This is a genomic window from Serratia sp. Nf2 (assembly GCF_003028435.1).
Taxonomy (GTDB): Bacteria; Pseudomonadota; Gammaproteobacteria; order Enterobacterales; family Enterobacteriaceae; genus Serratia; species Serratia marcescens_L.
Window position 1 is genome coordinate 456710 of sequence record NZ_PYTW01000002.1, and the last position, 57671, is coordinate 514380.

The 57671-nt window shown below is 60.4% G+C and carries 51 protein-coding genes (2 of these 51 running past the window's edge); 36 read left to right on the forward strand and 15 right to left on the reverse strand.

The window, feature by feature from the left end:
- From C9411_RS07175 to cra, 4 genes are all read left to right on the forward strand, one after another.
- On the forward strand, nt 1–1133 hold the 3' portion of the coding sequence (locus C9411_RS07175; protein WP_063991415.1) for a long-chain fatty acid--CoA ligase. It extends 676 nt beyond the left edge of the window; 1133 of the gene's 1809 nt are visible here — the last part of the coding sequence; its start codon lies beyond the left edge, outside the window; it ends in the stop codon at nt 1131–1133.
- 316 nt (nt 1134–1449) lie between these two features.
- Nucleotides 1450–3168, forward strand: coding sequence for an acetolactate synthase 3 large subunit (gene ilvI / locus C9411_RS07180; RefSeq protein WP_107226756.1), 1719 nt, complete (start codon nt 1450–1452; stop codon nt 3166–3168).
- Between the two features lie 2 nt (nt 3169–3170).
- Complete coding sequence (gene ilvN, locus C9411_RS07185) at nt 3171–3662, forward strand: acetolactate synthase small subunit (protein ID WP_063991413.1); 492 nt, start codon at nt 3171–3173, stop codon at nt 3660–3662.
- A gap of 218 nt (nt 3663–3880) precedes the next feature.
- Nucleotides 3881–4885, forward strand: coding sequence for a catabolite repressor/activator (gene cra, locus C9411_RS07190; RefSeq protein ID WP_004932801.1), 1005 nt, complete (start codon nt 3881–3883; stop codon nt 4883–4885).
- A 37-nt stretch (nt 4886–4922) separates the two neighbouring features.
- Here cra and C9411_RS07195 read toward each other — a convergent pair whose 3' ends face one another.
- A complete protein-coding gene (locus C9411_RS07195; protein WP_063991412.1) occupies nt 4923–5363 on the reverse strand; it encodes an L-alanine exporter AlaE in 441 nt (146 codons plus the stop codon).
- Between the two features lie 865 nt (nt 5364–6228).
- Between C9411_RS07195 and mraZ the strand changes: the two genes are divergently transcribed.
- The 16 genes from mraZ (at nt 6229) to lpxC (ending at nt 24080) form a co-directional block, all read left to right on the forward strand.
- On the forward strand, nt 6229–6687 hold the full coding sequence (mraZ, locus tag C9411_RS07200; RefSeq protein ID WP_025159638.1) for a division/cell wall cluster transcriptional repressor MraZ: 459 nt from the start codon (nt 6229–6231) through the stop codon (nt 6685–6687).
- A 2-nt stretch (nt 6688–6689) separates the two neighbouring features.
- Nucleotides 6690–7631 (forward strand): 16S rRNA (cytosine(1402)-N(4))-methyltransferase RsmH, encoded by a 942-nt coding sequence (gene rsmH / locus C9411_RS07205; RefSeq protein WP_049200285.1) that lies wholly within the window; start codon nt 6690–6692, stop codon nt 7629–7631.
- Nucleotides 7628–7948, forward strand: coding sequence for a cell division protein FtsL (gene ftsL / locus C9411_RS07210; RefSeq protein WP_012005204.1), 321 nt, complete (start codon nt 7628–7630; stop codon nt 7946–7948). The genes rsmH and ftsL overlap by 4 nt, the downstream gene beginning before the upstream one ends.
- Nucleotides 7949–7990: 42 nt before the next feature.
- Nucleotides 7991–9754: a peptidoglycan glycosyltransferase FtsI gene (locus C9411_RS07215; RefSeq protein ID WP_004932790.1), complete on the forward strand. Its 1764-nt coding sequence runs from the start codon at nt 7991–7993 to the stop codon at nt 9752–9754.
- The gene (murE, locus tag C9411_RS07220; protein ID WP_063991411.1) at nt 9741–11228 is read left to right on the forward strand and encodes a UDP-N-acetylmuramoyl-L-alanyl-D-glutamate--2,6-diaminopimelate ligase; all 1488 of its coding nucleotides are present in this window, start codon (nt 9741–9743) and stop codon (nt 11226–11228) included. Before C9411_RS07215 ends, murE begins: the two co-directional genes overlap by 14 nt.
- A complete protein-coding gene (murF, locus tag C9411_RS07225; RefSeq protein WP_063991410.1) occupies nt 11225–12586 on the forward strand; it encodes a UDP-N-acetylmuramoyl-tripeptide--D-alanyl-D-alanine ligase in 1362 nt (453 codons plus the stop codon). Before murE ends, murF begins: the two co-directional genes overlap by 4 nt.
- Nucleotides 12580–13662, forward strand: a complete 1083-nt coding sequence (mraY, locus tag C9411_RS07230; RefSeq protein ID WP_004932782.1) for a phospho-N-acetylmuramoyl-pentapeptide-transferase — start codon at nt 12580–12582, stop codon at nt 13660–13662. The genes murF and mraY overlap by 7 nt, the downstream gene beginning before the upstream one ends.
- Before the next feature lie 2 nt (nt 13663–13664).
- A complete protein-coding gene (gene murD, locus C9411_RS07235; protein WP_107226758.1) occupies nt 13665–14984 on the forward strand; it encodes a UDP-N-acetylmuramoyl-L-alanine--D-glutamate ligase in 1320 nt (439 codons plus the stop codon).
- Complete coding sequence (gene ftsW, locus C9411_RS07240) at nt 14981–16183, forward strand: cell division protein FtsW (RefSeq protein ID WP_038873480.1); 1203 nt, start codon at nt 14981–14983, stop codon at nt 16181–16183. The genes murD and ftsW overlap by 4 nt, the downstream gene beginning before the upstream one ends.
- 3 nt (nt 16184–16186) lie before the next feature.
- Entirely contained in the window at nt 16187–17251 is a 1065-nt protein-coding gene (gene murG / locus C9411_RS07245) for an undecaprenyldiphospho-muramoylpentapeptide beta-N-acetylglucosaminyltransferase (protein WP_004932773.1), read from the forward strand.
- An 84-nt stretch (nt 17252–17335) separates the two neighbouring features.
- Nucleotides 17336–18811, forward strand: coding sequence for a UDP-N-acetylmuramate--L-alanine ligase (murC, locus tag C9411_RS07250; RefSeq protein WP_107226759.1), 1476 nt, complete (start codon nt 17336–17338; stop codon nt 18809–18811).
- The gene (locus C9411_RS07255) at nt 18804–19724 is read left to right on the forward strand and encodes a D-alanine--D-alanine ligase (protein ID WP_107226760.1); all 921 of its coding nucleotides are present in this window, start codon (nt 18804–18806) and stop codon (nt 19722–19724) included. Before murC ends, C9411_RS07255 begins: the two co-directional genes overlap by 8 nt.
- Nucleotide 19725: 1 nt before the next feature.
- Entirely contained in the window at nt 19726–20577 is an 852-nt protein-coding gene (gene ftsQ / locus C9411_RS07260; RefSeq protein WP_063991406.1) for a cell division protein FtsQ, read from the forward strand.
- On the forward strand, nt 20574–21830 hold the full coding sequence (ftsA, locus tag C9411_RS07265) for a cell division protein FtsA (protein WP_004932758.1): 1257 nt from the start codon (nt 20574–20576) through the stop codon (nt 21828–21830). The genes ftsQ and ftsA overlap by 4 nt, the downstream gene beginning before the upstream one ends.
- 74 nt (nt 21831–21904) lie before the next feature.
- Nucleotides 21905–23059 (forward strand): cell division protein FtsZ, encoded by a 1155-nt coding sequence (gene ftsZ / locus C9411_RS07270; protein ID WP_004932757.1) that lies wholly within the window; start codon nt 21905–21907, stop codon nt 23057–23059.
- 103 nt (nt 23060–23162) lie between these two features.
- Nucleotides 23163–24080, forward strand: a complete 918-nt coding sequence (lpxC, locus tag C9411_RS07275; RefSeq protein ID WP_004932754.1) for a UDP-3-O-acyl-N-acetylglucosamine deacetylase — start codon at nt 23163–23165, stop codon at nt 24078–24080.
- Between the two features lie 105 nt (nt 24081–24185).
- Here lpxC and C9411_RS07280 read toward each other — a convergent pair whose 3' ends face one another.
- Nucleotides 24186–24701 (reverse strand): DUF721 domain-containing protein, encoded by a 516-nt coding sequence (locus C9411_RS07280; RefSeq protein WP_063991404.1) that lies wholly within the window; start codon nt 24699–24701, stop codon nt 24186–24188.
- Nucleotides 24702–24727: 26 nt separating this feature from the next.
- On the opposite strand from C9411_RS07280, the gene secM reads away from it, so the two are divergent.
- The 3 genes from secM (at nt 24728) to mutT (ending at nt 28534) form a co-directional block, all read left to right on the forward strand.
- The gene (gene secM, locus C9411_RS07285; protein WP_107226761.1) at nt 24728–25258 is read left to right on the forward strand and encodes a secA translation cis-regulator SecM; all 531 of its coding nucleotides are present in this window, start codon (nt 24728–24730) and stop codon (nt 25256–25258) included.
- A gap of 82 nt (nt 25259–25340) precedes the next feature.
- Complete coding sequence (gene secA, locus C9411_RS07290; RefSeq protein WP_107226762.1) at nt 25341–28049, forward strand: preprotein translocase subunit SecA; 2709 nt, start codon at nt 25341–25343, stop codon at nt 28047–28049.
- An 80-nt stretch (nt 28050–28129) separates the two neighbouring features.
- Complete coding sequence (gene mutT, locus C9411_RS07295) at nt 28130–28534, forward strand: 8-oxo-dGTP diphosphatase MutT (RefSeq protein WP_107226763.1); 405 nt, start codon at nt 28130–28132, stop codon at nt 28532–28534.
- 39 nt (nt 28535–28573) lie between these two features.
- Here mutT and yacG read toward each other — a convergent pair whose 3' ends face one another.
- From yacG to coaE, 3 genes are read right to left on the reverse strand one after another with little or no spacing between them, the layout of a single operon-like run.
- Nucleotides 28574–28765: a DNA gyrase inhibitor YacG gene (gene yacG / locus C9411_RS07300; RefSeq protein ID WP_004932737.1), complete on the reverse strand. Its 192-nt coding sequence runs from the start codon at nt 28763–28765 to the stop codon at nt 28574–28576.
- 51 nt (nt 28766–28816) lie between these two features.
- Nucleotides 28817–29569 carry a cell division protein ZapD gene (gene zapD, locus C9411_RS07305; protein ID WP_107226764.1) on the reverse strand — a complete coding sequence of 251 codons (753 nt, stop codon included), beginning with the start codon at nt 29567–29569 and terminating at the stop codon, nt 28817–28819.
- A 5-nt stretch (nt 29570–29574) separates the two neighbouring features.
- Entirely contained in the window at nt 29575–30189 is a 615-nt protein-coding gene (gene coaE / locus C9411_RS07310) for a dephospho-CoA kinase (protein ID WP_060706233.1), read from the reverse strand.
- Nucleotides 30190–30551: 362 nt separating this feature from the next.
- Between coaE and C9411_RS07315 the strand changes: the two genes are divergently transcribed.
- Nucleotides 30552–31595, forward strand: coding sequence for a GMP reductase (locus tag C9411_RS07315; RefSeq protein ID WP_015376656.1), 1044 nt, complete (start codon nt 30552–30554; stop codon nt 31593–31595).
- A 52-nt stretch (nt 31596–31647) separates the two neighbouring features.
- On the opposite strand, the gene hofC is transcribed toward C9411_RS07315, so the two are convergent.
- From hofC to nadC, 4 genes are all read right to left on the reverse strand, one after another.
- Nucleotides 31648–32847, reverse strand: a complete 1200-nt coding sequence (gene hofC / locus C9411_RS07320) for a protein transport protein HofC (protein WP_063991399.1) — start codon at nt 32845–32847, stop codon at nt 31648–31650.
- Nucleotides 32844–34286 (reverse strand): type II secretion system protein GspE, encoded by a 1443-nt coding sequence (gene gspE / locus C9411_RS07325; protein ID WP_107226765.1) that lies wholly within the window; start codon nt 34284–34286, stop codon nt 32844–32846. The genes hofC and gspE overlap by 4 nt, the downstream gene beginning before the upstream one ends.
- A gap of 5 nt (nt 34287–34291) precedes the next feature.
- Entirely contained in the window at nt 34292–34729 is a 438-nt protein-coding gene (ppdD, locus tag C9411_RS07330) for a prepilin peptidase-dependent pilin (RefSeq protein ID WP_063991398.1), read from the reverse strand.
- A 188-nt stretch (nt 34730–34917) separates the two neighbouring features.
- Nucleotides 34918–35808: a carboxylating nicotinate-nucleotide diphosphorylase gene (gene nadC / locus C9411_RS07335; protein WP_063991397.1), complete on the reverse strand. Its 891-nt coding sequence runs from the start codon at nt 35806–35808 to the stop codon at nt 34918–34920.
- A gap of 84 nt (nt 35809–35892) precedes the next feature.
- Here nadC and ampD point away from each other — a divergent pair, with 84 nt between their 5' ends.
- Nucleotides 35893–36489, forward strand: a complete 597-nt coding sequence (gene ampD / locus C9411_RS07340; protein WP_063991396.1) for a 1,6-anhydro-N-acetylmuramyl-L-alanine amidase AmpD — start codon at nt 35893–35895, stop codon at nt 36487–36489.
- The gene (gene ampE / locus C9411_RS07345; RefSeq protein WP_033631795.1) at nt 36489–37343 is read left to right on the forward strand and encodes a beta-lactamase regulator AmpE; all 855 of its coding nucleotides are present in this window, start codon (nt 36489–36491) and stop codon (nt 37341–37343) included. Before ampD ends, ampE begins: the two co-directional genes overlap by 1 nt.
- A gap of 60 nt (nt 37344–37403) precedes the next feature.
- Here the strand turns inward: ampE and hemL are convergent, their stop codons facing one another.
- Nucleotides 37404–38693 (reverse strand): glutamate-1-semialdehyde 2,1-aminomutase, encoded by a 1290-nt coding sequence (hemL, locus tag C9411_RS07350; RefSeq protein WP_049272773.1) that lies wholly within the window; start codon nt 38691–38693, stop codon nt 37404–37406.
- A 174-nt stretch (nt 38694–38867) separates the two neighbouring features.
- Here hemL and clcA point away from each other — a divergent pair, with 174 nt between their 5' ends.
- Both clcA and erpA read left to right on the forward strand, forming a co-directional pair.
- Nucleotides 38868–40307 (forward strand): H(+)/Cl(-) exchange transporter ClcA, encoded by a 1440-nt coding sequence (clcA, locus tag C9411_RS07355; RefSeq protein ID WP_107226766.1) that lies wholly within the window; start codon nt 38868–38870, stop codon nt 40305–40307.
- A gap of 89 nt (nt 40308–40396) precedes the next feature.
- A complete protein-coding gene (erpA, locus tag C9411_RS07360) occupies nt 40397–40741 on the forward strand; it encodes an iron-sulfur cluster insertion protein ErpA (RefSeq protein WP_033649222.1) in 345 nt (114 codons plus the stop codon).
- Nucleotides 40742–40797: 56 nt separating this feature from the next.
- Here erpA and C9411_RS07365 read toward each other — a convergent pair whose 3' ends face one another.
- The 4 genes from C9411_RS07365 to mtnN form a co-directional block, all read right to left on the reverse strand.
- Complete coding sequence (locus C9411_RS07365) at nt 40798–41046, reverse strand: hypothetical protein (protein WP_130018495.1); 249 nt, start codon at nt 41044–41046, stop codon at nt 40798–40800.
- A 200-nt stretch (nt 41047–41246) separates the two neighbouring features.
- The gene (locus C9411_RS07370) at nt 41247–41861 is read right to left on the reverse strand and encodes a TRIC cation channel family protein (RefSeq protein WP_063991394.1); all 615 of its coding nucleotides are present in this window, start codon (nt 41859–41861) and stop codon (nt 41247–41249) included.
- Complete coding sequence (gene btuF / locus C9411_RS07375) at nt 41861–42646, reverse strand: vitamin B12 ABC transporter substrate-binding protein BtuF (protein ID WP_107226808.1); 786 nt, start codon at nt 42644–42646, stop codon at nt 41861–41863. The genes C9411_RS07370 and btuF overlap by 1 nt, the downstream gene beginning before the upstream one ends.
- Before the next feature lie 22 nt (nt 42647–42668).
- Entirely contained in the window at nt 42669–43370 is a 702-nt protein-coding gene (mtnN, locus tag C9411_RS07380; RefSeq protein WP_063991393.1) for a 5'-methylthioadenosine/S-adenosylhomocysteine nucleosidase, read from the reverse strand.
- Nucleotides 43371–43499: 129 nt separating this feature from the next.
- Between mtnN and dgt the strand changes: the two genes are divergently transcribed.
- Nucleotides 43500–45017 carry a dGTPase gene (gene dgt, locus C9411_RS07385; protein WP_107226767.1) on the forward strand — a complete coding sequence of 506 codons (1518 nt, stop codon included), beginning with the start codon at nt 43500–43502 and terminating at the stop codon, nt 45015–45017.
- Between the two features lie 179 nt (nt 45018–45196).
- Nucleotides 45197–46636 (forward strand): serine endoprotease DegP, encoded by a 1440-nt coding sequence (gene degP / locus C9411_RS07390; RefSeq protein WP_033637134.1) that lies wholly within the window; start codon nt 45197–45199, stop codon nt 46634–46636.
- Nucleotides 46637–46702: 66 nt separating this feature from the next.
- Here the strand turns inward: degP and barA are convergent, their stop codons facing one another.
- A complete protein-coding gene (gene barA, locus C9411_RS07395) occupies nt 46703–49429 on the reverse strand; it encodes a two-component sensor histidine kinase BarA (RefSeq protein ID WP_063991391.1) in 2727 nt (908 codons plus the stop codon).
- A 66-nt stretch (nt 49430–49495) separates the two neighbouring features.
- On the opposite strand from barA, the gene rlmD reads away from it, so the two are divergent.
- The 6 genes from rlmD to C9411_RS07425 form a co-directional block, all read left to right on the forward strand.
- On the forward strand, nt 49496–50845 hold the full coding sequence (gene rlmD, locus C9411_RS07400; protein ID WP_107226768.1) for a 23S rRNA (uracil(1939)-C(5))-methyltransferase RlmD: 1350 nt from the start codon (nt 49496–49498) through the stop codon (nt 50843–50845).
- A 9-nt stretch (nt 50846–50854) separates the two neighbouring features.
- Nucleotides 50855–53086: a GTP diphosphokinase gene (gene relA, locus C9411_RS07405; RefSeq protein ID WP_107226769.1), complete on the forward strand. Its 2232-nt coding sequence runs from the start codon at nt 50855–50857 to the stop codon at nt 53084–53086.
- A 102-nt stretch (nt 53087–53188) separates the two neighbouring features.
- Nucleotides 53189–53983, forward strand: coding sequence for a nucleoside triphosphate pyrophosphohydrolase (gene mazG, locus C9411_RS07410; protein WP_063991388.1), 795 nt, complete (start codon nt 53189–53191; stop codon nt 53981–53983).
- Nucleotides 53984–54331: 348 nt separating this feature from the next.
- Complete coding sequence (gene pyrG / locus C9411_RS07415; protein WP_063991387.1) at nt 54332–55969, forward strand: glutamine hydrolyzing CTP synthase; 1638 nt, start codon at nt 54332–54334, stop codon at nt 55967–55969.
- Nucleotides 55970–56050: 81 nt separating this feature from the next.
- Entirely contained in the window at nt 56051–57346 is a 1296-nt protein-coding gene (gene eno, locus C9411_RS07420; protein ID WP_025301599.1) for a phosphopyruvate hydratase, read from the forward strand.
- Between the two features lie 298 nt (nt 57347–57644).
- Nucleotides 57645–57671: the 5' end (the start) of an FAD/NAD(P)-binding oxidoreductase gene (locus C9411_RS07425; protein ID WP_107226770.1), read on the forward strand. Its footprint extends 1164 nt past the window's final position; the window shows 27 of its 1191 coding nt (coding positions 1–27); its start codon is at nt 57645–57647; its stop codon lies beyond the right edge, outside the window.

Sequence of the window (57671 nt, forward strand, 5' to 3'; positions counted from 1 at the left end):
TCAGCTTCCTGCCGCTGTCGCACGTGTTCGAACGTGCCTGGAGCTTCTTTGTGATGCATTCCGGCGCGCAGAACGTTTTCCTGCCGAACACCGACTGGGTGCGGGAAGCGATGGGGCAGGTCCGCCCGACGCTGATGTGTGCGGTGCCGCGTTTCTACGAGAAGATTTTCAGCGCGGTGCACGAAAAAGTGGCGCGCGCGCCTTGGCTGCGCCGTGCGTTGTTCCACTGGGCGATCGTCTGCGGCGAGCGCAAATTCCTGCAGGAGCGCGCCGGCAAACCGTTGGGCAAAGTGTTCGACTTCACCCATCGCTGGGCCGATAAGCTGGTGTTGAGCAAGCTGCGCGGTATCCTCGGTGGCCGGGTGCGCTTTCTGCCGGCGGCGGGCGCTAAGCTGGACGACAATGTGATCCTGTTTTTCCAGGCGATGGGCGTCAACATCAAGTACGGTTACGGCATGACCGAAACCTGTGCGACCGTCTCCTGCTGGGAAGAGGGGCATTTCCGCTTCGGCTCCATCGGCAAACCGCTGCCGGAGGTCGAGGTGCGCATTGGCGAGGAAAATGAAATCCAGGTGCGCGGGCCGATCGTGATGCGCGGCTATTTCAACAAACCGTTGGAAACCGCCGCGACCTTTACCGAGGACGGCTGGCTGAAAACCGGCGACGCCGGGGCGATCGATGAAGAGGGCAACCTGTTCATCACCGAACGCCTGAAGGATTTGATGAAAACCTCCGGCGGCAAATATATCGCGCCGCAGATGCTGGAAGGCACGCTGGCGCAGGATCGCTTTATCGAGCAGGTGGCGATCATCGCCGATGCGCGTAAATTCGTTTCCGCGCTGATCGTGCCGTGCTTTGAGTCGTTGGAAGAGTACGCGAAGTCAGTGAACCTGAAATACCAGGATCGCCTGGAACTGCTGCGCAACGGCGAGATCCTCGAGATGTTCGAAAAGCGCCTGCGCGAGATGCAAAAGGAGCTGGCTCGCTTCGAACAGGTGAAGAAGTTCACGCTGCTGCCGGCGGCCTTTTCGATGGAGCTGGGGGAGTTGACGCCAACGCTCAAGCTGCGCCGCAAGGTGATCCTGCAGCGCTATCAGCGCGAAATCGACTCGATGTACCAGGAACAGGCCTGACGCCGCCGCCGGGCCATGCATCCGGTGAAAAAAGCGGCATATCCTTCACCTGATTTAGTTCTGTAATTTCCCCCCTGTTCGAAACAATGCCTAGCCTGACAACCCTGAGGCTAGCGCATTGTTTTTATAAAGCCGCGATCGCCAGCCGCTTGCCAATAACCCCGCTACCGTTAAGCCATTTTGCCGTTTGCCTGCCCCATATTCTGACGTTATGTTAATTCGATAGCGACAACCCATAAAAACTTTGGGGCATTGCCCCGCAGCAGGCGCTACGTTCCGGCGCCAGACAAGAATAAGCAAGCCTGGAGGCAAACCCATGGAGATGTTGTCAGGAGCCGAGATGGTCGTCCGATCGTTGATCGATCAGGGCGTTAAGCATGTATTCGGCTACCCCGGCGGGGCGGTGCTCGATATCTACGACGCCCTGCATACGGTTGGAGGGATCGATCATATTCTGGTGCGCCATGAGCAGGGCGCGGTGCACATGGCCGACGGCTACGCACGCGCCACCGGTGAAGTGGGCGTGGTGCTGGTGACCTCCGGCCCCGGCGCCACCAACGCCATTACCGGCATCGCCACTGCCTACATGGACTCGATCCCGATGGTGGTGCTGTCGGGGCAGGTGCCCAGCTCGCTGATCGGCTACGACGCCTTCCAGGAGTGCGATATGGTGGGGATTTCGCGCCCGGTGGTGAAGCACAGCTTCCTGGTAAAACGTACCGAAGACATCCCGGCGGTGCTGAAGAAGGCGTTCTACCTGGCTTCCAGCGGCCGCCCCGGCCCGGTAGTGATCGATCTGCCGAAAGATATCGTCGGCCCGGCGGTGCGGATGCCTTATGCCTACCCGCAGGACGTGAGCATGCGTTCTTATAACCCGACGGTGCAGGGCCACCGCGGGCAGATCAAACGCGCGTTGCAAACCATTCTGGCGGCCAAAAAGCCGGTGATGTACGTCGGCGGCGGCGCGATCAACGCCGGTTGCGAAGCCGAACTGTTGGCGTTGGCGGAACAGCTGAACCTGCCGGTGACCAGCAGCCTGATGGGATTGGGCGCTTTTCCCGGTACCCATCGCCAGAGCGTCGGCATGCTCGGCATGCACGGCACCTATGAAGCCAATAAAACCATGCACCATGCTGATGTGATCTTCGCCGTCGGCGTGCGTTTCGACGATCGTACCACCAATAATCTGGCCAAATACTGCCCTGACGCCACCGTGCTGCACATCGATATCGATCCGACCTCGATCTCCAAAACGGTGGACGCCGATATTCCGATTGTCGGCGATGCCAGGCAGGTGCTGGTACAGATGCTGGAGCTGTTGGCTCAGGGCGAGAAAGCGCAGGATCACGACGCGCTGCGTGACTGGTGGCAGTCTATCGAGCAGTGGCGTGCCCGCGACTGCCTGGGTTACGACAAGCACAGCGGCACCATCAAACCGCAAGCGGTGATCGAAACCCTGCACCGCCTGACCAAAGGCGACGCCTATGTCACCTCGGACGTGGGCCAGCACCAGATGTTCGCCGCGCTCTATTATCCGTTCGATAAACCGCGCCGCTGGATCAACTCCGGCGGCCTCGGCACCATGGGCTTCGGTTTGCCGGCGGCATTGGGCGTCAAGCTGGCGCTGCCGGAGGAAACCGTGGTGTGCGTGACCGGCGACGGCAGCATTCAAATGAATATTCAGGAGCTGTCCACCGCGCTGCAATATAACCTCCCGGTGGTGGTAGTGAACCTCAACAACCGCTATCTGGGCATGGTGAAACAGTGGCAGGACATGATTTATTCCGGCCGTCACTCGCAGTCCTACATGGATTCGCTGCCGGACTTCGTCAAGCTGGCCGAGGCTTACGGCCATGTCGGCATCGCCATCCGCACGCCGGATGAACTGGAGAGCAAGCTGGCGCAGGCGCTGGCGGAAAAAGAGCGGCTGGTGTTCGTCGACGTGACCGTCGATGAAACTGAACATGTTTACCCGATGCAGATCCGCGGCGGAAGCATGGACGAAATGTGGCTTAGCAAAACGGAGAGGACCTGATCATGCGCCGTATTTTATCTGTCTTGCTGGAAAACGAATCCGGTGCCTTGTCGCGCGTGATCGGGCTGTTTTCCCAGCGCGGTTATAACATCGAGAGCCTGACGGTGGCGCCGACCGACGATCCGACGCTGTCGCGCATGACTATCCAGACCGTCGGCGACGAGAAAGTGCTGGAGCAGATTGAGAAGCAGTTGCACAAGCTGGTGGACGTGCTGCGCGTCAGCGAGCTGGTGCAGGGCGCCCACGTCGAGCGCGAGATCATGCTGGTGAAGCTGCAGGCCAGCGGCTACGGCCGTGAAGAGGTGAAGCGCTGCGCCGATATTTTCCGCGGCCAGATCGTCGATGTGACGGCGACGCTGTACACGGTACAGCTGGCCGGCACCAGCGACAAGCTCGACGCCTTCCTCAGCGCGGTGCGTGAAGTGGCGGAGATCGTGGAAGTGGCCCGTTCCGGCGTGGTTGGCGTGTCGCGCGGCGACAAAATCATGCGCTGAGCGCGCTCTGGCGGTGAATAATCGGGGGCGCGGCGTGGCTGCGCCCTTTGTTTTTCGGTATTTTTTGCCCGATTGCTGGCACCTTTCGGCAAAAGCGGTTGCTAGGCAGTGTTTTCTGCTGTTAGATCGCAGAGGCTGGATTGAATAACCGCACGGGATGTCATGGTTAATCCGAGCACAGCCTTCACTTCTATTTTCAGCGTCATTAAGGGGTTCATGTGAAACTGGATGAAATCGCGCGTCTCGCGGGCGTTTCGCGCACGACGGCCAGTTATGTCATCAACGGCAAGGCGAAGCAGTATCGTGTCAGCGATAAAACCGTCGAGAAAGTGATGGCCGTGGTCAGGGAGCATAACTATCACCCGAATGCCGTCGCGGCGGGGCTGCGCGCCGGGCGTACCCGTTCTATCGGTCTGGTGATCCCGGATCTGGAAAATACCAGCTATACCCGCATCGCCAACTACCTGGAACGCCAGGCGCGCCAGCGTGGCTACCAATTGCTGATCGCCTGTTCCGAAGATCAGCCGGACAACGAAATGCGCTGCATCGAGCACCTGCTGCAGCGCCAGGTGGATGCCATTATCGTCTCCACCGCCTTGCCGCCGGAGCATCCCTTCTATCAACGCTGGGCCAACGATCCGCTGCCGATCATCGCGCTGGACCGCGCGCTGGATCGCGAGCATTTCATCAGCGTCGTCGGGGCCGATCAGGAAGATGCCTTTGCTTTGGCGCAGGAGCTGCGCACCTTCCCGGCGGAATCGGTGCTGTATCTGGGCGCCTTGCCGGAGCTTTCGGTGAGCTTCCTGCGCGAGCAGGGGTTCCGTCAGGCCTGGCAAGAGGATCCCCGCCACGTCGATTACCTGTACGCCAACAGCTATGAACGTGAAGCCGCCGGCGCGCTGTTTGCCGAATGGCTGAAAACACACCCGATGCCGCAGGCGTTGTTTACCACCTCGTTCTCGCTTTTGCAGGGCGTGATGGACGTGACGCTGAAGCAACGTGGCCGTTTGCCGACCGATCTGGCGATTGCCACCTTCGGCGACCATGAACTGTTGGATTTTCTCGAGTGCCCGGTGCTCGCGGTGGCGCAGCGCCATCGTGACGTGGCCGAACGCGTGCTGGAGCTGGTGTTGGCCAGTCTGGACGAACCGCGTAAACCCAAACCGGGTTTGACGCGTATCCGCCGCAATCTGTTCCGCCGCGGCAGCCTGAGCCGCAAATAGTTCGCACTACGGGAGCTCGCTTTGGCGGGCTCCTGGTTTAGACATAGCCCGCCACCCGGAACAGCCGTCGGCAATATTCCAGGAAATAGCCATACACCACGCCCATCGCCATGGAAACCAGCGCATTACTGGTCACCGCCGCCAGCATTTGTGGGCCGTCGGCGCCTACGCTCCACAGAATGGCGGCATAAACCGGCGACTGGAAGCTGACGTAGGCCAGCAGATCGGCAAGGTTGCGCAGCAGGAACTGGCCGCGCGGGCAGCGGCGCGCAGTGCGAATAAACAGATCGCGATAGCGGCCGTAAGGCCAGGCGATCAGAATGTTGACCGGGATCGACAGCAGGCGCGAAGAGAGGGATTGCTGGAAGCTCATGCCGGAGATCAACACTTCTATCGCCATACCGGCGATAAAGCAGTACACCACCAGCGCGAACGTATCGGCAGCGGCGCTACGCCAGTGAACGGCGGGCGAAAGCATGCACTCTCTCCTTTCTTTGTTAATATTCTGTTGGATTTATTGTTTGTGGTTGTTAATTCTAGTTTTTTGCGTTTTATATAGTGTACTAATCCGTCGTGTGTTTTTTAACTAGATTTATATTTTTATTTTTAACATTTGTTCGGTTTTTGTCCCGCAGAACTGGGGCACAGGATGGGGCGGGGAGATTAAAATCGGTGTTTTTAAATAAGTCCATTAAAAACATGCAGTTGCGATTTTTGGTGTTTGAAGAGGATTTTTTCCGGCAAAAATTGTGGAAATAAAGGTGTAAGAAAATGAAACCATAATTGTAAACAGGTATTTTGGGAATAATCTTACCAAATTGATTTAAATCGAAATTACTTCTGCTCGTAATATCCGAGCCATTTATTTTCGCCGTGCTCTCATCATGGCGGTACAAATTGAAGTAAAATAGCGCGCAGTTTCACGGTGAATAACGATTGAGCGTTATTAACTCAAGGGGTTATGGCCTTATTCTGCGGTCGATTCGTCAGGCGCCGAGCCTTGGCGGGCGCGGGGCGGCAGCGGTTACAGCCCTGAGATTGCCGAGCTGAAAAATGAGACATGGCTTGCAGAAGGAAGTAATGAGTTAATTAATCGCCAGTTCGTCAGGTTTTTAATCAGATTCTTTCCGCTTAGAAAATTCTCTCCGATTATCATGGTGTTAATTTTTAATCGTCGAATTATCAGAGTTTCTTTCGCGAGTCAGCTCCCAAAATGACCAGAGAAATATTGCCAAAGCGCTGGCGCTCTGGCTTGACAAGGTTTTCATACCCTCCGTAAACTCCATTGTGTGGGAATTTGTGGGGTAAAGTGGTGAAAACGGTCACTAAGGGGTAGCTCAGGAATGTTCCGTGGAGCGACGATGGTCAACCTCGACAGCAAAGGGCGGCTCGCCGTACCTACCCGATATCGGGAATTGCTCAACGAGGAATCGCAAGGCCAAATGGTCTGTACCATTGACCTCCATCAGCCCTGCCTGCTGCTTTATCCTTTGCCCGAATGGGAAATTATTGAACAAAAATTATCACGTCTGTCGAGCATGAATCCCGCCGAGCGCCGCGTTCAGCGCCTGCTGCTGGGGCATGCCAGTGAGTGTCAGATGGATAGTGCCGGTCGTTTGCTGTTAGCCAATACGCTGCGGCAGCACGCCGGACTTACGAAAGAAGTGATGCTGGTCGGTCAGTTCAACAAGTTTGAACTGTGGGATGAACAGACCTGGTATCAACAAGTCAAGGATGATATTGACGCTGAACAGTCGACTCAGGAACCGTTGTCTGAGCGGCTACAGGACTTGTCGCTATAAGCATGTTGGAAAACTATAAACACACCACCGTCCTGCTGGACGAAGCCGTCAACGGCCTCAACATCCGCAGCAACGGCATATATATCGACGGTACTTTTGGTCGCGGTGGCCATTCTCGTCTGATTCTGTCCCAGCTGGGGCCGGAAGGGCGCTTGCTGGCGATTGACCGTGACCCTCAGGCGATTGCAGCCGCCAAATCTATTGAAGATCCTCGTTTTACCATCGTACACGGCCCATTCTCCGAGTTGTCGCACTACGTGCGGGAACGTGAACTGGTGGGCAAGATCGACGGCGTTCTGCTCGATCTGGGCGTTTCCTCGCCGCAGCTTGACGACGCAGAGCGCGGGTTCTCCTTTATGCGCGACGGTCCGCTGGACATGCGTATGGATCCGTCCACCGGCCTGTCCGCCGCGGAGTGGCTGATGAAGGCCGAAGCGGACGACATCGCCTGGGTGCTGAAAACCTTTGGCGAAGAGCGTTTCGCCAAGCGCATCGCACGCGCCATCGTGGAAAGAAACCGCGTGGAGCCGATGACGCGCACCAAAGAGTTGGCGGATCTGATTGCCGATGCCAGCCCGTTCCGTGAAAAGCACAAGCATCCGGCGACGCGCAGCTTCCAGGCGATTCGTATCTATATCAACAGCGAGCTGGAAGAGATCGAGCGTGCGCTCGACGGCGCGCTGGAAGTGCTGGCCCCACAGGGCCGTTTGTCGATCATCAGCTTCCACTCGCTGGAAGACCGCATCGTCAAACGCTTTATGCGTCACCACAGCCGCGGCGCTCAGGTGCCGGCGGGCATTCCGTTGACCGAAGAGCAACTGCGCAGCATGGGCGGGCGAACGCTGAAAGCGCTGGGCAAAATGATGCCGTCGGAAGCGGAAGTGGCGGACAACCCGCGTGCGCGCAGCTCGGTGCTGCGTATTGCTGAGAGGATGCCCGCGTGATTGGCAACGAACGTCACGGCCTGGTCGGGGTGATTGGCGGCGATCTGCTGCGCAACGCCAAGATCCCCCTGATTTTACTGATTGCGTCACTGGTCTCTGCGGTTTTCGTGGTGACCACCGCGCACCGTACCCGCCTGCTGACCGCCGAGCGCGAACAGCTGGTTCTGGAGCGCGATGCGCTGGATATCGAGTGGCGCAACCTGATTTTAGAAGAGAACGCCCTCGGCGATCACAGCCGGGTTGAACGTATCGCGACAGAAAAACTGCAGATGCAACACGTTGATCCATCGCAGGAAAATATCATCGTTAAACAATGAATGGTTTAACCGGAATAATGACACGGAGTAGAAAGGAAACGCATGAAAGCAGCGCGCCCCGGTAAGTTGAGACGCCAGGAAGATCAGGCCAGCTTTGTCAGCTGGCGTTTTGCGTTGCTGTGCGGCTGCATTTTGCTGGCGATGGTTGGCCTGATGCTGCGCGTCGCGTACCTGCAGGTCATCAACCCCGATCGGTTGGTAAAAGAAGGCGACATGCGTTCGTTGCGCGTGCAGGAAGTGCCGACCGCGCGCGGCATGATCAGCGATCGCGCCGGCCGGCCGTTGGCGGTCAGCGTGCCGGTCAATGCGGTGTGGGCGGATCCGAAAGAGCTGAACGAGCGCGGCGGCATCACCCTGGACAGCCGTTGGAAAGCGCTTTCCGATGCGCTGAACATCCCGCTGGACCAACTCTCCAACCGCATCAACGCCAACCCGAAAGGGCGCTTCGTTTATCTGGCTCGCCAGGTGAACCCGGCGATCGGCGACTACATCCACAAGCTCAAGCTGCCGGGGATCTATCTGCGGCAGGAATCACGCCGTTACTATCCGGCAGGGCAGGTGACGTCGCACATCATCGGCGTGACCAACATTGACGGGCAAGGCATCGAAGGCGTTGAGAAGAGCTTTGACCGCTGGCTGACCGGGCAACCGGGCGAGAGAACGGTGCGTAAGGACCGCTTCGGCCGGGTGATCGAAGATATCTCTTCCGTCGACAGCCAGGCGGCGCACAACCTGGTGCTGAGTGTCGATGAACGCCTGCAGGCGCTGGTGTATCGCGAACTGAACAACGCGGTGGCGTTCAACAAGGCCGAGTCGGGCACCGCGGTGCTGATCGACGTGAACACCGGCGAAGTGCTGGCGATGGCCAACAGCCCGTCTTACAACCCGAACAACATGGCCGGTACGCCGAAAGAGACCATGCGTAACCGTGCCATCACCGATATTTTTGAACCCGGTTCAACCGTGAAGCCGATGGTGGTGATGACCGCGCTGCAAAACGGCGTGGTGAGAGAAAACAGCGTGCTGAACACCATCCCGTACCGCATTCAGGGCCACGAGATCAAAGACGTGGCGCGGTACTCGGAGCTGTCATTGACCGGGATCTTGCAGAAGTCGAGTAACGTCGGTGTTTCAAAGCTGGCGTTAGCGATGCCGTCCTCAGCGTTAGTAGATACTTACTCTCGTTTTGGGCTGGGAAAAGCGACCAATTTGGGGCTGGTCGGAGAAAGCAGTGGCATATACCCAAAAAAACAACGGTGGTCTGACATAGAGAGGGCCACCTTCTCTTTCGGCTACGGGCTGATGGTAACTCCGTTACAGTTGGCGCGAGTCTATGCAACGATCGGCAGCCTGGGCGTGTATCGCCCATTGTCGATCACCAAGGTTGACCCTCCGGTCGCCGGCGAACGCGTTTTCCCTGAACCTCTGGTGCGCACCGTGGTGCACATGATGGAAAGCGTGGCCTTGCCGGGCGGCGGCGGCGTGAAAGCCGCCATCAAGGGATACCGTATCGCCATCAAAACCGGTACCGCGAAAAAAGTGGGCCCGGACGGCAAGTACGTCAACCGATACATCGCTTATACCGCCGGCGTCGCGCCGGCAAGTAATCCCCGTTTTGCCCTGGTGGTCGTCATCAACGACCCGCAGGGCGGGAAATACTATGGTGGCGCAATCTCCGCGCCGGTGTTCGGTGCCATCATGGGTGGCGTATTGCGCACCATGAACGTCGAGCCTGACGCGTTGCCTACCGGTGACAAAAGCGAATTAGTGATTAACAAGAAAGAGGGTTCAGGTGGCAGATCGTAATTTGCGCGACTTACTCGCCCCGTGGGTGCCGACGGCACCCGGGCGCGCGCTGCGGGAAATGACATTAGACAGCCGTGTGGCGGCTGCCGGGGATCTGTTTGTCGCCGTTGTCGGCCATCAAACGGATGGACGCCGCTATATTCCGCAGGCCATCGCGCAGGGCGTCGCCGCCGTGATCGCCGAAGCTGACGGCCAGGCCGAAGACGGCGCCATCGTTGAAATGCACGGCGTGCCGGTTATCTACCTGAGCCAACTGAACCAGCGCCTTTCCGCGCTGGCCGGGCGTTTTTACCACCAGCCGGGCGAGCGTCTGCGTCTGGTCGGCGTGACCGGCACCAACGGCAAAACCACCACCACGCAGCTGTTGGCGCAGTGGAGCCAACTGCTGGGCGAAACCAGCGCGGTGATGGGCACCGTCGGCAACGGCCTGCTGGGCCAGGTGTGTCCGACCGAGAATACCACCGGTTCTGCGGTGGATGTTCAACACGTATTAAACGAGCTGGCGGAACAGGGCGCGACCTTCGCCGCCATGGAAGTTTCTTCCCACGGTCTGGTGCAACACCGGGTGGCGGCGCTGCCGTTCGCCGCGGCGGTCTTCACCAACCTGAGCCGCGATCACCTTGATTACCACGGTGACATGGCCAATTACGAGGCGGCCAAATGGTCGCTGTTCGCCGGCCACAGCGTGGGGCAGGCAATCATCAATGCCGACGATGACGTCGGTCAGCGCTGGCTGAGCAAGTTGCCGGATGCGGTGGCGGTGACGATGCAGGACAACCTGCAGCCGGGCTGCCACGGCCGCTGGCTGAAAACCACGGCGGTCGATTATCACGACAACGGCGCCACCGTTCGTTTCAGCTCCAGCTGGGGCGACGGCGAAATCGAAAGCCGCCTGATGGGCGCGTTCAACGTCAGCAACCTGCTGTTGGCCTTGGCGACGCTGCTGTCGCTGGGCTATCCGCTGGAGGCGCTGGTGGAAACCGGCAGCCGTCTGCAGCCGGTCTGCGGCCGCATGGAAGTGTTCAACGCGCCGGGCAAACCGACGGTAGTGGTGGATTACGCCCACACGCCGGATGCGCTGGAGAAAGCGCTGGAAGCCGCGCGCCTGCACTGCCAGGGGCAGCTGTGGTGCGTGTTCGGCTGCGGCGGCGATCGCGACAAAGGCAAGCGTCCGCTGATGGGCGGCATCGCCGAGCAGTTCGCCGATCGCGTGGTGATCACCGATGACAACCCGCGTACCGAAGAGCCGCGCGCGATTATCAACGACATCCTGACCGGATTGCTGGACGCCGGGCAGGCGCTGGTGATCCACGGCCGCGCCGAAGCGGTGACCAGCGCCATCATGCAGGCGCAGGAACAGGATGTGGTGTTGGTGGCAGGCAAAGGCCACGAAGATTATCAGCTGGTGGGCAACCGCCGCCTGGATTACTCCGACCGCACGACGGTCGCCCGACTGCTGGGGGTGCTGGCATGATCCCTGTCTCTCTTCAGACACTGGCTGAGGTATTGAGCGCTGAACTGATTGGCGCCGATTGCCAAATTGTCGAGGTGACGACAGACACCCGCAAGGTGACCGCCGGTTGCCTGTTTGTGGCGCTGAAAGGCGAGCGTTTCGACGCTCACGACTTCGCGGCGGATGCCATAGTCGCAGGCGCCGGGGCGCTGCTGGTCAGTAAGCGCTTATTGGTGGACGTGCCGCAGCTGGTGGTGCAAGACACCCGTCTGGCGCTGGGGCAGCTTGGCGCCTGGGTGCGTCAGCAGGTGCCGGCGCGCGTGGTGGCGCTGACCGGTTCCTCGGGCAAGACATCGGTGAAAGAAATGACCGCCGCCATTCTGCGCGAATGCGGCGAAGTGCTGTATACCGCCGGCAACTTCAATAACGACATCGGCGTGCCGCTGACGCTGTTGCGTTTGGAGCCGCAGCATGATTTTGCCGTGATAGAGCTGGGCGCTAACCATATTGGCGAAATCGCTTACACCACCGCATTGACCCGTCCGCAGACCGCTTTGGTGAACAACCTGGCGGCGGCGCACTTGGAAGGCTTCGGCTCGCTGGCCGGCGTCGCGCAGGCGAAAGGTGAAATCTTTACCGGCCTGCCGGCCGACGGCGTGGCGATCATCAACGCCGACAACAACGACTGGCCGCACTGGCAGAGCATGTTGGGCGGCAAAACCGTCTGGCGCTTCTCGCCGCAGGCTGCCGAAGGCGTGGACTTCTTCGCGGACGACGTGCGGGTGAACGGTGCAGGCACGCAGTTCACGCTGCACAGCCCGTTCGGCACCGCCGAGATCGCGCTGCCGCTGCCGGGGCGCCACAACGTGGCCAACGCGCTGGCGGCGACGGCGTTGGCGATGTCGGTGGGCGCCACCCTCGAAGCGGTGCGTCAGGGGCTGAAACAGCTGCAGGCGGTGCCGGGGCGTCTGTTCCCGGTGGCACTGGCCGAAGGCAAGCTGCTGCTGGACGACAGCTATAACGCCAACGTCGGGTCGATGACCGCGGCGGCGCAGGTGCTGGCAGAGATGCCGGGCTACCGCGTGATGGTGGTCGGCGATATGGCCGAGCTGGGTGCGGAAGCGGAAGAATGCCACCGTCAGGTGGGCGAAGCCGCCCGTCTGGCCGGGGTCGACAAAGTGATCAGCGTCGGCGGTTTGAGCCGCGTGCTGAGCGAAGCGTCCGGCAATGGCGAACATTATCAAGACAAGACAGCAGTGATCGCGCGCGTGGCGGAATTACTGTCGGAACATGCGGTCATTACCGTGTTAATCAAAGGTTCACGTAGTGCCGCAATGGAGCAGGTAGTACGCGCGTTACAGGAGAAAGCACCATGTTAGTTTGGCTGGCCGAGCATTTGGTCAAGTATTACTCAGGCTTCAACGTCTTTTCTTATCTGACGTTCCGAGCCATTGTCAGCCTGCTGACCGCGCTGTTCCTGTCGCTGTGGATGGGCCCGCGGGTGATCAAGCGCCTGCAAGAAATGTCCTTCGGCCAGGTGGTGCGTAACGACGGCCCCGAGTCGCACTTCAGCAAGCGCGGCACGCCGACCATGGGCGGCATCATGATCCTGACCTCCATCACCATTTCGGTGCTGATGTGGGCCTACCCGTCCAACCCGTATGTCTGGTGCGTGCTGTTCGTGCTGGTGGGTTACGGCATCGTCGGTTTCGTCGACGACTACCGCAAGGTGGTGCGCAAAGACACCAAAGGGCTGATCGCCCGCTGGAAGTATTTCTGGCAGTCGGTGATTGCGCTGATTGTCGCATTCGCCATGTACGCCGTAGGAAAAGACACGCCAGCCACCGAGCTGGTTGTGCCGTTCTTTAAGGACGTGATGCCGCAGCTGGGCCTGCTGTATATCCTGCTGGCCTATTTCGTGATCGTCGGCACCAGCAACGCGGTCAACCTGACCGACGGCCTGGACGGCCTGGCTATCATGCCGACGGTATTCGTGGCGGCCGGCTTCGCGCTGGTGGCCTGGGCGACCGGTAACATGAACTTCGCCAACTACCTGCATATTCCGTATCTGCGTCATGCCGGTGAGTTGGTGATCGTGTGTACCGCCATCGTCGGCGCCGGCCTCGGGTTCCTGTGGTTCAACACTTACCCGGCCCAGGTGTTTATGGGCGACGTCGGTTCGTTGGCGCTGGGCGGCGCGCTGGGCACCATCGCGGTGCTGCTGCGTCAGGAGTTCTTGTTGGTGATCATGGGCGGCGTATTCGTGGTAGAGACGCTGTCGGTGATCCTGCAGGTGGGATCGTTCAAGCTGCGCGGGCAACGCATTTTCCGCATGGCGCCGATTCACCACCACTATGAATTGAAAGGCTGGCCGGAACCGCGCGTTATCGTGCGCTTCTGGATCATTTCGCTGATGCTGGTGCTGATTGGCCTGGCAACGCTGAAGGTGCGTTAATCATGGCAGACTATCAGGGTAGAAAAGTCGTCATCATCGGATTGGGCCTTACCGGCCTGTCCTGTGTCGATTTCTTCATGGCGCGCGGCGTAACGCCGCGCGTGATGGATACCCGTATCGCGCCGCCAGGGTTGGACAAACTGCCTGAAAGCGTGGAGCGCCATCTGGGCGATCTGAACCAGGATTGGCTGCTGGCGGCGGATCTGATCGTTGCCAGCCCGGGCGTCGCGTTGGCGACCCCGGCATTGAGCGCCGCGGCGGACGCCGGCGTGGAAATCGTCGGTGACGTCGAACTGTTCTGCCGTGAAGCGCAGGCGCCGATCGTGGCGATCACCGGCTCCAACGGTAAAAGTACCGTCACCACCCTGGTGGGCGAGATGGCGAAAGCTGCCGGTTGGGCGGTGGGCGTGGGCGGCAATATCGGCCTGCCGGCGCTGAGCCTGCTGCGTCAGGAGTGCCAGCTTTACGTGCTGGAGCTGTCCAGCTTCCAGCTGGAAACGACGTATAGCCTGCGGGCGGCGGCGGCGACCATCTTGAACGTGACCGAAGATCATATGGACCGCTATCCGTTTGGCCTGCAGCAGTATCGCGGCGCCAAGCTGCGCGTGTATGAAAACGCCGCCGTGTGCGTGGTGAACGCGGACGACGCGCTGACCATGCCGGTGCGCGGCGCCGACGAGCGCTGCGTCAGCTTCGGCGCCGACGTGGGCGACTATCACCTGAACCGTCAGCAAGGGGAAACCTGGCTGCGGGTGCGCGGTGAGAAGGTGCTGAATACGCGCGAGATGAAACTGACCGGCCGCCACAACTACACCAACGCCCTAGCGGCGCTGGCGTTGGCGGATGCGGTCAACATCCCGCGCGCGTCCAGCCTGAAGGCGCTGACCACCTTCACCGGCCTGGCGCACCGCTTCCAGCTGGCCTGGGAGCACAACGGCGTGCGTTGGATCAACGACTCCAAAGCCACCAACGTTGGCAGCACCGAAGCGGCGCTGAACGGCCTGCAGGTGGACGGTACGCTGCATCTGCTGCTCGGCGGCGACGGCAAATCCGCCGATTTCTCGCCGCTGGCGCGCTATCTGCAGGGCGACAACGTGCGTCTGTATTGCTTTGGCCGCGACGGCGCCCAGCTGGCACAGCTGCGGCCGGAAGTGGCGACGCTGACCGAGACCATGGAGCAGGCGATGCGCACCATCGCCAGCCGCGTACAGCCCGGCGACATGGTATTGCTGTCGCCGGCCTGCGCCAGCCTCGATCAGTTCCGTAATTTTGAAGTGCGCGGCGATGAGTTCGCCCGCTTGGCGCAGGAGCTTGGCGGATGAAACTACGCTTGCCGAACTTCGGGCTGACAGAGCGGCTGAAAGACTGGGTGACCGGCGCGCGCGATAACGACGCGGTCAACATGGTGCTCTACGATCGCACCCTGCTGTGGCTGACCTTCGGGTTGGCGATCATCGGCTTCGTGATGGTGACCTCGGCGTCGATGCCGATCGGCCAACGCCTGGCGGACGATCCGTTCCTGTTCGCCAAACGTGACGCACTGTACCTCGGCTTGGCGTTCGGCCTGTCGCTGGTGACGCTGCGCGTCCCGATGGAAATTTGGCAGCGCTACAGCAACGTGATGCTGCTGATGTCGATCGTGATGCTGCTGATCGTGCTGGTGGTGGGGAGCTCGGTGAACGGGGCCTCGCGCTGGATCGCGCTCGGCCCGCTGCGTATTCAGCCGGCGGAGCTGTCCAAGCTGTCGCTGTTCTGCTACCTGGCGAGCTACCTGGTGCGCAAGGTGGAAGAGGTGCGCAGCAACTTCTGGGGCTTCTGCAAGCCGATGGGCGTGATGGTGGTGCTGGCGGTGTTGCTGCTGGCGCAGCCGGACCTCGGTACCGTGGTGGTGCTGTTCATCACCACGCTGGCGATGCTGTTCCTGGCCGGTGCGAAAATGTGGCAGTTCCTGGCGATCATCGGCTCCGGCGTGTTCGCCGTGGTGCTGCTGATCATCGCGGAACCGTACCGTATGCGCCGCGTGACTTCGTTCTGGAACCCGTGGGCCGATCCGTTCGGCAGCGGCTACCAGCTGACCCAGTCGCTGATGGCGTTCGGCCGCGGCGAGTTCTGGGGGCAGGGGCTCGGCAACTCGGTGCAGAAACTGGAGTATTTACCGGAGGCGCACACCGACTTCATCTTCTCCATTTTGGGTGAAGAACTGGGCTATATCGGTGTGGTTTTAGCCCTGTTAATGGTATTCTTCGTCGCTTTTCGCGCGATGTCCATCGGGCGCCGCGCGCTGGAGATCGACCAACGCTTCTCCGGCTTCCTGGCCTGCGCGATCGGCGTGTGGTTCAGCTTCCAGGCGCTGGTTAACGTCGGCGCCGCGGCAGGCATGCTGCCGACCAAAGGTCTGACGCTGCCGCTGATTAGTTACGGCGGTTCGAGCTTGCTGATTATGTCGACGGCCATCGTGCTGTTGCTGCGAATTGATTATGAAACGCGCCTGACCAAGGCTCAGGCGTTTGTGAAGAGGTAAGGGATGAGCGGGAAACCTAAGCGTTTAATGGTGATGGCAGGCGGTACCGGTGGGCACGTGTTCCCGGGGCTGGCGGTCGCGCATCATCTGATGGCGCAGGGCTGGCAGGTGCGCTGGCTCGGAACCGCAGACCGAATGGAAGCCGATCTGGTGCCGAAGCACGGGATCGAGATTGATTTTATCCGCATCTCCGGCCTGCGCGGCAAAGGCCTGAAGGCCCAGCTGACTGCGCCGCTGCGGATCTGGCAGGCGGTGCGCCAGGCGAAAGCCATCATGCGCAGCTATCAGCCGGATGTGGTGCTGGGGATGGGCGGTTACGTTTCCGGCCCTGGCGGCCTGGCAGCCTGGCAGTGTGGCATCCCGGTGGTGCTGCACGAACAGAACGGCATTGCCGGTTTGACCAACCGCTGGCTGGCGCGCATCGCCGCCAAAGTGATGCAGGCCTTCCCCGGTGCGTTCCCGAACGCCGAGGTGGTGGGCAACCCGGTGCGTACCGATGTGTTGGCGCTGCCGTTGCCGGCGGAGCGGTTGCAGGGGCGCGAAGGCCCGATCCGCGTGCTGGTGATTGGCGGAAGTCAGGGCGCGCGGGTGCTGAATCAGACAGTTCCTGAAGTCGCGGCGCGTTTGGGCGATAGAATTACGCTCTGGCATCAGGTTGGCAAGGGCGCGCTGGAAACGGTGTTGCGCGACTACGAGAGGGTAGGGCAGACGCAGCACAAGGTGACCGAGTTCATCGACGACATGGCCGCCGCTTACGCCTGGGCCGATGTGGTGGTTTGCCGTTCCGGCGCGTTGACCGTCAGCGAAATCGCGGCGGCGGGGCTGCCGGCGATCTTCGTGCCGTTCATGCACAAGGACCGTCAGCAGTACTGGAACGCACGCCCGCTGGAAGAAGCCGGCGCGGCGAAGATTATCGAACAGCCGCAGTTCAACGCCGATGTGGTGGCCGAACTGCTGGCGAGCTGGGATCGCAAGACGCTGCTGGCCATGGCCGAGAAAGCGCGCGCGGTCGCCATTCCGGATGCCACCGAGCGTGTGGCGGCGGAGTTGGTGCGGCTCGCCAAGTAACGAGTGCAGGGGTTCGGTATGCCGAACCTGAATAAAAGCAATGTGATGTAGGGCCGGGGTACCGGATCCGGATTAGAGAGAGTGATGAATACACAACAACTGGCGAAACTACGTACTATCGTGCCCGAGATGCGTCGCGTCCGGCACATTCACTTTGTCGGCATCGGTGGTGCCGGCATGGGTGGTATCGCCGAAGTGTTGGCAAACGAAGGGTATCAGATCAGCGGCTCCGACCTGGCGCCGAATCCGGTGACCCAACAGTTGAGCGCGCTCGGGGCGACGATTTATTTCAATCACCGTCCGGAAAACGTGCTGGATGCGAGCGTGGTGGTGGTTTCTACCGCCATCTCTGCCGACAACCCGGAGATCGTCGCCGCTCGTGAAGCGCGCATCCCGGTGATCCGCCGCGCTGAAATGCTGGCGGAGCTGATGCGTTTTCGCCACGGCATCGCTATCGCCGGCACGCACGGCAAAACCACCACCACGGCGATGGTCTCGAGCATTTATGCCGAAGCCCGCCTGGACCCGACCTTCGTCAACGGCGGGCTGGTGAAGGCGGCGGGCACCCACGCGCGACTGGGTTCCAGCCGTTATCTGATCGCGGAAGCGGATGAGAGCGATGCGTCGTTCCTGCACCTGCAGCCGATGGTGGCCGTGGTCACCAACATCGAAGCCGACCACATGGATACCTACCAGGGTGACTTCGAGAACCTGAAGCAGACGTTTATCAATTTCTTGCACAACCTGCCGTTCTACGGCCGTGCGGTGATGTGCATCGACGATCCGGTAGTGCGCGAGCTGTTGCCGCGCGTGGGTCGCCACATCACCACCTATGGCTTCAGTGAAGATGCCGATGTGCGCATCGAAGACTACCGGCAGATTGGGCCGCAGGGGCACTTTACCCTGAGCCGTCAGGACAAGCCGTTGCTGACGGTGACGCTGAACGCGCCGGGCCGCCACAATGCGTTGAACGCCGCAGCGGCGGTGGCGGTAGCGACCGAGGAAGGCATCGACGACGAAGATATCCTGCGCGCGCTGGCGGGCTTCCAGGGGACCGGGCGTCGCTTCGATTTCCTCGGTGAGTTCCCGCTGGAGCCGGTCAACGGCAAAGCGGGCAGCGCGATGCTGGTGGACGACTACGGCCACCATCCGACCGAGGTGGATGCCACGCTGAAAGCGGCGCGCGCCGGCTGGCCGGACAAGCGTTTGGTGATGATCTTCCAGCCGCACCGTTATACGCGCACCCGCGATCTGTACGACGATTTCGCCAACGTGCTGTCGCAGGTGGATGTGCTGCTGATGCTCGACGTGTACGCCGCCGGTGAAGCGCCGATCCCGGGGGCGGACAGCCGTTCGCTGTGCCGCACCATCCGCAGCCGCGGCAAGCTGGATCCGATCCTGGTTTCCGATGCCGATACCGTGCCGGAAACTCTGGCGCAGCTGCTGCAGAATGAAGACCTGGTGCTGGTGCAAGGCGCCGGCAACGTGGGCAAAATCGCCCGTAAACTGGCCGAGCTGAAGCTGCAGCCGCCGAAGAAAGAGGAGGAGCACCATGGCTGATAAAGTTGCAGTTCTGCTGGGCGGCACCTCCGCTGAACGTGAAGTCTCTCTGCAATCCGGCGCCGCGGTGCTGGCCGGGTTGCGCGAAGCCGGTATCGATGCGCACGGCGTCGATACCCGCGATTTCCCGGTGACCCAGTTAAAAGAGCAGGGGTTCACCAAAGTGTTTATCGCGCTGCATGGCCGCGGCGGCGAGGACGGCACCCTGCAGGGGCTGCTGGAGTTCCTCGAACTGCCTTATACCGGCAGCGGCGTGATGGCCTCGGCGCTGACCATGGACAAATGGCGCACCAAGATGGTGTGGCAGTCGATGGGCTTGCCGGTGGCGCCTTACGTGGCGCTGAATCGCCAGCTGTACCTCAGCGGCGAAAAAGCGGCGCTGCTGGCGCGCGTGGCGGAGCTTGGCCTACCGCTGATCGTCAAGCCGAGCCGCGAAGGCTCCAGCGTCGGCATGAGCAAGGTCACCGAAAGCGCCGCGCTGGAAGCCGCGTTGGAAGAGGCCTTCCGCCATGATGACGACGTATTGGTGGAGAAGTGGCTGAGCGGCCCGGAATATACCGTGGCGATGCTGGGCGACCAGGTGCTGCCGTCGATCCGCATCCAGCCGGCCGGCGTGTTTTACGACTACCAGGCCAAGTACATTTCGGACGACACGCAGTACTTCTGCCCGAGCGGTTTGAGCGCCGAGCAGGAAGCCGAGATGGCGGCGTTGGCGCTGCGCGCTTACCGCGGCCTGGACTGCAGCGGCTGGGGCCGCGTCGACGTGATGCAAGACAGCGATGGCAGCTTCTATCTGCTTGAGGTGAACACCTCTCCGGGCATGACTAGTCATAGCCTGGTGCCGATGGCGGCGCGCCAGTTTGGATTAAGCTTCTCGCAGTTGGTGGCGAGAATTTTGGAGTTGGCCGACTGATATGTCGCAAGCTGCCCTGAATGCGCGCGATCGCGAGGTGGATAACGGCCCGCGCCGCAGCAATGGAACCCAGTTGGCGGGAGTGATTTTCCTGCTGATGGTGTTGGGAACGGTCGTGTGGAGCGGTTGGGCGGTGCTTGGCTGGATGAAAGACGCCAGCCGCCTGCCGCTCTCAAGGCTGGTGGTGACCGGCGAACGCCACTACACCACCAACGATGATATTCGTCAGGCGATCCTGGCGCTGGGCGCGCCCGGCACCTTTATGACGCAGGATGTGGACGTCATCCAGCAGCAGATCGAACGTCTGCCGTGGATCAAGCAGGCCAGCGTGCGCAAACAATGGCCGGATGAGCTGAAGATCCATCTGGTGGAGTACGTCCCGGTGGCGCGCTGGAACGATTTGCACATGGTGGACGCCGAAGGCAAAGCGTTCAGCGTGCCGGCGGAGCGAGCGGGTAAACAGAAGTTGCCGCTGCTCTACGGGCCGGAAGGGAGCGAGCAGGATGTGCTGGAAGGCTATCGGGCGATGAGCGCCACGTTGGCGGCCAGCAAATATACGCTGAAAATGGCGGCGATGACCGCGCGCCATTCCTGGCAGCTGGCGCTGGACAACGATGTCCGGCTTGAGCTGGGGCGCGATGACCGCAATGGGCGTTTGCAGCGGTTTATCGAGCTTTACCCGGTATTGCAGCAGCAGGGCCAGGCGGAGAGCAAGCGTGTCAGCTATGTCGATCTGCGCTACGAGTCCGGCGCTTCGGTAGGGTGGGCTCCGGTGTTGGTCGATCCGCAGGCGCTTGGCGGTCAGCAAAACAGTAATCAGCAACAGAATCAGGCACAGGCAAAACAACAATGATCAAGTCGACGGACAGAAAACTGGTAGTTGGACTGGAGATCGGTACTGCAAAAGTCTCCGCGTTGGTAGGGGAAGTTCTGCCCGATGGCATGGTCAACATTATCGGGGTGGGCAGCTGCCCGTCTCGCGGCATGGATAAGGGTGGCGTAAACGACCTGGAGTCGGTGGTGAAGTGCGTACAGCGCGCCATTGATCAGGCCGAGCTGATGGCGGACTGCCAGATCTCCTCGGTGTACCTGGCGCTGTCGGGCAAACACATCAGCTGCCAGAACGAAATCGGCATGGTGCCGATCTCGGAAGAGGAAGTGACGCAGGACGACGTGGAGAACGTGGTGCACACCGCCAAATCGGTGCGCGTGCGCGACGAACACCGCATTTTGCACGTGATTCCTCAGGAATACGCCATCGATTATCAGGAAGGCATCAAGAACCCGGTTGGGCTGTCCGGCGTGCGCATGCAGGCCAAGGTGCATCTGATTACCTGCCATAACGATATGGCGAAGAACATCGTCAAGGCCGTGGAACGTTGCGGCCTGAAAGTTGACCAACTTATTTTCGCCGGTCTGGCCGCGAGTTATGCGGTGCTGACCGAAGATGAACGCGAACTCGGCGTTTGCGTGGTGGATATCGGCGGCGGCACCATGGATATGGCGGTGTATACCGGCGGTGCGCTGCGCCACACCAAAGTGATCCCTTACGCCGGGAACGTGGTCACCAGCGATATCGCCTACGCCTTCGGCACGCCGCCGACCGACGCGGAAGCGATTAAAGTTCGACACGGCTGTGCGCTTGGGTCGATTGTTAGCAAGGATGAGAATGTAGAGGTGCCTAGCGTCGGGGGACGTCCTCCGCGCAGTCTGCAAAGACAGACGCTGGCTGAAGTCATTGAGCCACGCTACACCGAACTGTTGAATCTGGTTAACGATGAAATTTTGCAATTGCAGGAGCAACTGCGTCAGCAAGGGGTGAAGCATCATCTGGCAGCCGGTATCGTGCTGACCGGTGGCGCCGCCCAGATTGATGGCCTGGCAGCCTGTGCGCAACGGGTGTTCCACACCCAGGTACGCATCGGCCAACCCTTGAACATCACGGGTCTGACGGATTATGCGCAGGAGCCTTACTACTCGACAGCGGTAGGTCTGCTGCACTATGGAAAAGAGTCTCACCTGAGCGGTGAGACGGAAGTAGAAAAACGCGCCTCGGTGGGCAATTGGTTTAAACGCATCAATAGCTGGCTGAGAAAAGAGTTTTAATGTTTCAACAAAGAGATCATGCTGAGTAATCTTTTTATGATCTCGCAGCGACAGGCACAAAACGGAGAGAAACTATGTTTGAACCAATGGAACTAACCAATGACGCGGTGATTAAAGTCATCGGCGTCGGCGGCGGCGGTGGCAACGCCGTTGAACACATGGTGCGCGAGCGCATCGAAGGTGTTGAATTCTTCGCTGTGAACACGGACGCCCAGGCGCTCCGCAAAACGGCGGTTGGCCAAACCATCCAGATCGGTAGCGGTATTACCAAAGGTCTGGGTGCGGGCGCGAACCCGGAAGTGGGTCGCAATTCAGCGGAAGAAGACCGCGAAGCCCTGCGCGCAGCGCTGGACGGCGCAGACATGGTCTTCATCGCGGCCGGCATGGGCGGCGGTACCGGTACCGGTGCGGCGCCAGTGGTGGCTGAAGTGGCTAAAGATTTGGGTATTCTGACCGTGGCCGTGGTGACCAAGCCTTTCAACTTCGAAGGCAAGAAGCGCATGGCATTCGCGGAGCAGGGTATCGCTGAGCTGTCCAAACACGTGGACTCGCTGATCACCATCCCGAACGACAAGCTGTTGAAAGTTCTGGGTCGCGGCATCTCTCTGCTGGACGCGTTCGGCGCGGCCAACGACGTGCTGAAAGGCGCGGTGCAGGGTATCGCCGAGCTGATCACCCGTCCGGGCCTGATGAACGTCGACTTCGCCGACGTGCGCACCGTGATGTCCGAAATGGGCTACGCGATGATGGGTTCCGGCGTGGCTTGCGGTGAAGACCGTGCCGAAGAAGCGGCCGAAATGGCGATCTCCAGCCCACTGCTGGAAGACATCGACCTGTCCGGTGCGCGCGGCGTGCTGGTTAACATTACCGCCGGCTTCGACCTGCGTCTGGATGAGTTCGAAACCGTGGGTAACACCATCCGTGCGTTCGCGTCCGACAACGCTACCGTGGTTATCGGTACCTCGCTGGATCCGGAAATGAACGACGAACTGCGCGTAACCGTGGTTGCAACCGGTATCGGTATGGACAAGCGTCCTGAAATCACCCTGGTGACCAATAAGCAGGCCAGCCAGCCGGTGATGGATCACCGTTATCAGCAGCACGGCATGTCGCCTCTGCCGCAGGAAGTGAAACCTGCCGCCAAGGTGGTCAACGACCAAGCTGCGCAGCCGAATAAAGAGCCCGACTATCTTGATATTCCAGCCTTCCTGCGTAAGCAGGCAGACTAAGAATATCCTGAGAATTTGGAATCTCCGCTCTTTGTGCTAAACTGTCCCGCCAGCCATGCTGTATGCTTGGCTGGTAGGATGGATAACATTGCGAGATAAAACGATGATCAAACAAAGGACATTAAAACGTATTGTTCAGGCGACTGGTGTCGGTTTGCATACCGGCAAGAAAGTCACGCTGACAATGCGCCCAGCGCCGGCTAATACCGGGGTCATCTATCGTCGCACTGACTTGAATCCACCGGTTGATTTTCCGGCTGATGCAAAATCCGTGCGTGATACCATGCTCTGTACTTGCCTGGTGAATGAGCATGACGTGCGTATTTCGACCGTTGAGCACCTCAACGCCGCGCTGGCTGGGTTGGGCATCGACAACATCGTCATCGAAGTCGACGCCGCTGAAATCCCAATCATGGACGGCAGCGCCAGTCCGTTCGTGTTCTTGCTGCTGGATGCCGGCATCGAAGAACTGAACTCGGCGAAGAAATTCCTGCGTCTGAAAGAGACCGTGCGTGTTGAAGATGGCGACAAATGGGCCGAGTTGTCCCCGCATAACGGGTTCCGCCTGGACTTCACCATCGACTTCAACCACCCGGCTATCGACGCCAGCTCTCAGCGCTATCGTCTCGATTTCTCGGCTGAGTCGTTCGTGCGTCAAATCAGCCGCGCGCGCACCTTCGGGTTTATGCGCGACATCGAATACCTGCAGTCTCGCGGCCTGGCCCTGGGCGGCAGCTTCGATTGCGCTATCGTGGTAGATGACTACCGCGTGCTGAACGAAGACGGTCTGCGTTTCGAAGACGAATTCGTACGTCACAAAATGCTGGACGCCATCGGCGACCTGTTCATGTGCGGCCACAACATCATTGGCGCGTTCACCGCGTTCAAGTCTGGCCACGCGTTGAACAACAAACTGCTGCAGGCCGTACTGGCCAAGCAGGAAGCGTGGGAATACGTGACCTTCCAGGACGAAGCCGAAATGCCGTTGGCATTCAAGGCACCGTCCACCGTATTGGCGTAAGGTCTGAATTCCTCGCCTGCTGCAGAATAACGGCAGGCGCATCCTCTGAGAGCCTGAGAATTCAGGCTCGTGATGCCGTCTGATGTTTTGCAGTTGTGTCGCTGATCACTTATCACGACTGGTTGTGTTGGTACCCTCTCCGGCCAATGCAGCCAGCCGTTCCAATATCTTGCGCAGTTTCTCCGGGCTACGGCTCGCCAACCCTCTCAGCTCTTCCGCACTTTCCAGACTCAAATGCCGCATCGGCACGGGTTTTACCGGCGCTTTCTCTGCGTTTTGCACCTGGTGGCTGCCTTTCGCCATCAAGGCCGGATTAATCCTGATGTCGATCGACGACAATGATGGTAGAATTTGCGCTCGTAGTGCAGACAGCAGAGCGGGTTGTTCGTAGCGCAAGCGCATCATCCAGCTGGCATTTGCCGTTTCGAGCACTAAAATACCCTGTCGGAAATTCGCGACGCGGCACCAGGGATGCAGGGGAGCGGGCAACAGGCCCTTCACTGCACGGTTAAGCTTGAGCAGCGCCACCGCGCGTTGCTGGACGTTATGCAGCGGCCCTTTGCTGCCGGCAGACGCGTCGTCGAACAGGACATCTAATAATTGTGGACGGCTATCGCGCATAATGGGCTCCGGCGGATTATAAACTCGTGATCGGTATTCTAAATCGTTGGCGACAATTTGGCAGACGTTATTTCTGGCCCCATCTCCTGTTAGGGATGGTTGCGGCCACGCTTGGCGCGTCTTCCAATTTGTCCGGCGCCCCCGATCAGGCCGCACTGCCGAATGCGTCGTCCAGCCTAAACCGGCAAAATTCGGCCAACGGCACCTTCAACAGCCTGGCCCTGCTGCAGGACGCGCATCGCCGTCCTACCTTCAGCGTAGATTATTGGCAGCAACATGCGCTGCGCACCGTCATTCGTCACCTCTCTTTCGCGCTGGCGCCGCAGGCGGTTTATGCGCGGGTGCAGGAGAGCGAAGCCGAAGTGGAACCGCCTTTGCAGGTCGCGCAACTGGCGCTGCTTTCTACCCTCAACGCGCTGCTGACGCACGAGCCGAAGCCGCCGACCATCATTCGCCACACCCACCTTGAGGTGCTGCCAACGCTGGCACGGCACCAGACCGGCCTGTGGGTGGCGCAGGTACAGGGCATTCGTGCCGGGCCTGCCGCGCTCGTCTGACTCCGCCCTTAGGGCACAAAAACCATAAATAATAGCAAGTTGACTGCCGTATTCGGCCGTCATGACAGAGATATCAAACATCATGTTAGTGAAATTATTAACCAAAGTTTTTGGCAGCCGTAACGATCGTACTCTGCGCCGCATGCGCAAAGTGGTTGAGCAGATCAACCGCATGGAACCGGACATGGAAAAACTGTCCGATGACGAGCTGAAAGCGAAAACCAACGAGTTCCGCGCGCGCCTGGAGAAAGGCGAGTCGCTGGACAGCCTGATCCCTGAAGCCTTCGCCGTGGTGCGTGAGGCGAGCAAGCGCGTGTTCGGCATGCGTCACTTCGACGTGCAGCTGCTGGGCGGCATGGTGCTGAACGACCGCTGCATCGCCGAGATGCGTACCGGTGAAGGTAAAACCCTGACTGCGACGCTGCCGGCCTACCTGAACGCCCTGAGCGGCCGCGGCGTGCACGTTGTGACCGTCAACGACTATTTGGCGCAGCGTGACGCCGAAAACAACCGTCCGCTGTTCGAGTTCCTCGGCCTGAGCATCGGCATCAACCTGCCGGGCATGCCGGCGCCGGCCAAGCGTGAAGCTTACGCCGCCGACATCACCTACGGCACCAACAACGAATACGGCTTCGACTACCTGCGCGACAATATGGCGTTCAGCCCGGAAGAGCGCGTGCAGCGCAAACTGCACTATGCGCTGGTGGATGAGGTGGACTCCATCCTGATCGATGAAGCGCGTACGCCGCTGATCATCTCCGGCCCGGCCGAAGACAGCTCCGAGATGTACATCAAGGTCAACAAGCTGATCCCTAAACTGATCCGCCAGGAAAAAGAAGACTCCGACACCTTCAAGGGAGAAGGGCACTTCTCGGTGGATGAGAAGGCGCGCCAGGTCCACCTGACCGAACGCGGCCTGATCCTGATTGAAGAGATGCTGGTGGAAGCCGGCATCATGGATGAGGGAGAGTCGCTGTACTCACCGACCAACATCATGCTGATGCACCACGTTACCGCCGCGCTGCGCGCCCACGTGCTGTTCACCCGCGACGTTGACTACATCGTGAAAGACGGTGAAGTCATCATCGTCGACGAACACACCGGCCGTACCATGCAGGGCCGCCGCTGGTCCGATGGCCTGCACCAGGCGGTGGAAGCCAAAGAAGGCGTGGAGATCCAGAACGAGAACCAGACGCTGGCTTCGATCACCTTCCAGAACTACTTCCGTCTGTACGAGAAGCTGGCTGGGATGACCGGTACCGCCGATACCGAAGCCTTCGAATTCAGCTCGATCTACAAGCTGGACACCATCGTGGTGCCAACCAACCGTCCGATGATCCGTAAGGACATGCCGGATCTGGTGTACATGACCGAGAAAGAGAAAATCGGCGCCATCATCGAAGACATCCGCGAGCGTACCGCCAAAGGCCAGCCGGTGCTGGTGGGTACCATCTCAATCGAGAAATCCGAAGTGGTTTCCCATGAGCTGACCAAAGCGGGCATCGAGCACAAGGTGCTGAACGCCAAATTCCACGCTATGGAAGCGGACATCGTCGCCCAGGCCGGCCAGAGCGGTGCGGTGACCATCGCCACCAACATGGCGGGCCGTGGTACCGATATCGTGCTGGGCGGCAGCTGGCAGGCCGAAGTGGCGCTGTTGGAAGAGCCAACCGAAGAGCAGATCGAAGCCATCAAAGCGGCCTGGAAAGTGCGCCACGACGCGGTGTTGGCGGCGGGCGGCCTGCATATCATCGGCACCGAGCGCCATGAATCGCGCCGTATCGATAACCAGCTGCGCGGCCGTTCCGGTCGTCAGGGCGATGCCGGTTCATCCCGCTTCTACCTGTCAATGGAAGATGCCCTGATGCGTATCTTCGCCTCGGATCGCGTATCCGGCATGATGCGTAAACTGGGTATGAAAGAAGGCGAAGCGATTGAGCACCCGTGGGTGACCAAGGCGATCGCCAACGCCCAGCGCAAGGTAGAGAGCCGCAACTTCGACATCCGTAAGCAGCTGCTGGAATACGACGATGTCGCCAACGATCAGCGCCGCGCCATCTACAGCCAGCGTAACGAATTGCTGAACGTGTCCGACGTGAGCGAAACCATCGCCAGCATCCGCGAGGATGTGTTCAAGAGCACCATCGACAACTACATCACGCCGCAGTCGCTGGAAGAAGAGTGGGACATTCAGGGGTTGGAAGAACGCCTGAAGAACGACTTCGATCTGGAAATGCCGATCGCACAATGGCTGGATAAAGAGCCGGAGCTGCACGAAGAGACGCTGCGCGAACGTATTCTGGAGAACGCCAAAGAGCAGTACCAGCGTAAGGAAGACGTGGTCGGCAGCGAAATGATGCGCAACTTCGAGAAGGGCGTGATGCTGCAGACGCTGGATTCCCTGTGGAAAGAGCACCTGGCGGCGATGGACTACCTGCGTCAGGGTATCCACCTGCGCGGTTATGCGCAGAAGGATCCGAAGCAGGAGTACAAGCGCGAATCCTTCAACATGTTCGCCACCATGCTGGAATCGCTGAAATATGAAGTGATCAGCGTGCTGAGCAAGGTTCAGGTGCGGATGCCGGAAGAGGTGGAAGCGCTGGAACAGCAGCGCCGTGAAGAAGCCGAGCGCCTGGCGCAGCACCAACAGCTGAGCCACCACGACGAGAACGCGCTGGTGACCGAAGATCCGAACGCACCGGCGACCGCCGAGCGTAAAGTGGGCCGCAACGATCCGTGCCCATGCGGCTCCGGCAAGAAATACAAGCAGTGCCACGGCCGCCTGCAGTAATGCCGGCTGCGGTTAACCGATAACACCCAGGGGTTCAGCTTGCTGAGCCCCTGTTTTTTGACACCCATCAGGAGGGTGAGATGAAACATTTGAATATCGCCGTGGGCATCATCCGTAATGCGCAACGGGAGATCTTTATTACCCGCCGCGCCGCCGACGTGCACATGGCCGGATTCTGGGAGTTTCCCGGCGGCAAGATCGAACAGGGTGAAACGCCGGAACAGGCGCTGAGCCGCGAGCTGCGGGAAGAGACCGGTATCGAAGCCGAACGCGCCGAACTGCTGGAGGTGGTGGAGCACCGCTTCAGCGACCGTATCGTGACGCTGAATTTTTATCTGGTGGAAGCCTGGGCGGGCGAGCCGTTCGGCCGCGAGGGGCAACCGATGCGCTGGGTAAAACAGGCAGATCTGCGTGAAGACGAGTTCCCGGAAGCCAACGTCGGCATTATTCAACTGCTGGTAGCGCAGGCTAACGCCGCGCAATAACAAGATTGGCCTGGCGGGCACCAGGCCAATCGCGGACGATCAACGGTCGTCCATTTCACTCCAGTCTTCGCTTTCCGACAGATCGCTGTTGCTTGGAATGCGCTTCTCTTCATCGGCCCACTCGCCGAGATCGATCAGCTGGCAGCGCTTGCTGCAAAACGGCCGGAACGGGCTGACTTCGCCCCAAACCACGCCGGTGCCACAGGTTGGGCATTTCACTACGGTCGTCATAACGGTTCCTTACGCCTTCTGTCAGTGCTGAGAAGGCTTTCTTGCACAAGTTCAACAACAGGCCAGTTCGAACGTCAGGCGTTCAGGCACCACGCCATTTTCGCTATCCAGCGGCAGGAAGCGAATGGCATAGCGCGTCTTGTGGCCGGAAATCTGCGGATAAAGCTGCGGCGCCAGATGGAGGCGCAGGCGCAGCAGATCCGCCCCTTCGGCGTTGTCCTGGAAAAAGCCGTTCAGGCTGATTTGATTGCGGAACGGCCCGGATTGGCGGATCAGATCCAATACCATGATCAGCGCCTGGTTCAGCGGATCCAGCGACTGCAGCCAGGCGGCGACGTCGGCATCGCGATCCTGCTGCGGCGCGTGCATCCACATGTGCAGGGTCGGCAGATCGAAGCTGCAGCAGCCGCCGGGAATGTTCAGCCGCTGGCGCACCAGACCGATCAGCCGATCTTCGCGCAGCGCCTGGCCGAGGCGCTGCGCCGCCATCAGCGCCGATGAGCGCGACTTCAACTGGCTGCGCAACTGGTCGATCAGCGCCATATCCACGCCCGGCACATCGGCCCAGGCCAACAGTTTCTGCTGCTGGCGCTCGAGCTCTTTGAGCAGTTCGGTGCGCACTTCGCCGCGCTCCAGCACGTCCAGCAAGTCGGAGACGGTGCGAAAGAAGGTGAGGGCGATGGCGGTTTCACTCAGGGCGCGTTGGCCGTGCAGCTGTTGCAGCAGAAATTCGATGCGTAGCCAGGTGCGCATTTTTTCGTTCAGCGGGTGTTCAAAGAGAACGGTTGGGGAAACATCACTCATGCAGTTTAATCCTGTTGGGGCGCTGTTGCCGCCAGTTCAAGGTAGCGACGATGCAGTGCGGCGACCTGTGGCTCTATCCCCTGAGCGGCGCCGCTGTTGTCAATAATGTCATCCGCCACGGCGAGGCGCTGCCGGCGCGTGGCCTGGGCGGCGAGAATGCTTTGCGCTTGCTCACGGCTGACGCCGTCGCGTGCGATGGTGCGAGCCAGCTGGGTTTCGGCGTCAACGTCGATCACCAGCACCCGATCGGCGCGATCCTGCAGACCGTTTTCCACCAGCAGCGGTACCACCCACAGCGCGTACGGGCTGGTGGCCTGCGCCAGTTGGCGCTGGGTTTCACGGTGTATCAGCGGATGCAGCAGCTGGTTCAGCCAGGTTTTGTCATCGGGATGGCTGAAGATGCGCTGACGCAGCGCAGCGCGATTCAATGCGCCGTCCGGCAGCAACATTTCATTACCAAATCGCTCGGCGATCGCGGTCAAGGCAGGGGTGCCCGGCTCGACGACCTGACGGGCGATCACGTCAGCATCAACAAGGGTTGCGCCGTGGCGCGCAAAGGCGTTCGCGACGGTCGTCTTGCCGCTGCCTATACCCCCGGTCAACGCAACAATGTAGGCCATGGTGTTAGGTGCATCCGATGTTCATAAAAAAATAATAGTCGAATCATAAAGCGATCGCGCAGAAGTGCAAGTCGGCAGGCGGCGCTTGCGCATCGGCACCGATCGGACGGCGAGAAAAAGCGCAGCGGCACGGCAAAAATGAGCGGGCAATCACACTGCGATTATGCAGGTAAATTTGTCGGATTGTAGCGTAAATAAAGGCGAATTCGCAGTCTTGTTCGGCGATTATTAGCGCGTATTATAACGTCACTGGAACTGGCATTAATCTCGCCGCCGTCTTTTTGCGCCACTGGAAAGTCGTCGGGCAGAGATTCGAACATCCTCCTTGCGATCCGTCGCCATTAACCAGGAAATCATAAGTCATGCGTATTGAAGAAGATTTGAAGTTGGGCTTTAAAGACGTGTTGATCCGCCCTAAGCGCTCCACGCTGAAAAGCCGTTCCGAGGTTGAACTGGAACGTCAGTTTACCTTCAAGCATTCAGGTTGCAGCTGGTCCGGCGTGCCGATTATCGCCGCCAACATGGACACGGTGGGCACCTTCCGCATGGCTGAGGCCCTGGCTTCTTTCGACGTTCTCACCGCGGTACACAAACATTACAGCGTCGAGCAATGGGCTGACTTCGTGCAGCGTATGCCGGAATCGGTGCTGCGCCACGTGATGGTGTCCACCGGCACCTCCGAAGCCGACTTCGCCAAAATGCAACAGATCCTGGCTCTATCTCCGGCGCTGAAATTCATCTGCATCGACGTGGCCAACGGCTACTCTGAACATTTCGTCGCTTTCCTGCAGAAAGCGCGCGAAGCCTGCCCGAATCACGTGATCTGCGCCGGTAACGTGGTGACCGGCGAGATGGTGGAAGAGCTGATCCTCTCCGGCGCCGACATCGTTAAGGTCGGCATCGGCCCGGGTTCAGTCTGTACCACCCGCGTGAAAACCGGCGTGGGCTACCCGCAGCTGTCGGCGGTGATCGAATGCGCCGATGCGGCCCACGGGCTGGGCGGTCAAATCGTCAGCGACGGCGGCTGCTCGGTGCCAGGCGACGTCGCCAAAGCCTTCGGCGGCGGTGCTGACTTCGTGATGCTGGGCGGTATGCTGGCCGGCCACGACGAGTGCGAAGGCACCGTCGTGGAAGAGAACGGCGAGAAGTTCATGCTGTTCTACGGCATGAGCTCCGAGTCGGCGATGAAGCGCCACGTCGGCGGCGTGGCGGAGTATCGCGCGGCCGAAGGCAAAACCGTCAAGCTGCCGCTGCGTGGCGAGGTGGAGTTCACCGTGCGCGATATCCTCGGCGGCCTGCGTTCCGCTTGTACCTACGTCGGTGCCGAGCGCCTGAAAGAGCTGACCAAGCGCACCACCTTTATCCGCGTGGCGGAGCAGGAAAACCGCGTCTTCGGCAGCAAATAAGCCACACCTTGCATTCGGGCGCAGCGCACAGCGGCGCCCGTTATCCTTTTCTTTATCCCAGCACGCTGCCCAGTTGAAAAATAGGCAGGTACATGGCGATCACCAAAGCACCGACAATCCCGCCCACCACCAGCATCAGCAGCGGCTCCAGCGTTTGCGCCAGCGTATCGGCCAACTCGTGCGTCTGCCGTTCGTACCACTGCGCCAATTTATCCAGCAAGGCGTCCAGCGAACCGGATTCTTCGCCCACCCGCACCAGCTGCCGACACAGCGGCGGAAACAGCGGTTGCAGGCCAAGGACATGATGAAACGCCTCACCTTCGGCGATCCGCCGCTGCACCTGCTCCAGCGCCTGTCGGTACAGCAGATGGTCAGCCGCCAGCGCCGCCGCGTTCAAACCTTCCACCAGCGTCAGCCCCGCGCGTTGGGTCATGGTCAGAATACGAAACGTTTGGCTCAACGCGCCGCCGCTCACCAGCCGGGCGATCAGCGGCAGGCGCAGCAAGGCAGCCTGTTCACGTTGGCGCCACGGAGGGCGCGGATGCAGCCAGCGGCAGTAGCCGAACAGCAATGCGCCGAGCAGCAGCGCCAAATAGGGGCCAACGGCGATCAGCAGCGCGGATAACCTCAATATCCCTTGGGTAAACCAGGGCAGCGGCGCATCGAACGATTGATAAACCTTGGCGAACTCCGGCAGCACCATCACCAGCATCAGCACGCTGACCAGCAGCGCCACCGCACAGATGAAGAGGGGATAGCGCAGCGCTTTGGTCACTTTGCGGCGCAACATCAGCTGGGCTTCCTGCTGCTGTGCCAGCTGCAGGCAGCAGCGATCGAGGTTACCGGTCAGTTCGCCGATGGCGATCAGCTGGCGATAAATAGGCGGAAAAATGCCTGGTTGCGCGGCAAGGGTTTCGGAGAGCGGCAGCCCTTCGCGCACCTGTTCTGCCAACTGGCGCAACAGGCAACGCCAGGCTGGCGAAGGGTGCTCTGCCGCCAGAAGCTGCAGCGTATTGACCAGCGGCAGCCCGGCCTGCAACAGGGTAGCGAGTTGGCGGGTGAAGTGGATTAAGGGTTCTCCGCGCCACTGGCCAGGCGTGACGCGCTTGCCGTGCCCGATCCGCCACGGTTGCATGCCTTGTTCGATCAGTAATCGGCTCACCTGTCGTTTTTCATCGCTCATCAGTTCGCCGCGGCGCAAGGCGCCCTGAGCGTCGAAAGCCTGCCACAGAAACAGCCGGCGCGCTTTCATGGTGCGGTTACGCCGAGCTGGACGACGTCGATCACACGGTACAGTTCTTCCAGCGAGGTCGTGCCTTCGGCGGCCAGCGCCAGCCCGGCCTGCAGCAGCGAAAGCTGCCCCTGCTCGCGGGCGACATCTGCCAGCAGGCTGGGCGCGGCGCTCGCCAGCAACGCCGCCTGTATTTCCGGCGTAATGGCCAACAGCTCATACACGCCGATGCGACCATAGTAGCCGCCGAAGCAATGCTCGCAGCCGTCGGCGCGCCAGGCGGTCAGCGGATCTGGCCAGACCGCTGCGGGAAAATGCGTGGGCAGGCTGTGCGGGTAGCGGCAGTGGCGACACAGCCTGCGCACCAGCCGCTGCGCAACGACTAGCTTCAGACAGCCGGCGAGCAGGTAGCCGGGGATGCCCATGTGCATCAGGCGTGTCAGGGTTTCGCCGGTGGAGTTGGTATGCAGCGTCGACAGCACCAGGTGGCCGGTTTGCGCGGCCTTGACCGCGATCTCGGCGGTTTCCGCATCGCGGATCTCGCCGATCATGATGACATCCGGATCCTGGCGCAGCAGGGCGCGCAGCACCCGGGCGAAACTCAGCTCGGTTTTGGCATTGATCTGGGTTTGATTGACGCCGAACAGCGGTATCTCGATCGGATCCTCGACGCTGCACAGGTTGCTTTGTGCATCGTTCAACTGGCGCAGACCGCTGTACAGCGTTACCGTCTTGCCGCTGCCGGTCGGGCCGGTCACCAGGATCAAACCTTGCGGGCAGGCCAGCGCCGCCGCGTAGCGCGCCAGATCTGCCCGGCTCATGCCCAGTTGATCCAGCGGCAGCTCCTGCTGCTCACCCTGCTGAACGCGCAGCACTACCTTTTCGCCGTGCAGCGTCGGCAGGGTGGCGATACGCATGGCATAGCGCGCGCTATCCAGCGTCAGGCTGAGTTGCCCGTCCTGAGGCTGACGGCGCTCGGCGATATCCAACTGGCCGAGGATCTTCAGCCGGGCGATGAGGCGCGCGGCCAGCTGTGGCGGCGGTGAGGCGAGGGTTTGCAGCACGCCGTCGATGCGCAGACGAATGCGAAAATGCTGCCGAAAGGGCTCGAAGTGGATATCCGAGGCGCGGCGCTGAATAGCCAAGCGCAGCGTCTGGTTGATGAACTGCACCACCGGCGCATCGCCGTCGTCGAGGTAGGCGATGTCGGCGGTGTCTTCTTCGGCTGCCAGCGGCGCCGGCAGCGATTCGTGGCGTTGGTTCAGCGCCTGCTCAAGCCTGGCCGCCGGCCAGTGTTCCAGATGGATGCGCTTGCCGGTGGCGAAACGCAGCGCCGCCAGCAGCCCCTGCGGCGCTTCTTCGTTGAGCGCGACCGTCAGGGTGGTCGGATCTTCGTTCAGCGCCAGCGCCTGATAGCGCCGGCACAGGGCATGAACCTCTTCGCTGATTTGCGCGTTCATCGCCGTTACTCCGCCGCATTGTCGAAGCGGAAGACTTCCTGACACACTTCAACCAGCGTTGCGTTTTCGCTGCTGCACAGCCGGCTCCAGCGGGTCAGCCCCTCGGCGTTCGATTTGGGGGTTAGTGCCACCGCCAGCCCCTGCAGCGTTTGGATGCCGGTCAGCGTGATCACGCCTTTGACGACTTTCACCCCGCTGACGTAACGCGACGTGCCGCCGGTGGGAATGCCTTTGCTGCCGGCCTCACAGCCGGTGGGTGCGCCCTCGTCCAGCACGCACAGCTCGACCGCCAGTTTATACGGCGCCATGGTTTGCAGCATGTCGGTCATCGCCGCTTTCTGGATGTAGCGTTGGTAGGCGGGAATGCCGATAGCGCTGAGGATGGCGATGATGGCGATCACCACCATCAGTTCTATCAGGGTAAAGCCGCGTTGCGTTTCCATGCGTTGTTTCCTCCATTGGGTGTGGAAGACAACGGTAGCGGCTTGCTCGGGGGCACGGCGAGGGGCTTTTACGCGTTTCTCGGCGCGCTTCCATCAGTAATGATGTCGTTTGCAGCGGTGAAAAAAACGATGCGAGGGGGTTCGCAATTTTTCGGTGACGCCCCCGACAGCGGCCGGGGGCGAGGGGATCATTTGAAGCGCATTGACAGATCGAGTGCAGTGATGTGCTTGGTCAGTGCGCCGACCGATATGTAATCTACGCCGGTCTCGGCAAAGGTTCGCAGCGTCTCGCTGGTGACGTTGCCGGACACTTCCAACTGGGCGCGCCCTTGGGTTTGGGCGACCGCCTGGCGCATCATCTCGACGCTGAAGTTGTCCAGCATGATGATGTCGGCACCGGCGTCCAGCGCCTGCTGCAGTTCATCGAGCGATTCGACTTCCACTTCCACCGGCACATCGGCGTGCAGCCAGAAGGCTTTTTCCACCGCGTTCTTGATAGAGCCGGAGGCGATGATGTGGTTTTCCTTGATCAGGAAGGCGTCGGACAGCCCCAGCCGGTGGTTGCTGCCGCCCCCGCACAGCACGGCGTATTTCAGCGCGGTGCGCAGACCGGGCAAGGTCTTGCGGGTATCGAGCAGGCGAGTCCGGGTGCCTTCCAGCAGGGCCACGTAGCGGCTGACCTCGGTCGCCACGCCGGAGAGCGTCTGCACGAAGTTCAGCGCGGTGCGCTCGCCGGTCAGCATCACCCGCGCGGGGCCGTGCAGCCGGCAGAGCGGTTGGTTCGGCGTCAGACGGTCGCCGTCCGCCACCAGCCACTCCACCTGCACCTGGTTGCCCAACTGAATAAAGACTTCGTTCAACCAGCGGCGGCCGCAGAACACGCCGGCTTCGCGGGTGATGACGGTGGCTTCGGCCTGCTTGTCCGCCGGTAACAATTGCGCGGTAATATCGCGCCCGGCGTCGACTTCACCCCCCAAGTCTTCGCGCAGCGCCTGGGCGACGGCATAGGGAATATCACTTTCAATTCGTTCAAGAAGCTCGGTGCGGCGACTGTCGGCACTGTAGCGGCGTGTCGGCATGGAAAACTCCGAAATGGACGGTTAGATCGTAGGGGAACATGCTACTCTGTTGCAGGAATAAGTACCACCGTAGAGAGGTGTCTGATGCAGTTGGAAAATGGCTGGATTGTCGGGGTGACGCGAGTGCTCTCGCCGCACTGCGATCGGCGCCCGGATGACGAGCCCCCCTCGCTGCTGGTCATCCACAACATCAGCCTGCCGCCCGGCGAGTTCGGCGGCCCCTATATCGACCAGCTGTTTACCGGCACGCTCGATCCCGCGCAGCACCCCTATTTCGCCGAGATCCATCAGCTACGGGTGTCGGCGCACTGTCTGATCCGCCGCGACGGGGAGATCGTGCAGTATGTGCCCTTCGACCAACGCGCCTGGCACGCGGGCGTTTCTCTGTATCAGGGGCGCGATCGGTGCAACGATTTCTCCATCGGCATCGAGCTGGAAGGCACCGATCTGTTGCCTTACACCGAGGCGCAATACCACAGGCTGCAGGCGGTCACCGCGCTGCTGGCCGAACGTTATCCGCCGCTGGTGGCCAATATCGCCGGGCATTGCGATATCGCTCCCGGCCGCAAGACCGATCCCGGACCGGCGTTCGATTGGGATCGCTATCTGGCATCTCTGGAACAACGCGGCGCGCCCGCCGACGCTATGCTTGAGACAAGAAAAAGGGAGAGGAATCGCTAATGACGCTGTTTACGCTGTTGCTGGTTTTGGCCTGGGAGCGCCTGTTTAAGCTGGGAGAACACTGGCAGCTGGATCACCGTCTCGAAGTGGTGTTTCAGCGGCTGCATCGGGTTTCGCTGGCGCAGACGCTGGCGATGACCGCCGCCTGGATGGTGATCGTCTGGGGCGTTCTGTGGCTGTCGCACGGGTTGTTCTTCGGCGTGGTGACGCTGCTGCTGTGGATTGTCATCGATCTGCTGTGCGTCGGCGCCGGCATCAAGCGCAAACACTACCGCGCCTACCTGAAAGCGGCGCGGCAGGGCGATACCCACGCCAGCGATCAGATGGCGGAAGAGCTGGCGTTGATCCACGGTTTGCCGGTGGACTGCAGCGAAGAGCTGCGCCTGCGCGAGCTGCAAAACGCGCTGCTGTGGATCAACTTCCGCTATTACCTGGCGCCGCTGTTCTGGTTCGTGGTCTTTGGGCCTTACGGGCCGATCGCGTTGGCGGGGTATGCCTTCCTGCGCGCCTATCAAACCTGGCTGGCGCGCCACAATACGCCGCTGGAGCGTTCGCAATCGGGCATCGATCACCTGCTGAACTGGCTGGACTGGATCCCGGTGCGTTTGGCTGGGGTGGCCTATGCGCTGTTCGGCCACGGCGAGCGTGCGCTGCCGGCCTGGTTCGCCTCGCTGGGGGATCGGCATTCGTCGTCGTATCAGGTGTTGACGCGGCTGGCGCAGTTCTCGCTGGCGCGCGATCCGCATATGGATCCGGTGCAAACGCCGCGGGCGGCGGTGACGCTGGCGCGCAAGGTGACGATGATCATCGTGGTGGTAGTGGCGCTGTTGACCATTTACGGCACGCTGCTTTAAGCGGCTGCGAAAAACAAAACGGGCGCCGAGGCGCCCGTTTTTTTGGCCATTCGGCCGGGATTACAGCTTGGCGAAGCAGCGACGCGCGGCGTCGATGGTGCGCTGAATGTCTTCCTTGCTGTGCGCCACGGACATGAAGCCCGCTTCGAAGGCGGACGGCGCCAGATACACCCCTTCCTCCAGCATCAGGTGGAAGAAGCGCTTGAAGCGTTCCACGTCGCACTGCATCACGTCCTGATAGCAGGTCACTGTCGGCGCGTCGGTGAAGAACAGGCCGAACATGCCGCCGACGTTGTTGACCACCAGCGGGATATTCTCTTCCTGCGCCGCATGCAGCAGGCCTGCGGCCAGCATTTCGGTCAGTTCGGTCAGCGTCTGGTGCACGCCTACCTGTGATACTTCGGTCAGGCAGGCATAGCCCGCCGCCATGGCGATCGGGTTGCCGGACAGGGTGCCCGCCTGGTAGACCGGGCCGGTCGGCGCCAGCGCGTCCATCACGTCGCGGCGGCCGCCGAAGGCGCCCACCGGCATGCCGCCGCCGATGATTTTGCCCAGACAGGTCAGATCCGGCTCGACGCCGTAATAGGACTGTGCGCCGGCCAGCGCCACGCGGAAGCCGGTCATCACTTCATCGATGATCAAGAGCGCGCCGTACTTGTCGCACAGGGCGCGCAGTCCCGGCAGGAATTCCGGCAGCGGCGGCACGCAGTTCATGTTGCCGGCAACCGGTTCGACGATGATACAGGCGATCTCGGACGGGTACTGCTCGAAGGCGGCACGCACCGAATCCAGGTCGTTATAGGTGCAGGTCAGGGTGTGCTTGGCGAAGTCGGCCGGCACGCCCGGTGAGTTCGGCTGGCCGAGGGTCAGCGCGCCGGAACCGGCTTTCACCAGCAGGCAGTCGGCGTGGCCGTGGTAGCAGCCTTCGAACTTGATGATTTTGTCGCGGTTGGTGTAGCCGCGCGCCAGGCGGATGGCGCTCATGGTGGCTTCGGTGCCCGAGTTCACCATGCGCACCATATCCATCGTCGGCACCAGTTCGGTGACCAACTGCGCCATTTTGACTTCCATCTCGGTCGGTGCGCCGAAGCTCAGGCCGCGCTGCGCCGCTTCGATCACCGCGTCGCGGATCGCCGGGTGGTTATGCCCCAGCACCATCGGCCCCCAGGAACCGACATAGTCGATATAGGCCTTGCCGTCGGCATCGAACAGGTAAGCCCCGTCTGCCCGCTCGATAAACAGCGGCACACCGCCTACGCCGGTGAATGCACGCACCGGAGAGTTCACCCCACCGGGGATCAACTGTTGCGCCTGGGCGTACAGACTTTCGGACTTGCTGTGTAGGCTCATAAATCGGCTCCTGGATTCTCTTTTGAATGATTTGACCGCGCTATTCTAGAGGAGAGCGCCGCGTTATGAAACGATCACAGTCAGATACCATTAACGGCAGCGCCCGCCGCCGGGTTGGGGTAGAATAACCGCCCTGCCTATTTGTATTACAAATTACCTGACGAATCATTCGCGATGACAGAATCACAATCACAGCCAGTCGGGACGTTGAGCCCGCGTCTTAGCCGCAGCGATGCGGTGCGTCAGTTTATTCGCCGCGATAAGACCCCGGTGGCGATCCTGGTGATGGCCGCGCTGGTGGGGACGCTGGCCGGTTTGCTCGGCGTGGCCTTCGATAAGGCGGTGGAGTGGGTGCAGCAGCAGCGGCTGGCTTCACTGGCGCAGGTCGCCGATTCCTGGAGCCTGGTGTGGCCGCTGGCGTTTATCCTGTCCGCCGCGCTGGCGGCGCTGGGTTATTACCTGGTGCGGCGCTTTGCGCCTGAGGCGGGCGGCTCGGGTATTCCGGAGATCGAAGGCGCGCTGGAGGAGCTGCGGCCAGTGCGCTGGTGGCGCGTGATCCCGGTGAAATTCATCGGCGGCATGGGCACGCTGGGGGCGGGCATGGTGCTGGGGCGCGAAGGGCCCACGGTGCAAATGGGCGGCAACGTCGGGCGCATGGTATTGGACGTGCTGCGCATTCGCGGCGCCGAGGCGCGTCATACGCTGCTGGCGACCGGGGCCGCCGCTGGGCTGTCCGCCGCGTTCAACGCGCCGCTGGCCGGCATCTTGTTCATCATCGAAGAGATGCGGCCGCAGTTCCGCTACAACCTGATCTCGATTAAAGCGGTGTTTATCGGCGTTATCATGTCGAGCGTGGTGTTCCAGCTGTTTAACGGCCAGGGCTCGGTGATCGCGGTCGATAAACTTTCTTCGGCGCCCATTAATACCCTGTGGCTCTATCTGGTGCTGGGGGCGATATTCGGCGCGGTGGGCGTGGGATTCAACGCGCTGATCTTCCGCACTCAGGATATGTTTGCGCGCCTGCACGGCGGCAGAATGCGCAATGTCTTGCTGATGGGCGGGCTGCTCGGCGGCGTGTGCGGTATTCTGGGGCTGATCCAGCCGGAGGCGGCGGGTGGCGGCTTTGGGCTGATCCCCATCGCCGCGGCGGGCAATTACAGCGTCGGCATGTTGATGTTCATCTTTATCACCCGCATCTTCACTACGCTGCTGTGCTTCGGCTCCGGCGCGCCGGGCGGCATCTTCGCGCCGATGCTGGCGCTGGGCACGCTGTTCGGCACCGCTTTTGGGCTGGCGGGGGCGCACCTGTTCCCGCAGTACGGCATCGAGGCGGGCACCTTCGCCATCGCCGGCATGGGGGCGCTGTTCGCCGCCACGGTGCGCGCCCCGCTGACCGGTATCGTGCTGGTGCTGGAAATGACCGACAACTACCAACTGATTTTACCGATGATCATCACTTGCCTCGGCGCTACGGTGGTGGCGCAGCTGCTCGGCGGCAAGCCGCTGTATTCGTCGATCCTGGCCCGCACGCTGCAAAGACAGGAGGCGCAGCTGGCGCGGGAAGCGGCGGAGAAAACAGGTAAGGAAAATACAACAAATGCGGTGAATACTTGAACGCAACACTCAGGTATCGGATAATCGTTAATATTAATCAGGCAGCCATAGTCGCGATCTGATGCTGAACAATGTTGGGAGTAAAGAGTATGAGTGATCAAACGGCACTGCCCCTGCAATTTACCGAGGCAGCAGCAAGCAAGGTTAAGTTCCTGATTGCTGACGAAGAAAATCCGAACCTGAAGTTGCGGGTTTACATTACCGGCGGCGGCTGCAGCGGATTCCAGTACGGCTTCACTTTTGACGACAAGGTCAACGATGGCGACATGACCATCGAGAAGCAGGGCGTGGCGCTGGTGGTCGATCCGATGAGCCTACAGTATCTGGTCGGCGGTTCGGTGGATTACACTGAAGGGCTGGAAGGGTCGCGCTTCGTGGTGACCAACCCGAATGCCAAAACCACCTGCGGTTGTGGTTCGTCGTTCAGCATCTGAGTTTGCCAGTCAGAATATCAACCCGCTCGCCTTACGGCCGGCGGGTTTTTTTATGCCTACCATTCCACGAGGATCACTTCCGCACCGTTCTCCTGTGCCGGTGGGCTGTGGATGATGTTCGGCTGCGCCGTCGCGTGGCTGCATTCGGCCTGTGGGATGTCGGCCTCGAGACGCACGGCGCATTGCGGTTCAATGGTCAGGGTAACGCCGATCTGGCCGCTGACGGCATCGGCATACGCGGTGCCACTCAGCAGGGCACCACAGCAGGCAAGCAGCATTTTTTTCATCATTGCGGGAATAGTCATCCGTAAGCCATCTTGTGATGACTTATCGGCAAAAAGTTAAAAAGTTTTAACAGCGCGGGGAGGGGATTAACCTGCGGATAACAGAATTTTACATCGTCGCTACGCTATTTTTCGGACGAAAATAATATCACCAAACCCGTTTTTAGTCTAATAAATCACCAGGTGCGGCGTTGCCAAGCGTCGCCCCACAGGGCGACGGCTCAGCGTTCGAGAATAAAGGCGGGCAGTTTGAGGTGCCAGCGGATGGCCGCCAGTCGAATGACCAGGGTGATGATCATGCCCAGCATCATGGCCTGTTGCAGCGGCATGCTGAAGGTGTAAAACGCCGTGGCGTGCACGATGCCGCCGATGATGCAGGCGGTGGCGTAAATTTCGGTGCGCAGGATCATCGGGATCTCGCGCGCCAGCACGTCGCGGATAATGCCGCCGCCGACGCCGGTGATCACCCCCATGCAGATTGCCACCAGCGGGCCGGTGCCGGCTGCGAAGGCCTTGTTGACGCCGATGCCGACGAACACCGCCAGCCCGACGGCGTCCAGCACCGGCAGCACCCACTGCGGCAGACGGCGCGGCTGGCGCACCAGCAGCAGCGTCAAGACGCAGGTGATCATCGCCACCACCAGATCGGTGGGATCCTTGACCCAGAACACCGGGCCGTTGGCCAGCGCCATGTCGCGGATGGTGCCGCCGCCGACCGCGGTGACCACGCCCAATACCAGCACGCCGAACGGATCCATGCGCAACTTGCCGGCCAGCAGTACGCCGGAGATGGCGAACACCGCCGTACCGAGAATATCCAACCAGAACACCAGCATCAGCGGATCTCCGCCAGCTGGCGGCACAGCTGCTGCGCCGCCAACAGGATGCGCGGCCCGCCGCGGTTGAACCAGTCTTCGTTCAGCGCGATCACCGGCACCTGCAGCTGCGGCGCCCAGAAGGCTTTCACATTGGCGGCTTCTTTCGCGCCGCCGGTGATGACGATGGCCTGCGGCTGGCGCGCCAACACCTGCTCGCGGCTGATTTGTGGCCAAGGGGTGCGGCTGTCGGCGAAGACGTTCTGCCCGCCGCACAGCGCCAGCACCTGGCTTTGCAATGTGGCGCCGGCGCTGGTGAACAGCGGCTGGGTGCCGAACTGCAGCAGCACGCGCCGCGATGGGTTAGCGGCATACTGTTGTTTGAGAGCGGCGAACTGGCGGCGAAGGCCTTCCGCCGCCTGATGCGCCTGCTCCGGGTGCGGGCTGTATTGCGCCAGCTTGTCCAGCAAGCCGGCGATCCCTTCGAGATTATCGGCGTCCGCATAGAAGATCGGGATGCCGAACGCGGCGAGCTGATCCAGCACGCGCTGCGGATTGCCGCCGCGCCAGGCGAGGATCAGGTCCGGCTTGAGCGCCAGCACCCGCTCCAGATTGATGCCCTGCCAGGAGGCCACCTGCTCCAGCTTGGCGGCCTGCGGCGGATAATCGGAATAGGCGCTCGCCGCCACCAGCACATCGCCCATGCCGGCGGCATAGGCGAGTTCGGTCGCGTTGGGCGCCAGGCTGATCACCCGCTGAGCGGCGCCGGCCGGCATGGCCAGCCAGAGCGCCAACAGACAGAGCATCGAGGTGAAGCGCAGCCTCACATCAACCGCGCTTGGCCAGGGTTTGCAGCATGGCGTTGACCATCAGCGTAGACTGCTTGGCCGCTACCACCAGGAACTCGTCAAAGCTCATGTGCGATTCGCTGTCGGCGACGTCGGAAATGGCGCGCACCACCACGAACGGCGTGCCGAACAGATGGCAGACGTGGGCGATCGCCGCGGCTTCCATTTCCACGGCGGCGACGCGCGGGAAGGTCGCGCGGATGCGCGCCAGCGGTTCGGCGCCATTGATGAAGGCGTCACCGCTGCAGATCAGGCCGCGCACCGCGTGCAGATCCAGCTGTTTGATGCAGCCTTCCGCCAACGCGATCAGCGCGTCGTCGGCGACGAACGCCGCCGGGCAGCCGGCCATCTGGCCCGGCTCGTAGCCGAAAGCGGTGACGTCGGCGTCGTGGTAGCGCACTTCTTCCGATACCACGATATCGCCCACGCGCAGCGTGCTGGCCAGGCCGCCGGCGGAACCGGTGTTGATCACCAGGTCCGGGCTGCAGTGCTCCAGCAGCAGAGTGGTGCCCATGGCCGCCGAGACTTTACCGATGCCGGATTTCAGCAGGGCCACGTCAACGCCGCCAATTTGGCCGGTGTAGATTTCGCAGCCTGCGCGCTGGATAGTTTGACGGTTTTCGATTTGATCGCGCAGCAGGGTGACTTCCTGCTCCATTGCGCCGATGATGCCTACTTTCATAAATAACACTCGCTGATTGGCCGTGAGAATTGCGGCATAGTCTATCATGGCTGTGTATGAGAGATAATGCGTTGCATCCGCTGCCGGGAATTGTTATCACGGGGGCAGGGCGCAACGGCGGAGAAACAGATGTCCGGGATCGACTTCAAGCAAAAAATCAGCTTTCAACGGCCTTTCAGCAAACCGATCGAGGCCGAGGAAGAGTACGACATCGTGCGGCAGTTCGAGAGCGATCGCGGGCGCATCGTTAACTCGGCCGCCATTCGCCGTCTGCAGCAAAAAACCCAGGTGTTTCCGCTGGAGCGCAACGCGGCGGTGCGCAGCCGCCTGACGCACTCGATGGAGGTGCAGCAGGTTGGGCGCCACATCGCCAAAGAGATCCTCAACCGCTTCAAACAGGCGGGGAGAATTGATGAGCTCGGCCTGACCCGGCTGCTCGATCCGTTTGAAAGCATCGTGGAAATGGCCTGCCTGATGCACGACATCGGCAATCCGCCGTTCGGTCACTTCGGCGAGTCGGCGATCAACGACTGGTTTGCCCAACGGCTCGATCCCGCCAGCTGCGGCAGCGAGCCGGGCAGCCACGATCGCTGCCAGGTGGCGACGCTGCGCCTGCATGAGGGGGAGAGCGATCTGAACCGGCTGCGCAGCCGGATCCGTCAGGATCTCAGCCACTTCGAGGGCAATGCCCAAGCGATCCGCATGGTGTACAGCCTGCTCAAGCTCAACCTGACCTACGCGCAGGTCGGCTGCATTTTGAAATACACCCGCCCGGCCTACTGGGCGAGCGACATCCCCGCCAGCCACAGTTACCTGATGAAAAAGCCCGGCTACTATCTGGCGGAAGAGGCCTTCGTCGATCGGCTGCGGCGCGAGCTGCACATGGGCGAGTTCGATCGTTTCCCGCTGACCTATATCATGGAAGCCGCCGACGATATCTCGTACTGCGTGGCCGATCTGGAAGACGCGGTGGAGAAGAGCATTTTCACCGTCGAGCAGCTGTATCAGCACCTGATTCAGGAGTGGGGCGAGGTGGTGCCGGGCGATCTGTTCGACAAGACCGTCGCCAGCGCGTTTCGCAAGATCGATCGCGGCGGCGCGCGGCGCAGCGCGGAAGATCAGTTCTTCATGTATCTGCGGGTGTTTACCGTGGCGCGGCTGGTGCCGCACGCGGCGCAGCGCTTTATCGACAATCTGGACGCGGTCTATCAGGGCAGTTTCAATCAGGCGCTGCTGGAGGACTCCAGCCCGGCGTACCAGCTGCTGAAAATATTTAAAAATGTGGCGTTCAAGCACGTGTTCAACCACCCGGAGGTCGAGCAGCTCGAGCTGCAAGGCTACCGGGTGATCAGCGGCCTGCTGGACATTTACAGCCCGCTGTTGGCGATGTCGCTGGCGGACTTCAGCCAGCTGGTGCACGAGGACAGTCATCGCGCTTACCCGATCGAAACGCGCCTGTTCCACAAGCTGTCCACCAAGCATCGGCTGGCGTATGCGGAGGCGGTAGAGGGGCTGCAGCATTTATCGCCGGAGCAGCAAGCCATTCGGGAATATTATTTCCGCGCGCGTTTATTGCAGGACTATATCAGCGGAATGACCGACCTTTACGCCTATGATGAATATCGTCGATTGATGGCGGCGGAATAATTGATATGAAGAATAATTTCAGCAATTCCAACCGGTTGGCTGTCTCGAGTTTTGTAAAGACGGACAATATTTGTTTACTATTGCCAATCATCTGTGCCGGAACTTCGGGCTATTAATTAACTCTGAATAAGCACGCAAGACAATCATTCTTTTTGAACGACTTTATAAGAGACACACAGATGAAAAAAACCGCATTAGTTCTGAGCGCACTGGCATTCAGTATCGGTATGGCGATGGGCCCGGTCACGGCCAGCGCCGCTGAAACCGCCTCATCCAGCACCCAACAGCTGCCGAGCCTGGCGCCGATGCTGGAAAAGGTAATGCCTTCCGTGGTGAGCATTAACGTTGAGGGCAGCACCACGGTCAATACGCCGCGCATGCCGCAGCAGTTCCAACAGTTCTTCGGCGAAGATTCGCCGTTCTGTCAGGACGGTTCGCCGTTCCAGGGCTCGCCGATGTGTCAGGGCGGCGAACAGCCTGGGCCGGATGGCCAGCCGCAGGGCACGCAGCAGAAATTCCAGGCGCTGGGCGCCGGGGTGGTCATCGATGCTGCCAAGGGCTACGTGGTGACCAATAACCACGTGGTGGACAATGCCAACAAGATCCAGGTGCAGCTGAGCGACGGCCGACGTTTCGACGCCAAGGTGATCGGCAAGGATCCGCGTTCCGATATCGCGCTGATCCAGTTGAAAGACTTCAAGAACCTGACGGCGATCAAGATGGCGGATTCCGATCAGCTGCGCGTCGGCGATTACACCGTGGCGATCGGCAACCCGTATGGGCTGGGTGAAACCGCCACCTCGGGCATCGTATCCGCCCTGGGGCGCAGCGGCCTGAACATCGAAAACTACGAAAACTTTATCCAGACCGATGCGGCGATCAACCGCGGTAACTCCGGCGGTGCGCTGGTTAATCTGAACGGCGAGCTGATCGGCATCAACACCGCGATCCTGGCGCCGGACGGCGGCAACATCGGTATCGGCTTCGCCATTCCGAGCAACATGGTGAAAAACCTGACGGCGCAAATGGTCGAGTATGGCCAGGTGAAACGCGGCGAGCTGGGCATCATGGGTACCGAGCTGAACTCTGAGCTGGCCAAGGCGATGAAGGTCGACGCGCAGCGCGGGGCCTTCGTCAGCCAGGTGATGCCGAAGTCTTCCGCGGCGAAGGCGGGCATCAAGGCCGGCGACGTGATCGTCACCATGAACGGCAAGGCCATTTCCAGCTTCGCCTCGTTCCGGGCGGAGATCGGTACATTGCCGGTCGGCAGCAAGATGTCGCTGGGCATTATTCGCGATGGCAAGCCGGTAACGATTGACGTCACGCTGGAGCAAAGCGCGCAGACCCAGGTGGCCTCGGGCAATATCTACACCGGCATCGAAGGCGCCGAGCTGAGCAACACCCAGGTCGGCAACGTGAAGGGCGTCAAGGTCGACAGCGTGAAAGCCGGCAGCGCCGCGGCGCGTATCGGCCTGAAAAAGGGCGATGTGATCCTGGGCGTGAACCAGCAGCCGATCCAGAACCTGGGCGAGCTGCGTAAAATCCTCGACAGCAAGCCGTCGGTGCTGGCGTTGAATATTCAGCGCGGCGAGAGCCAGCTGTACCTGCTGGCGCAGTGATAAGCGTCAGGCGTTAAAAAGCAAAGGCACGCTGCGGCGTGCCTTTTTGCGTTATGGCCTGAGAATTCAGGCGGGTTGCGCCAGATGCGCGCGCGCCGCGTGGATCACCAGTTCAATCTCATCCAACAGCTCCAGCCACTCCGGCTCCAGTTCGTCGTTGGTGATGCCCTGGCGCAGCTGCCGCTCGAGGTAGAAACACAGCTGCTTGAGGCGTGGCACGCCGCTGTAACTGCAACTGCCGTGCAGCTTATGGATCAAATCGAGGATCTCGTCGTCATGCTGGCCGTCGAGCAGCGCCTGTACCCGCTCGCGCACCTGCGGCAGGAAATCGAGCAGCATTTGCAGCAAATCGCGCGCCAGGTCCGGTTTGTTGGCCGCCTGACGCAGCGCCAGCGGCCAGTCGAGCGACAGCGGCGTGTCGTCGGCGATGGCGTTTTCCACGTCGCCGCTGTGGTAGCGCGACAGCACGCGGGTCAGCATTTTTTCGTCGATCGGTTTGGCCAGATAGTCGTCCATCCCGGCCTGCAGCAGGTGCTCGCGCTCGCCGCTGGCGGCATGGGCGGTAACGGCGACGATCGGCGTGGAGTTGTGATGCGGCAACTGGCGGATCAGCTCGCTGGCGTGAATGCCGTCCATCTTCGGCATCTGAATGTCCATCAGGATCAGATCCAGCACGTTGTCGCGCGCCAGCGCCAGCGCTTCCTCGCCGCTCTCGCACAGCAGGGTTTTTTCTACCTGTTCCCCCAGCAGTGTGCCGATCAGCTTCAGGTTGGCCGGGTTGTCGTCAACCGCCATCACCGTCAGCGGCAGGCGTTTACGCTCAGGCTGCGCGGTGAGGCGCGCCGGCGCCTCCATCCTCAATAGCGGGAACAACCGGGTGCTGGTGATCGGCTTGATCAGGCAGCCGAGTGCGCCTTGTTGCTTGAGCAGCTCGGCATCGATCTGCGCCTGGCACGGCAGCGCCAGAATCACCCGATCGGCCAGCTTCAGCGAGGCCAGCAATTTGTCCTCGTGCTGCGCCATGTTGGCGCGGAACGGGATGGGCACGCCGGCCAGCAGGAAGTCATAATGGCCTGGTGGCAGTTGGGCCAGCGTCGGCGAATGGGTGATCACCAACTGCGTAACGCTGAGCATGTTGAGCGTCGCCTGCGCCGCCGTCGGGTTGGATTCGACGTAGGCCAGCGTTTTGCCGTTCAGATCCGGCAGGCTCGGCGCCAGCGACAGCATGCCCTCGTTCAGATCCAGCGTGATGTGGAACCAGAAGGTCGAGCCGCGGTTCAACTGGCTGTGGAAGCAGATATCGCCCCCCATCTCCTTCACCAGTTTTTGCGTGATCACCAGCCCCAGCCCGGTGCCGCCGTGGCGGCGGGAGATGCTGGCGTCCGCCTGACGAAACGCTTGGAACAGCTGCGACTGCTGGCGTTCGGAGATGCCGATGCCGGTGTCGTGGATCTGCACCTCCACTTCCACCCGGCGATCCAGCTGTTTGCGCAGCTCGACGCGAATGTCGATATTGCCGGTTTCGGTGAACTTGATGGCATTGCCCAGCAGGTTGGTGATGATTTGCTGCAGGCGCAGCGAGTCGCCGATCACCTGCTCCGGCACGTCGTTGTGCACATCCAGCGTGAGCTCCAGCCCCTTATCGTGGGCGCTGGGCGCCAGCAGCACCACCACTTCGTCCAGCGTTTCACGCAGGGCGAACGGAATATGCTCCAGCACCAGCTTGCCGGCCTCCAGCTTGGAGAAGTCCAGCACGTCGTTGATGATGGTCAGCAGGTTGTTGGCCGAGCGTTCGATGGTCTGCAAATAATCGGTCTGGGTCGCGCTCAGATCGGTTTTCAGCATCTGGCGGGTGAAGCCGATCACGCCGTTGAGCGGAGTACGCAGCTCGTGCGACATGTTGGCCAGGAATTCGGACTTGATGCGCGCCGCCTCCTGCGCGCGTTTTTTCGCCAGATCCAGCTCGACGTTCTGGATCTCCATCTGCTCCAGCGTTTCACGCAGGTCGGAGGTGGCCTGATCGATGTTCTGCTGCATCTCTTCGTGATAGGCGGTGAGCGACATCGCCATCGAGTTGATGCCGTTCTTCAGCATGTGCAGCTCGCCGAGCATGTAGCCCTCCACGCGGCTGTCGAGCTGGCCGCGGCGGATGCGGTCGACGGTGTTCACCATGTTGCGGATCGGACCGGTCACGTCGCGCATCAGGCGGTAAGCGAACAGGATGGCGATGCACATGCACAGCAACAGCAGCAGGGTGGAGACGAAGACCTCTTTGTATTGCTGCAGCCGCACCGACTGCAGATCCAGCTCGATCGCCACATAGCCCAGGTTGTTGTCGGGATGGCTGCCGCCGTCGGCGGTCTCATCCGGATACTGGCTTTCCGACAGGATCGGCGTGCGCAGGATCAGCGAATCGCCGCGTCGGGTGAGCATCAGTTCGGTGGGCAACGGCACGCCTTTCGGCAACTGCAGCTGAGCGAAGTTGTGGTGATAATTGGACGTGACGAACAGGTTGTTCTGCGCATCGAACACGGTGATCGAACGCACGATGTCCGAATGGCGGCGGTGCAACAGACTGACCAATTGCCTGACCGATTCGCGGCTGCGGAACGTCATGCCGTACTCGCTGGCCACCGCCAGCGGCTCGATGATGCTGGCGCCGGCGTCGACCAATTGCTCCTGCAGCTCGTTATAGCGGTGCACGACGAAGAAGGTGCTGAGCAGCAAACCAATCAGCAAGGTCGGGGCCAGAATCAGGATCATCATGCGCGCACGCAGGCTGTATTTGGTCATGGGATTCCAATGTGGGAGAATTGACAGCTGACACTAGCTTAATGAACCAGCATACAATCGACAAATATGGCGCAATTCTACTCTCCCAAACGCCGCGTGACGACCCGGCAGAGCTCACAAATCTTCACCGTGACGGTGAGCGATCTCGATCCTTTCGGCCAGGGCGTGGCGCGCCACGACGGCAAAGCGGTGTTCGTGCCGGGCGTATTGCCGGGCGAGCAGGCGGAAATCCAGCTGACCGAAGACAAGCGCCAGTTCGCCAAAGGCAAACTCAAGCGTTTGCTGAGCCGCAGCCCGCAACGGGTGGCACCGCGCTGCCCGCATTTTGGCGTGTGCGGCGGTTGCCAGCAGCAGCATGCGGATGAGGGGCTGCAACAGCAGAGCAAGGCAGCGGCGCTGGTGCGCATGATCGCCCGCGAAACCGGAGTGACCCCGCAGCAGGAGCCGGTGATCGCCGGCCCGGAATACGGCTATCGCCGCCGTGCCCGCCTGAGCCTGGCGTGGCAGCCCAAGCTGCAGCGCCTGATGATGGGCTTTCGGCAGGCGGCCTCCAGCGAGCTGGTGGCGGTGGATCACTGCCCGGTGCTGCGGCCTGAGCTGGAACAGCTGCTGGCGCCGGTGCGCGCCTGTCTGAGCGGGCTGCAGGCGGTCCGGCGGCTGGGGCATGTGGAGCTGGTGCTGGCGGACAACGGCCCGCTGCTGGTGCTGCGCCATCTCGACGCGCTGAAAGAGGCGGATCGGCAGGCGCTGTTGGCGTTTGGCGAGCGGGAAAACGTCGCCGTTTATCTGGCACCGGACAGCGATCGCGTGGAGAAACTGTGCGGTGACACGCCGTATTATCAGGTTGACGGGCTACGCTTAGACTTCAGTCCGCGCGACTTTATTCAGGTCAATGACGCCGTAAACCAACAAATGGTGGCGCAGGCCCTTGAATGGCTCGATATTCAACCCAATGATCGGGTGCTGGACCTGTTCTGCGGCATGGGTAACTTCACCCTGCCGTTGGCGCGCCGCGCCGCTGCGGTGGTGGGCATCGAAGGTGTTGCCACGCTGGTAGCGAATGGGCAATATAATGCACATAAGAATAAGCTGAATAATGCGTCGTTCTTCCACGAGAATCTGGAGGACGACGTTGCGCGGCAACCTTGGGCAGCACAAGGGTTTGATAAGGTGATGCTGGATCCCGCCCGCGCCGGTGCGGCCGGGGTGATGTCACACATTGTAAAACTGGCGCCGGCGCGGGTGGTGTATGTTTCCTGTAACCCCACCACGCTGGCTCGCGACAGCAAAGTGCTGTTGAGCGCCGGTTATCGTCTTGCGCGCGTGCGGATGTTGGATATGTTTCCGCACACGGGGCATCTTGAATCAATGGCGCTGTTTATCAACGAGCGCGCGCCAGAGGTCGCTGCAAAGTAGGGAGAAGTTATGGTTGCGGTAAGAAGTGCACATCTGAATACGGCGGGTGAGTTCGCTCTCGATGAGTGGATAGCCGGCTTGGGGCTACCTAACCCGCAGTCATGTGAGCGATTGGCCGCAACCTGGCGTTATTGTGAGCAGCAGACCCAGAATCACCCCGACGCCTCGCTGCTGCTGTGGCGAGGTCTGGAGATGGTGGAAATCCTCTCGACGCTGAGCATGGACAACGACAGCATGCGCGCTGCGCTGCTGTTCCCGCTGGTGGACGCCGGCATCGTGCAGGAAGAGACCCTGACCGAAGCGTTCGGCAACGGCATCGTCGCGCTGGTGCACGGCGTGCGCGACATGGACGCCATTCGCCAACTGAAAGCCACCCAAAACGACTCGATGGCCTCCGAACAGGTCGACAACGTGCGCCGCATGCTGTTGGCGATGGTGGAGGATTTCCGCTGCGTGGTCATCAAGCTGGCGGAGCGCATCGCTCACCTGCGCGAGGTGAAAGACGCGCCGGAAGACGAACGCGTGCTGGCGGCGAAAGAGTGTTCCAACATCTACGCCCCGCTGGCCAACCGGCTCGGCATCGGCCAACTGAAGTGGGAGCTGGAAGATTTCTGCTTCCGCTACCTGCATCCGGAAGAATACAAGCGCATCGCCAAGCTGTTGCATGAGCGCCGCATCGATCGCGAACAGTTCATCGACGACTTCGTCGCCGGGCTGCGCGCCGAAATGGCCAGCGAAGGCATTCGGGTGGAGATCTACGGCCGGCCGAAACACATCTACAGCATCTGGCGCAAGATGCAGAAAAAACATCTGGCGTTCGACGAACTGTTCGACGTGCGCGCGGTGCGCATCGTGGCGGAGCGCCTGCAGGATTGCTACGCGGCGTTGGGCATCGTGCATACCCACTTCCGCCATTTGCCGGACGAGTTCGACGACTACGTCGCCAACCCGAAACCCAACGGCTACCAGTCGATCCACACCGTGGTGCTGGGGCCGCGCGGCAAAACCGTCGAGATTCAGATCCGCACCCGGCAAATGCATGAAGACGCCGAGCTGGGCGTGGCCGCGCACTGGAAGTACAAAGAAGGCGCAGGCGTAACCGTGCGCTCCGGCTACGAAGAACGCATCGCCTGGCTGCGTAAGCTCATCGCCTGGCAGGAAGAGATGGCGGACTCGGGCGAGATGCTCGACGAAGTGCGCAGCCAGGTGTTCGACGATCGGGTGTATGTGTTTACGCCAAAAGGCGACGTGGTGGATCTGCCGGCCGGCTCCACGCCGCTCGATTTCGCTTACCACATTCACAGCGACGTCGGTCACCGCTGTATCGGCGCCAAGATCGGCGGCCGCATCGTGCCGTTTACCTATCAGCTGAAGATGGGCGATCAGATTGAGATCATCACCCAGAAACAGCCAAACCCGAGCCGCGACTGGCTGAACCCGAACCTGGGCTATGTGACCACCAGCCGCGGGCGCTCGAAGATCCACAACTGGTTCCGCAAGCAGGACCGCGACAAGAACATTCTCGCCGGCCGCCAGATGTTGGACAACGAACTGGAACACCTCGGCATCAGCCTGAAAGAGGCTGAGAAGCTGTTGATCCCGCGCTACAACATGAACTCGCTGGACGAGGTGTTGGCGGCGATCGGCGGTGGGGACATTCGCCTGAACCAGATGGTGAATTACCTGCAGGGCAAGTTCAACAAGCCGAGCGCCGAAGAGCAGGATCGCGAGGCGCTGCGCCAGCTGGTGCAGCAGAAAGCGCCGCCGCCGACCCGCAACAAGGATAACGGCCGAGTGGTAGTGGAGGGCGTGGGCAACCTGATGCACCATATCGCCCGCTGCTGCCAGCCGATCCCGGGTGATGACATCGTCGGCTTTATCACCCAGGGGCGCGGCATCTCGATCCACCGTGCGGACTGCGATCAGCTGGTCGATTTGCAATCGCACGCGCCGGAACGCATTGTCGATGCGGTGTGGGGAGAAAGCTACTCCAGCGGTTATTCGTTAGTGGTGCGCGTGATGGCCAACGATCGCAGCGGGTTGCTGCGTGACATTACCACCATTTTGGCCAACGAAAAGGTCAACGTGCTGGGCGTCGCCAGCCGCAGCGACACCAAGAAGCAGCTGGCCACCATCGACATGGATATCGAAATCTACAACCAGCAGGTGCTGAGCCGGGTGCTGGCGAAGCTGAACCAGCTGCCGGACGTGATAGACGCCAAGCGTCTGCACGGTAACTAAGCCCACATCGCCTTTCGGGCCGTATCGATAGCGGATGCGGCCCGAAATCCATGAATTCGGCGGGCGCTCCCCTGCGCCCCCATGCTTTCTCAGAGATTTTTTATGACCCAATCCACTCCGCTGCAGCGCCTGCTGAACATCATGAAAACGCTGCGCGACCCGCAGATCGGCTGCTCGTGGGACCGCAAGCAAACTTTCTCCACCATTGCGCCTTATACGTTGGAAGAGACTTACGAAGTGCTGGACGCCATCGAGCGGCAGGACTACGCCGATCTGCGCGACGAGCTGGGCGACTTGCTGTTTCAGGTGGTGTTCTACGCCCAGATGGGGCAGGAACAGGGGCTATTCGATTTCGATGAGGTGTGCACCGCTATCAGCGACAAGCTGGAGCGCCGTCACCCGCACATCTTCGGCGATGCCGAGGGCGGAGACAGCGAAGCCGTGGCGGCGCGCTGGGAGCAGCTGAAGGCCGGCGAGCGCGCCGAAAAAGAGTTGCACTCGGTGCTGGACGACATTCCGCAGGCGCTGCCGGCGTTGATGAAAGCGCACAAGATCCAAAAACGCTGCGCCTCGGTCGGCTTCGACTGGAACACCCTGGGCCCGGTGTTGGACAAAGTGTACGAAGAGATCGACGAAGTGATGCACGAAGCCCGCCAGGCGGTGGTCGACGAGAGCAAGCTGGAGGAGGAGATCGGCGATCTGCTGTTCGCCACGGTGAACCTGTCGCGCCATTTAGGCCACAAGGCAGAGAACGCGCTGCAGGCGGCGAACCGCAAGTTCGAGCGCCGTTTCCGCCAGGTGGAAGCGATCGTAAAGCAAAACGGGCTGCGGCTTGAAGACGCCACGCTGGAGCAGATGGAAGAGGCCTGGCAGCAGGTGAAACGGCAGGAAAGTTGAATCGCCGCGACAATGTTGATCGCCGACAAGGTTCGCTCGAGCTGAAACGGTTAAGCTTTCAGTCAGGTCAGAGGCGCATGGCTGCCGGCGGCAGAAAAAGGGCAACAAACTGAAATCTAAGGCGTTTTATCGCTCCTGAGGGGCGGTAAAAAGAAATTTTCTCAGCTAACTCTTTGTTTTATCTGGAGGGTTTATGCGGCGCCGGTGGAGTAAACCCTGATGAACACGGGAAGGCGGCCGAGATGATGGACAGCAAAACGATCGTTTGTAGGTCAGGAGAGGTTCGGGTATACTACTTTCCCGTCTTGGTTCTTCCATCGTCTTTAAACCTAAACTCTCAGGTTCAGCATGACAACTAATTATATTTTTGTGACCGGCGGGGTCGTATCCTCTCTGGGTAAAGGCATTGCCGCAGCCTCTCTGGCGGCTATTCTTGAAGCCCGTGGCCTCAACGTTACCATCATGAAACTGGACCCGTACATCAACGTGGATCCGGGCACCATGAGCCCGATTCAGCATGGGGAAGTTTTCGTCACCGAAGACGGCGCAGAAACCGATCTGGATTTGGGTCACTACGAGCGCTTCATCCGCACCAAAATGTCGCGTCGCAACAACTTCACCACCGGCCGCATCTACTCCGACGTGCTGCGTAAAGAACGCCGCGGCGACTATCTGGGCGCGACCGTGCAGGTCATTCCGCACATCACCAACGCGATCAAAGAGCGCATCATCGAAGGCGGCGAAGGCCACGATGTGGTACTGGTGGAAATCGGCGGCACCGTCGGCGATATCGAATCGCTGCCGTTCCTCGAAGCCATCCGTCAGATGGCGGTGGAAGTGGGCCGTGAGCACACCCTGTACATGCACCTGACGCTGGTGCCGTACATGGCGGCGGCCGGCGAAGTGAAAACCAAGCCGACCCAGCATTCCGTAAAAGAGCTGCTTTCCATCGGTATTCAGCCGGATGTGCTGATTTGCCGTTCCGATCGCGCGGTTCCTGCTAACGAACGCGCTAAAATCGCGCTTTTCTGCAACGTGCCGGAAAAAGCGGTTATCTCTCTGAAAGACGTTGATTCTATTTATAAAATCCCAGGCCTATTGAAATCTCAGGGGCTGGACGATTATATTTGTAAACGATTCAGCTTGAACGCACCGGAAGCCAACCTGGCCGAATGGGAACAGGTGATCTACGAAGAAGCCAATCCGGGCGGCGAAGTGACCATCGGTATGGTCGGCAAATACGTTGAGCTGCCGGACGCCTACAAGTCGGTGATCGAAGCGCTGAAGCACGGCGGGCTGAAAAACCGTCTGACCGTGAACATCAAGCTGATCGATTCGCAGGACGTGGAAACCCGCGGCGTGGAAGTGCTGAAAGGGCTGGACGCGATCCTGATCCCGGGCGGCTTCGGCTACCGCGGCGTGGAAGGCAAAGTGATGACCGCACGCTATGCGCGCGAGAACAACATTCCTTACCTGGGCATTTGCCTGGGCATGCAGGTGGCGTTGATGGAGTTCGCTCGCAACGTGGCGGGCATGGAGAACGCCAACTCCACTGAGTTTATGCCAGACTGTAAGTACCCGGTGGTAGCGTTGATCACCGAATGGCGTGACGAAGAAGGCAACGTCGAAGTACGTAGCGAAGAAAGCGATTTGGGCGGCACGATGCGCGTAGGTGGCCAACAGTGCAACCTGAGCGACAACAGCCTGGTGCGCCAGCTGTACGGCGAACCGACCATTGTCGAGCGTCATCGTCACCGTTACGAAGTTAACAACATGCTGTTGAAGCAGATCGAAGCCGCAGGGCTGCGTGTCGCCGGTCGTTCCGCCGACAACAAGCTGGTCGAGATCATTGAACTGCCGAATCACCCGTGGTTTGTAGCCTGTCAGTTCCACCCGGAATTTACGTCTACGCCGCGTGATGGGCATCCGCTGTTCGCCGGCTTCGTGAAAGCCGCAGGCGAGCATCAGAAGCGCCAGGTGAAATAAAATATTTGGTAGGCGGCGCGCGGTGAGAACCGCGCGCTGTTTGTCTGGAGTTTTAGTTTAACTTGTACTGAGGAAAACCTAATGTCCAAAATCGTTAAAGTCATCGGTCGTGAAATCATCGACTCCCGCGGTAACCCGACTGTTGAAGCCGAAGTTCATCTGGAAGGCGGTTTCGTCGGCCTGGCTGCTGCGCCGTCAGGTGCTTCTACCGGTTCCCGCGAAGCGCTGGAACTGCGTGACGGTGACAAGTCTCGTTTCCTGGGTAAAGGCGTACTGAAAGCCGTTGCTGCAGTAAACGGTCCGATTGCTCAGGCAGTACTGGGTAAAGATGCCAAAGACCAGGCGAACATCGACAAGATCATGATCGATCTGGACGGCACCGAAAACAAATCCAACTTCGGCGCCAACGCCATTCTGGCGGTTTCCCTGGCAGCAGCGAAAGCGGCCGCAGCCTCTAAAGGCATGCCGCTGTACGAGCACATCGCTGAACTGAACGGCACCCCAGGCAAATTCTCCATGCCACTGCCGATGATGAACATCATCAACGGCGGCGAGCACGCTGACAACAACGTCGATATTCAGGAATTCATGATTCAGCCGGTTGGCGCGAAAACCCTGAAAGAAGCGGTGCGCATCGGTTCTGAAGTGTTCCACCACCTGGCGAAAGTTCTGAAAGCCAAAGGCATGAACACCGCCGTGGGCGACGAAGGCGGCTACGCGCCAAACCTGGGTTCCAACGCCGAAGCGCTGGCGGTTATCGCTGAAGCGGTAAAAGCGGCGGGCTACGAGCTGGGCAAAGACGTGACTCTGGCGATGGACTGTGCGGCTTCCGAATTCTACAAAGACGGTAAATACGTACTGGCCGGCGAAGGCAACAAAGCCTTCACTTCCGAAGAGTTCACTCACTTCCTGGAAGAGCTGACCAAACAGTACCCAATCGTGTCTATCGAAGATGGACTGGATGAATCCGACTGGGCGGGCTTCGCTTACCAGACCAAAGTTCTGGGCGACAAAATCCAGCTGGTGGGCGACGATCTGTTCGTTACCAACACCAAGATCCTGAAAGAAGGCATCGAGAAAGGCATCGCCAACTCCATCCTGATCAAATTCAACCAGATCGGTTCTCTGACCGAAACCCTGGCGGCTATCAAGATGGCGAAAGATGCGGGTTACACTGCGGTGATTTCTCACCGTTCCGGTGAAACCGAAGACGCGACCATCGCCGACCTGGCGGTAGGGACTGCGGCTGGCCAGATCAAAACCGGTTCCATGAGCCGTTCTGACCGCGTTGCCAAATACAACCAACTGATCCGTATTGAAGAAGCGCTGGGTGACCGTGCGCCGTTCAACGGCCTGAAAGAAGTTAAAGGCCAATAATTTCGACCGATTCGGTTGTTAAATAAAAACCCGCTGCGGCGGGTTTTTTTATGTTTTAAATTCGTGATAATTGTTAGTTTAATAATAAGTTTTTTATTGAAAGCGTGATCTTATTTAACTCGATAATTTTATTAAGGATAGTAACTGCATTTATTTTATATTCCTATTTTATTTGCTTTATAATTATTCGTTACTAGACTGCCAATGAGGCAGTTTATTTCTCGCTGTGCTGCCGTAGACCTCTATCATCACAATACGTTAATACTGCCGGCTTGCTGGCCGGTTGAGCGAGGGCTTGATGCGACAGCGAATAATCATTGTCGGC

What these genes read in the sequence shown, in the direction of transcription:
- hemL (WP_049272773.1), bottom strand. Translation starts at nt 38,693, where the DNA reads ATGAGCCTACACAGCAAGTCCGAAAGTCTGTACGCCCAGGCGCAACAG.
- C9411_RS07315 (WP_015376656.1), top strand. Translation starts at nt 30,552, where the DNA reads ATGCGTATTGAAGAAGATTTGAAGTTGGGCTTTAAAGACGTGTTGATC.
- relA (WP_107226769.1), top strand. Translation starts at nt 50,855, where the DNA reads ATGGTTGCGGTAAGAAGTGCACATCTGAATACGGCGGGTGAGTTCGCT.
- ftsW (WP_038873480.1), top strand. Translation starts at nt 14,981, where the DNA reads ATGAAACTACGCTTGCCGAACTTCGGGCTGACAGAGCGGCTGAAAGAC.
- btuF (WP_107226808.1), bottom strand. Translation starts at nt 42,646, where the DNA reads ATGCTCTGTCTGTTGGCGCTCTGGCTGGCCATGCCGGCCGGCGCCGCT.
- ftsQ (WP_063991406.1), top strand. Translation starts at nt 19,726, where the DNA reads ATGTCGCAAGCTGCCCTGAATGCGCGCGATCGCGAGGTGGATAACGGC.
- degP (WP_033637134.1), top strand. Translation starts at nt 45,197, where the DNA reads ATGAAAAAAACCGCATTAGTTCTGAGCGCACTGGCATTCAGTATCGGT.
- ftsA (WP_004932758.1), top strand. Translation starts at nt 20,574, where the DNA reads ATGATCAAGTCGACGGACAGAAAACTGGTAGTTGGACTGGAGATCGGT.
- ftsZ (WP_004932757.1), top strand. Translation starts at nt 21,905, where the DNA reads ATGTTTGAACCAATGGAACTAACCAATGACGCGGTGATTAAAGTCATC.
- secA (WP_107226762.1), top strand. Translation starts at nt 25,341, where the DNA reads ATGTTAGTGAAATTATTAACCAAAGTTTTTGGCAGCCGTAACGATCGT.
- C9411_RS07215 (WP_004932790.1), top strand. Translation starts at nt 7,991, where the DNA reads ATGAAAGCAGCGCGCCCCGGTAAGTTGAGACGCCAGGAAGATCAGGCC.
- ampE (WP_033631795.1), top strand. Translation starts at nt 36,489, where the DNA reads ATGACGCTGTTTACGCTGTTGCTGGTTTTGGCCTGGGAGCGCCTGTTT.
- zapD (WP_107226764.1), bottom strand. Translation starts at nt 29,569, where the DNA reads ATGAGTGATGTTTCCCCAACCGTTCTCTTTGAACACCCGCTGAACGAA.
- C9411_RS07370 (WP_063991394.1), bottom strand. Translation starts at nt 41,861, where the DNA reads ATGCTGGTGTTCTGGTTGGATATTCTCGGTACGGCGGTGTTCGCCATC.
- mutT (WP_107226763.1), top strand. Translation starts at nt 28,130, where the DNA reads ATGAAACATTTGAATATCGCCGTGGGCATCATCCGTAATGCGCAACGG.
- murD (WP_107226758.1), top strand. Translation starts at nt 13,665, where the DNA reads ATGGCAGACTATCAGGGTAGAAAAGTCGTCATCATCGGATTGGGCCTT.
- dgt (WP_107226767.1), top strand. Translation starts at nt 43,500, where the DNA reads ATGTCCGGGATCGACTTCAAGCAAAAAATCAGCTTTCAACGGCCTTTC.
- pyrG (WP_063991387.1), top strand. Translation starts at nt 54,332, where the DNA reads ATGACAACTAATTATATTTTTGTGACCGGCGGGGTCGTATCCTCTCTG.
- C9411_RS07255 (WP_107226760.1), top strand. Translation starts at nt 18,804, where the DNA reads ATGGCTGATAAAGTTGCAGTTCTGCTGGGCGGCACCTCCGCTGAACGT.
- murF (WP_063991410.1), top strand. Translation starts at nt 11,225, where the DNA reads ATGATCCCTGTCTCTCTTCAGACACTGGCTGAGGTATTGAGCGCTGAA.
- C9411_RS07280 (WP_063991404.1), bottom strand. Translation starts at nt 24,701, where the DNA reads ATGCGCGATAGCCGTCCACAATTATTAGATGTCCTGTTCGACGACGCG.
- barA (WP_063991391.1), bottom strand. Translation starts at nt 49,429, where the DNA reads ATGACCAAATACAGCCTGCGTGCGCGCATGATGATCCTGATTCTGGCC.
- murG (WP_004932773.1), top strand. Translation starts at nt 16,187, where the DNA reads ATGAGCGGGAAACCTAAGCGTTTAATGGTGATGGCAGGCGGTACCGGT.
- rsmH (WP_049200285.1), top strand. Translation starts at nt 6,690, where the DNA reads ATGTTGGAAAACTATAAACACACCACCGTCCTGCTGGACGAAGCCGTC.
- ampD (WP_063991396.1), top strand. Translation starts at nt 35,893, where the DNA reads ATGCAGTTGGAAAATGGCTGGATTGTCGGGGTGACGCGAGTGCTCTCG.
- mazG (WP_063991388.1), top strand. Translation starts at nt 53,189, where the DNA reads ATGACCCAATCCACTCCGCTGCAGCGCCTGCTGAACATCATGAAAACG.
- ilvI (WP_107226756.1), top strand. Translation starts at nt 1,450, where the DNA reads ATGGAGATGTTGTCAGGAGCCGAGATGGTCGTCCGATCGTTGATCGAT.
- clcA (WP_107226766.1), top strand. Translation starts at nt 38,868, where the DNA reads ATGACAGAATCACAATCACAGCCAGTCGGGACGTTGAGCCCGCGTCTT.
- rlmD (WP_107226768.1), top strand. Translation starts at nt 49,496, where the DNA reads ATGGCGCAATTCTACTCTCCCAAACGCCGCGTGACGACCCGGCAGAGC.
- yacG (WP_004932737.1), bottom strand. Translation starts at nt 28,765, where the DNA reads ATGACGACCGTAGTGAAATGCCCAACCTGTGGCACCGGCGTGGTTTGG.
- hofC (WP_063991399.1), bottom strand. Translation starts at nt 32,847, where the DNA reads ATGAAAGCGCGCCGGCTGTTTCTGTGGCAGGCTTTCGACGCTCAGGGC.
- murC (WP_107226759.1), top strand. Translation starts at nt 17,336, where the DNA reads ATGAATACACAACAACTGGCGAAACTACGTACTATCGTGCCCGAGATG.
- lpxC (WP_004932754.1), top strand. Translation starts at nt 23,163, where the DNA reads ATGATCAAACAAAGGACATTAAAACGTATTGTTCAGGCGACTGGTGTC.
- nadC (WP_063991397.1), bottom strand. Translation starts at nt 35,808, where the DNA reads ATGCCGACACGCCGCTACAGTGCCGACAGTCGCCGCACCGAGCTTCTT.
- C9411_RS07195 (WP_063991412.1), bottom strand. Translation starts at nt 5,363, where the DNA reads ATGCTTTCGCCCGCCGTTCACTGGCGTAGCGCCGCTGCCGATACGTTC.
- coaE (WP_060706233.1), bottom strand. Translation starts at nt 30,189, where the DNA reads ATGGCCTACATTGTTGCGTTGACCGGGGGTATAGGCAGCGGCAAGACG.
- ilvN (WP_063991413.1), top strand. Translation starts at nt 3,171, where the DNA reads ATGCGCCGTATTTTATCTGTCTTGCTGGAAAACGAATCCGGTGCCTTG.
- gspE (WP_107226765.1), bottom strand. Translation starts at nt 34,286, where the DNA reads ATGAACGCGCAAATCAGCGAAGAGGTTCATGCCCTGTGCCGGCGCTAT.
- mraY (WP_004932782.1), top strand. Translation starts at nt 12,580, where the DNA reads ATGTTAGTTTGGCTGGCCGAGCATTTGGTCAAGTATTACTCAGGCTTC.
- C9411_RS07365 (WP_130018495.1), bottom strand. Translation starts at nt 41,046, where the DNA reads ATGACTATTCCCGCAATGATGAAAAAAATGCTGCTTGCCTGCTGTGGT.
- ppdD (WP_063991398.1), bottom strand. Translation starts at nt 34,729, where the DNA reads ATGGAAACGCAACGCGGCTTTACCCTGATAGAACTGATGGTGGTGATC.
- mraZ (WP_025159638.1), top strand. Translation starts at nt 6,229, where the DNA reads ATGTTCCGTGGAGCGACGATGGTCAACCTCGACAGCAAAGGGCGGCTC.
- eno (WP_025301599.1), top strand. Translation starts at nt 56,051, where the DNA reads ATGTCCAAAATCGTTAAAGTCATCGGTCGTGAAATCATCGACTCCCGC.
- mtnN (WP_063991393.1), bottom strand. Translation starts at nt 43,370, where the DNA reads ATGAAAGTAGGCATCATCGGCGCAATGGAGCAGGAAGTCACCCTGCTG.
- erpA (WP_033649222.1), top strand. Translation starts at nt 40,397, where the DNA reads ATGAGTGATCAAACGGCACTGCCCCTGCAATTTACCGAGGCAGCAGCA.